We start from the raw sequence: 57,671 nt of genomic DNA on the forward strand, positions 1-57,671 counted from the left end.
CGGGCCGCCGCACCCGCTGGCTGGGCTGGGGCGGCACCGCGCTGATGGGCTTCGCCGCGCTGATGATGGGGTGGGACCTGGTGCGCTGAAGAGGGCCCCGGACGCGGCGCGGTATTCTCGGAGCCCGCTTTCTCGCGTTTTTCGCTTCCCGTTCCCCGCTCCCGCTGCCTTCCCCGCTCCCGAATGTCCGTTCCGTCCGTAGCGCTGCGCGTTGTCCGCGCGCGCCTCTCCCACCCTGCGCTTCCTTCCGCCGCACCCTGAGGCCTCCTGCGGTGCAAGCGATCCTTTCCCAGGCCGGCCCCGTGCTGGTCTTCATGGCCTGCGTGGCGCTGGCCACCTATGCGCAGAACCTCACCGGCTTCGCGTTCAGCCTGATCCTGCTCGGGCTGGTGTCGGTGCTGCACGTCGCCAGCGTGAGCGATACCGCCAACGCGGCCACCGTCCTGAGCCTCATCAATGCCTGGACGTATTTCCGCGCCCGGCCGGGCGTGGTGCCCTGGCAGCTGATGAAGCCGGCGCTCAACGGCAGCACGGTGGGCGTGATCGTCGGCCTGATGCTGCTGACCTGGCTCAGCGGCGGCGCGGTCGACTGGCTGCGCGGGCTGCTGGGCGTGTCGATCCTGGGCTGCGCGGTGCTGCTGGTACTGCAGGCCAGGCCTCTGCCGGCGGTGTCGGGGCGCGCGAGCTTCGCGCTGATCGGGGGGCTGTCGGGCGTGCTGGGCGGGCTGTTCTCGAGTTCGGGGCCGCCCATCGTCTTCCACATGTACCGCCAGCCGCTGGACCGCGAGCTGGTGCGGCGCGCGCTGCTGCTGATGTTCGCCTTCAACTCGCTGGTGCGGCTGGTGATCGTGGTGCCCACGGGGCATTTCTCGCTGCGCTCGGCACTGCTGGCCGGCTGCGCGATGCCCGTGGTCTACGGGGTGACGCGGCTGCACCACCGCCTGCCCAACAGGCTGCAGCCGCGCACGCTCAAGTGGCTGGTCGGCGGGCTGCTCGCGGTGGCGGGCTCGACGCTGGTGGCCACCGCCTGGGTGGCCATCGCGCAGCGCTGAACCCCGCCCCGGCGCCGCGCCGAGATCGCCGAGTGGCCCGGGAATTGCAACCCCCACGCAAGGGTTTCCCCGTACGTGGCATACCGGCCCCCACATACGCGTTATGGGCACCCGCGTATGCAAGAGGCCGGACAAGCCGCTAACGTCCATGACCGACCCACGAAGGGTCGCCCACGAGCCCTAAAAGCATGAGCACCGACAGCAGCAAGATTCAACCGATCCGCTTCTTCCATCGCGGAAAGATCGTCGACGTCACCGGCGTCCATCCGACCCGTTCCGTGCTCGACTGGCTGCGCGAGGACGCCCGCTGCACCGGCACCAAGGAAGGCTGCAACGAAGGCGACTGCGGCGCCTGCACCGTCGTCATCGGCGAACTGGCCACCGACCCCCAGGCCCCCGGCACCATCGACGGCCTGAGCCTGCAGACCGTCAACGCCTGCATCCAGTTCCTGCCCACGCTGCACGGCAAGGCCCTGTTCACGGTCGAAGACCTCAAGGCGCAGGCGCAGTGCCTGCCGAAGACGCAGACCGGCAGCAACGGCAAGCACGCGGTGCACACGCTGCACCCCGTCCAGCAGGCCATGGTCGACTGCCACGGCTCCCAGTGCGGCTTCTGCACGCCCGGCTTCGTGATGTCGCTGTGGGCCAGCTACGAGCACCACCAGGCCGAAGGCACCCAGCCCACCCGCCAGCAGCTGGCCGACGAGCTCTCGGGCAACCTGTGCCGCTGCACCGGCTACCGTCCCATCCTCGACGCCGGCCAGCGCATGTTCGACCTGCCTGCCGTGCGCCTCGACACGAAGCCCGTGGTCGCCGCGCTCACCGCACTGAAGAACGAGGGCTTCGACTACGCCGCGCCGCTGGGCGCGCGCATCGACCACTTCCACGCCCCGAAGACGCTGGCCCAGCTCGCCGCCCTGCGCGAGCAGAAGCCGCGCGCGCAGCTGCTGGCCGGCTCCACCGACGTGGGCCTGTGGGTCAACAAGCAGTTCCGCGACCTGGGCGACATCATCTACGTGGGCGACGTGGCCGAGCTGAAGACCATCGAGGATCGCCCGGACAACGGTGGCGAGCTCTACATCGGCGCCGGCGCCTCGCTCGAATCCGCCTTCGCGGCGCTGGTGGAACGCGTTCCCAGCCTGGCCGAGGTGTGGCTGCGCTTCGCCTCGCCGCCGATCCGCCATGCCGGCACCATGGGCGGCAACGTGGCCAACGGCTCGCCCATCGGCGATTCGCCGCCTGTGCTGATGTCGCTGGACGCGCAGATCGAGCTGCGCCGCGGCGACGCCGTGCGCCGCATGCCGTTGCCCGATTTCTACTTGGACTACATGAAGAACCAGCTGCAGCCGGGCGAGTTCGTCCAGGGGCTGGCCATTCCGCATGCCGCGATGAAGCGGCAGGTGCGCGCCTACAAGATCAGCAAGCGCTTCGACTGCGACATCTCGGCGCTGTGCGCGGGCTTCGCCATCGAGCTCGAGGCGGGCAGCGACACGGTGAAGGCCGTGCGCCTGGCCTTCGGCGGCATGGCCGCCGTGGTCAAGCGTGCCGCGAACGCCGAGGCCGCGCTGGTCGGCAAGCCGTGGACGCAGGCCAGCGTCGCCACCGCCAAGCTCGCGCTGGCTCAAGACTTCAAGCCGTTGTCGGACATGCGCGCATCGGCCGACTACCGGCTGCTGGTGGCGCAGAACCTCATCCAGCGCCTCTGGCTCGAAACGCGAGCGGAGGAGGCGTTGCCGATCGAGGAAACCAGCGTGTGGAGCGTGATGCCCCATGCCGTCAATGCGGCTGCTCAAGGAGTCTGACCATGAACAAACCCATCGACGCCCGCCTGCTGCAGCCCGCCGAGGCCTTTGCCGACTACCTGGCCAACACCGCCGCCCGCATCGACGTGGGCGCCGAAACGCTGGCGCACGAGCGCGGCATGCGCGTGGGCATCAGCCGTCCGCACGAGTCGGCCCACCTGCACGTGGCCGGCGAGGCCACCTACATCGACGACATCCCCGAGCTCGCCGGCACGCTGCATTGCGCGCTGGGGCTTTCGCCGGCGGCCAACGGGCGCGTCACCGCGATATCGCTGGACGTCATCCGCGCGATGCCGGGCGTGGTCGCGGTCATCACGGCCGACGACATTCCGGGCACCAACGACTGCGGCTCGATCATCCATGACGACCCGATCCTGCTGCCTGTGAACGACGGCGGGGAGATCCGCTACCTGGGCCAGCCGGTGTTCGCGGTGATCGCCGAGACCCGCGACGCCGCTCGCCGCGCCGCCGCGAAGGCCAAGGACGCGCTGACCATCGAGGCGCAGCCGCCCGTGCTCACGCCGCAGGCCGCGCACGAGCGCGGCCAGTATGTGGTGCCGCCGATGCACATCGTGCGCAGCGGCGGTGCCGCCAACGAGGGCGACGAGGCGGCCGTGCGCGCGGCCATCGCCGCGGCGCCGCACCGCCACAAGGCCACTTTCGACGTGGGCGGCCAGGAGCAGTTCTACCTGGAAGGCCAGATCAGCTACGCCATCCCGAAGGAAGGCGGCGCGCTGCACATCCACTGCTCCACGCAGCATCCGAGCGAGATGCAGCACCTGGTGGCGCATGCGCTGCACCTGCAGTCGAACGAGGTGCACGTCGAATGCCGGCGCATGGGCGGCGGCTTCGGCGGCAAGGAATCGCAATCGGCGCTCTTCGCCTGCGTGGCCGCCATCGCGGCGCGGCAGCTGCAGCGCCCGGTGAAGCTGCGGCTGGACCGCGACGACGACTTCATGGTCACCGGCCGGCGCCACTGCTTCTGGTACGAATACGAAGTGGGCTACGACGCCGAAGGCCGCATCCTCGGCGCGGAGATCACCATGGTCTCGCGCGCCGGCCACTCGGCCGACCTCTCGGGCCCGGTGATGACCCGCGCGCTGTGCCACTTCGACAACGCCTACTGGCTGCCCAACGTGGCCATGCACGGCTTCTCGGGCAAGACCAACACGCAGAGCAACACGGCCTTCCGCGGCTTCGGCGGCCCGCAGGGCGCCATCGCCATGGAGAACATCCTTGATTCGGTGGCGCGCGCACTGAAGCGCGATCCGCTGGACGTGCGGCGCGTCAACTTCTACGGCAAGACCGAAAACAACGTCACGCCGTACCGCCAGACCGTGACCGACAACATCGTCCACGAACTCGTGGCCGATCTGGAGGCCAGCAGCGACTACCGCGCGCGTCGCGAGGACATCGCCGCCTTCAACGCGAAGAGCCCGGTGCTCAAGCGCGGGCTGGCGCTGGCGCCGCTGAAGTTCGGCATCTCCTTCAACGTGAAGCACTTCAACCAGGCCGGCGCGCTGGTGCATGTGTACACCGATGGCTCGATCCTGGTGAACCATGGCGGCACCGAGATGGGGCAGGGCCTGAACACCAAGGTGGCCCAGGTGGTGGCGCACGAGCTCGGCGTGAGCTTCGAGCGCGTGCGCGTCACGGCCACGGACACGACCAAGGTGGCGAACACCTCGGCCACGGCCGCGTCGACCGGCGCCGACCTCAACGGCAAGGCGGCGCAGGACGCGGCGCGCCAGATCCGCGAGCGCCTGGCCGAATGCGCGGCCGAGCGCCACGGCGGCAAGGCGAGCGAAGTGCGCTTCGCCAACGACATGGTCGAGGTCAACGGCCGCTCGCTGGCCTTCAGCACCGTGGTGGGCGAGGCCTACCTCGACCGCAGGCAGCTGTGGTCCGACGGCTTCTACGCCACGCCCGGCCTGAGCTGGGACAAGGACAGGATGCAGGGCCGCCCGTTCTACTACTACGCCTACGGCGCGGCGGTGAGCGAGGTGATCGTGGACACGCTCGCCGGCGAATGGAAGCTGCTGCGCGCCGACATCCTGCACGACGCGGGCAAGTCGCTGAATCCGGCGGTGGACATCGGCCAGGTCGAGGGCGCCTTCATCCAGGGCATGGGCTGGCTCACCACCGAGGAGCTGGTGTGGCATCCGCAAAGCGGCAAGCTCACCACGCACGCGCCCAGCACCTACAAGATCCCGACGGCCAACGACTGCCCGCCGGTGTTCAACGTGCGCCTGTTCGAGGGCCAGAACTTCGAGGACTCGATCCACCGCAGCAAGGCCGTGGGCGAGCCGCCGCTGCTGCTGCCGTTCTCGGTGTTCTTCGCGATCCGCGACGCGGTGTCGGCCGCGGGCGGCCACAGGGTCGATCCGCCGCTGAAGGCGCCGGCCACGAGCGAGTCGATCCTTCGTGCCATCACGGCGGTGCAGGCAGCATCGGCCGAATGACGACGGACCGTGCTCGCACGGTCCGAGCTGAACCTTCCCCACACCCGGTTTCGCCAAATGTCGCGCTGTATTACTGTTCGCACAGACAGGAAAGGTGTGAACAGCCATGAGAGATCAGGCGCTTTTCGACAAGATCGATCTTCATCTCATCCGGGTTCTGCACACGGTGCTGACCGATCGCAGCGTCTCGCGTGCTGCCATCCGGCTGGGCATGTACCAGCCGGCGGTCTCGGCGGCGCTGAAGCGGCTGCGCGAGCTCTCGGGCGATCCGCTGCTGGTGCGCTCGGGCTCGGGCATGGTGCCCACCGACGCGGGGCTGCGCATGATCGAGCCGGCCGCCAGCATCCTGCGCGCGGCGGAGATGCTGTTCTCGGATGCGCGCGGCTTCGATCCGCAGTCGGCGGCCACCACCTTCCGCATCGCGGCCAGCGACTACATGGACCCGCTGTTCCTGCCGATGCTGGTGGCGCAGGTCAAGCGCGACGCGCCGCTGTGCCAGATCGAGATCCATGCGCTCACGCCCGACTCGGACTACCACGGGCACCTGGCGCTCGGCCAGGTCGACCTGGTGATCGGCAACTGGCTCAAGCCGCCGGAAGACCTACACATGGCGCGGCTCTTCGGGGACGACGTGGTCTCGCTGGTCAACAAGGACCATCCGGCGGTGCGCCGCGGCTGGGACCTGGAGACCTGGCTGGCGGCCGAGCACATCGCGCCAACGCCCATGCATCCGGGCGGACGCGGGATCATCGACCAGATGCTCGACGAGCTGGGGCGGCAGCGCAACATCACGGCGCGCTGCGCGCACTTCGGGCTGATCCCCGACATGGTGGCCTCCAGCCTGCTGGTGCTGACGACGGGACGCCAGTACTGCGAGCGCTTCGCCTCGCGGCTGCCGCTGAAGATCCTCGAATGCCCGGTGGCGCTGCCGCGCCTCATGTACTACCAGCTCTGGCACGAACGCACCCATTCGTCGAGCTCGGCGCGCTGGCTGCGCGAATGCATCAAGGAGGTGGCGGCGTCGCTGCGGCCTCCGGTTTCGGCCATACCCGGCGCACCCGGCACGACAGCGCGTCCGCCCGCCGCACCTGAAACCTCGGATCCCTGAGAGAACCCCGTTCGCGCCGGCGTCGTGAGCGGGGCAACGATGAAACCGCCACTACAACAGCTGGAGACAAGCGAATGAGTACGTTTGAACAGGCGCCGAAAGGCGCCGAGCCCCGCACGCCGGGGCATGTCGAGTCCGCGCGCCCGCGCGCGGCTGTGGGCAGCGCAAGCGGCTCGGGTCTGCTTGAACGCCTGTTCAAGCTCGATGCGCACAACACCACGGTGCGCACCGAAGTCATCGCGGGGCTGACCACCTTCCTGACGATGGCCTACATCATCTTCGTGAACCCGTCGATCCTCGGCGATGCGGGCATGCCCAAGGGCGCGGTCTTCGTGGCCACCTGCCTGATCGCGGCGCTGGGCACGCTGATCATGGGCCTGTACGCCAACTACCCGATCGCCATGGCGCCTGGCATGGGCCTGAACGCCTACTTCTCCTACGTGGTGGTGCTGGGCATGGGCTACACGTGGCAGGTGGCGCTGGGCGCCGTCTTCATCTCGGGCTGCCTGTTCCTGATCGTCACGGTCACCGGGCTGCGGGAGCTCTTCATACAGGGCATACCGCAGTCGCTGCGAACGGCGATCACGGTGGGCATCGGCATGTTCCTGGCGCTCATCGCACTGAAGAGCGCGGGCGTGGTGGCCGCATCGCCGGCCACCTTCGTGACCCTGGGCGACCTGCACTCGGCGCCGGTGATCCTGGCGACGCTGGGCTTCCTCATCATCGTGGCGCTGGACAAGCTGAAGGTGCGCGGCGCGATCCTGATCGGGATCATCACGGTGACGGTGCTCTCGTTCTTCTTCGGCGGCAACAAGTTCCACGGCGTGTTCGACGCGCCGCCGTCCATCGCGCCGACCTTCATGCAGCTGGACATCCTGGGCGCGCTCAAGGGCGGCATCCTGAACGTGGTGCTGGTGTTCTTCCTGGTCGAGATGTTCGACGCCACCGGCACGCTGATGGGCGTGGCCAAGCGCGCCGGCCTGCTGGTGCCGGGCAAGATGGAGCGCATGAACAAGGCGCTGCTGGCCGACAGCGGCGCGATCTTCGCGGGCTCGCTGCTCGGCACCTCGAGCACCACGGCCTACGTGGAGAGCGCGGCCGGCGTGCAGGCGGGCGGCCGCACCGGCCTCACGGCGGTGGTGGTGGCGCTGCTCTTCCTGGCCTGCCTGATGATCTCGCCGCTGGCGGGCTCGGTGCCGGCCTACGCCACCGCACCGGCGCTGCTTTTCGTGGGCTGCCTGATGCTGCGCGACCTGGTCGAGCTCGACTGGGAGGACACCACCGAGGTGATCCCGGCCGCGGTGACCGCGCTGGCCATGCCCTTCACCTACTCGATCGCCAACGGCCTGGCCTTCGGCTTCATCACCTACGCGGTGCTGAAGCTGTGCACCGGGCGGGCACGGGAAGTGCATGCGATGGTCTGGGTCATCGCAGCCGTGTTCCTCTTCAAGTTCGCCTACATCGGCGGGCATTGAAATGACGGACTGAGGCAAGCGCCGTCGGGCGCCGATGGTCGCGGGGACGCCATTAGACTCATGGCCGTTCCCGCTTTGTTGCTGTTGAACGAGACAAATCCACGAAACCCGGCATGACAACCCCCAGACTCCAGCTCGCTCACATCACCAAGCGGTATCCCGCGGTGGTGGCCAACAGCGACATCTCCCTGAGCGTCGCGCCCGGCGAAATCCACGCCGTGCTCGGCGAGAACGGCGCCGGCAAGTCGACCCTGATGAAGATCATCTACGGCTCGGTGAAGCCCGACGAAGGCACGGTGATGTTCGACGGCCAGGCCGTCAGCCTGCGCAACCCCCAGCAGGCGAGAGCGCTGGGCATCAGCATGGTGTTCCAGCACTTCAGCCTGTTCGACACGCTCACCGTGGCCGAGAACGTCTGGCTGGGCCTGGACAAGTCGCTGCAGCTGGCCGAGGTCACGCGCAGCATCACGGCCAAGGCGAGCGAGTACGGCCTCGACATCGACCCGGCGCGGCCGGTGCACACGCTCTCGGTGGGCGAGATGCAGCGGGTGGAGATCATCCGCGCGCTGCTCACCAACCCCAAGCTGCTGATCCTCGACGAGCCAACCTCGGTGCTCACGCCGCAGGCGGTGATCAAGCTCTTCACGGTGCTGAAGAAGCTGTCTTCCGAGGGCTGCAGCATCCTCTACATCAGCCACAAGCTGCACGAGATCCAGGAGCTGTGCAGCGCCTGCACGGTGCTGCGCGGCGGCAAGGTGACGGGGGTGTGCAACCCGCAGAACGAGAGCACGCAGTCGCTGTCGCGGCTGATGATCGGCAGTGAGCCGCCGCCGCTGCAGCACCGGCCGGTGCACGCCGGCGCGGTCGCGCTGCGCGTCGACGGACTGTCGCTGGCGCGAGAGGACCAGTTCGGCGTCGATCTCGACGGCATCTCCTTCGAGGTGCGCGCGGGGGAGGTCGTCGGCATCGCGGGCGTGTCGGGCAACGGCCAGAAGGAGCTGCTGTACGCGCTCTCCGGCGAGGACGTGCGGGCCGAGGCGCCGATGGTGCGCGTGTTCGACAAGCCGGCCGGCCGTCTGCGCCCGCGCGCGCGCCGCGCGCTGGGCCTGCACTTCGTGCCCGAGGAGCGGCTGGGCCGCGGCGCCGTGCCCACGCTGGGGCTCGCGCACAACCTGCTGCTCACGCGCAGCGAGGCGGTGGGCCGGGGCGGGTGGATCAGCACCGGCACGCTGGAGCGGCAGGCCAGGTCCATCATCGAGCGCTTCAAGGTCAAGGCCGGCGGTCCGAAGGCGGCGGCGCGCTCGCTGTCGGGCGGCAACCTGCAGAAGTTCATCGTCGGGCGCGAGATCGACGCCAAGCCGAAGCTCTTCGTCGTCTCGCAGCCTACCTGGGGCGTGGACGTGGGCGCGGCCGCGCTGATCCACGCCGAGATCCTGGCGCTGCGCGACGCGGGCTGCGCGGTGCTGGTGATCAGCGAGGAGCTCGACGAGCTCTTCAACATCAGCGACCGGCTGCACGTGATCGCCAAGGGGCGGCTGTCGCCTTCCATCGACCGTGCCGCAGCCACGCTGCCGCAGATCGGCGAGTGGATGAGCGGCCTGTGGCACGGCGCCGGCAAGACTGCGGAGGCGGCCCATGCTTAAGCTCGAACCGCGTCCGGAGCTCTCGCGCTTCTGGAGCTATGCATCGCCGATCCTGGCGCTGCTGATCACCGTGCTGATCGGCGTGGCGCTGTTCGCCGCGCTCGGCAAGGACCCGGTCAAGGGCCTGCTGGTGTTCTTCTACGAGCCCATCAAGAACGGCTACGCCATCGGCGAGCTGATGGTGAAGGCGACTCCGCTGCTCATCATCGCGCTGGGGCTGGCGGTGTGCTTCCGCTCCAACGTGTGGAACATCGGCGCCGAGGGGCAGTTCGTGTTCGGCGCCATCGCGGCGGGCGGCGTGGCGCTGCTGGCCGACAAGAACACGGGGCAGTGGATCGTCGTGGCCATCCTGTTGGCGGGCATCCTGGGCGGCATGGTGTGGGCGGGCATCGTCGCCTTCCTGCGCGACAAGTGCAACGCCAACGAGATCCTGGTGAGCCTGATGCTGGTCTACGTGGCCACGCTGCTGCTGGGCTACATGGTCTACGGGCCGTGGAAGGACCCGCACGGCTACAACTTCCCGCAGACCAAGACCTTCGAGGCGGTCACGCAGATCCCGCGCCTGTTCAAGGGCTCGCGCGTGAGCATCGGCCTGGTGATCGCATTGGTGGGAGCGGGGGCGCTGTGGGTGTTCCTGTTCCGCACGCGCGCGGGCTTCGCGCAGCAGGTCGGCGGGCTGGCGCCCGCGGCTTCGCGCTACGCCGGCTTCTCCGCGCGGCGCGCGGTATGGATCGCGCTGCTGACTTCGGGCGCCGCCGCGGGCCTGGCCGGTGCGCTGGAGGTGGCAGGGCCGCTGGGCCAGCTCACGCCCTACGTGCCGGCGGGCTACGGCTTCGCGGCCATCATCGTGGCCTTCGTCGGACGGCTGCATCCGGTGGGCATGATCTTCTCTGCCATCCTGATGAGCATGTTCTACATCGGCGGCGAACTGGCGCAGTCGCGGCTCGGCCTGCCCAAGTCGCTGACCGGCGTGTTCCAGGGGCTGCTGCTGTTCACGCTGCTGGCCTGCGACACGCTCATTGCCTACCGCATCAAGCGCAAGGCGGCTGCGAAGGCTGCCTCCATGACCACCGCCTCCTTGCAGGCGAGCACGCCCATTACCGCGCCCGTCGCGCGTGCCACCGAAGGGAGCCACTGACCATGGAAAGCTACGCACTCCTGCTCGGCTCCACGCTGAGCGCGGGCACCGTGCTCGCCATCGCGGCGCTGGGCCTGCTCATCAACGAGAAGGCCGGCATCGTCAACCTCGGCGCCGAGGGGATGATGCTGTGCGCCGCCATCGCGGGCTTCGCGACGGTCGTCACCACGCACAACCCCTGGCTGGGCTTTCTGGCCGGCATGGCGGCGGGCGCGCTGCTCGCAGCCTTCTTCGGCGTGCTGGTGATCTGGCTCAACACCAACCAGTACGCGACGGGCCTCGCGCTGAGTCTCTTCGGCGTGGGCTTCTCGGCCTTCGCGGGCATCAGCTTCGTGCAGGCCAAGCTGCCCGAAAGCGCCTCGTACGCCATTCCGGTGCTGGGCGACATCCCGCTGGTCGGGCCGGCTCTGTTCCGCCATCACCCGATGGTGTATTTCGCGGTGGTGCTGACCTTCGCGCTGATCTGGTTCCTCTACCGCACGCGCGCCGGCCTGGTGCTGCGCTCGGTGGGCGAGTCGCCGGAGTCGGCGCATGCGCTGGGCTATCCGGTGCGGCGCATCCGCTTCATGGCGGTGATCGCGGGCGGTGCGCTGTGCGGGCTGGCGGGCGCGTATCTCTCGACGGTGTACACGCCGCTGTGGGTCGAGGGCATGGTGGCCGGCCGCGGCTGGATCGCGCTCGCGCTCACCACCTTCGCCACCTGGCGGCCGGTGCGCGTGCTGCTGGGCGCCTACCTGTTCGGCGGCGTGTCGATGCTGGGCTTCCACCTGCAAAGCAGCGGCGTGGACGTGCCGGCGCAGTTCCTCAGCATGCTGCAGTACATCGCGCCGATCGTGGTGCTGGCGCTGATCTCGCGCAACCCGGCCTTCATCCGCGCCAACATGCCGGCTTCCATCGGGAAACCGTTCTACCCCGGCTCATAATCGCGTTTCTCTTTTTCCCGCCAACCTGTCCTTTTGAGGATTTCCGACAATGAATGATCTGAACAAGCGCTCCCTGCTCAAGCTGGCCGCCCTCACGGCTGTCGCTTCGGCGGCCCTGATCGGCTGCGGCAAGAAAGAAGAAGCGGCGGCTCCTGCGGCTGCACCCGCGCCGGCCCCGGCACCCGCCGCAGCGGCCCCGGCACCGGCAGCGCCGCTGAACATCGCATTCGCATACGTCGGCCCGGTTGGCGATGGCGGCTGGACCTTCGCGCACGACAACGCCCGCAAGGCGCTTGAGAAGGAATTCGGCGACAAGATCAAGACCACCTTCGTCGAGAGCGTGCCCGAGGGCGCGGACGCCGAGCGCGTGTTCCGCGACATGGTCGGCCAGGGCAACAAGCTGATCTTCGGCACCACCTTCGGCTACATGGAGCCCATGCTGAAGGTCGCGGCCGACAACAAGGAAGTGAAGTTCGAGCACGCCACCGGCTACAAGACCTCGGACAACATGCGCACCTACGACAGCCGCACGTACGAGGGCGCGTACATGGCCGGCATCATCGCCGGCGCCATGACCAAGAGCAACACGCTGGGCGTGGTCGGCTCGGTGCCGATCCCCGAGGTGCTGCGCAACATCAACAGCTTCACGCTGGGCGCGCAATCGGTGAACCCGAAGATCACGACCAAGGTCGTGTGGGTGAACGAATGGTTCAGCCCGCCGAAGGAAACCGAGGCCGCCACCGCCCTCATCAACGGCGGCGCCGACGTGCTGTTCCAGAACACCGATTCGCCGGCCGTGCTCAAGACCGCGCAGGAAAAGGGCAAGCGCGCCTTCGGTTGGGACTCCGACATGACCGCCTACGGTCCCAAGGCCCACCTGGCCTCGGCCACCATCAACTGGGCCCCGTACTACATCAAGGCCACCCAGGAAGCCCTGGACGGCAAGTGGACCACCGGCCAGGCCTGGTGGGGCGTGAAGGAAGGCGCGATCGACCTCGTGTCCATCGCCGAGGACGTGCCGGCCGAGACCAAGGCCAAGGTCGAGGAAGTGAAGAAGGGCCTGAAGGACGGCAGCTTCGTGATCTGGAAGGGCCCGATCCTCGGCCAGGACGGCAAGGAGGTGGTCGCCAAGGACGCGGTGGCCGACGACAAGTTCCTGTCGGGCGTCAACTTCTACGTCAAGGGCGTCGAAGGCAAGGTGCCCGGCGGCGACAAGAAGTAGGCTCGCCCCCAGGCTGCGCGCACTGCGTGTCGCTGCGCCAACCCCCTACCCCGGGGGCAGCACCTGCGGCCCGGCGAAGCCGGTTCCGCGGTGCTCTCGAATAGGACTTGGCGTGTGTGATGTAGTTCACACATATACACCGAAAAGTTCTAACAACCCGCACTTGTTGCGGGTTTTCTTTTTTTGAGGGGTTACCTACCTGAAACCTCTCTGCCTCCGCTAAAGTAACAATTAGTGTCACTATTGCGTGCCGCCGCAGGGCGGAACGCGGCCGAGGCGAGTCCCGGAGGCCATCAACGCTCCATCACGACGAGACTGAAATGCAGGACGCAGTCACCAATCCCACGCACCCGGCGTTGCAGCCGAATCTGCCCGATCCGCTGGAGATTCCCGGTTACGAATTGCTGGAGGAGCTGGGCGCCGGCGGTTACGGCACGGTATATCGCGCACTGCAGAAGAGCACGGGCACCGTCGTCGCGATCAAGGTCGTGAAGCTGCAGGTGGGAAGCCAGCGCGTGGCGCGCTTCCATCGCGAGACGAAGCTGTGCGCCTCGCTGCACCACCCGCACATCGTGCAGCTGCTCGACAAAGGCGAGCAGGGCCCTTGCGTCTACGGCGTCTTCGAGTACGTGCCGGGCGAGACGCTCACCAGCCTGATCCGCCGCAAGGGCGCGCTCACGGCCACCGAGACGGGCCACCTGATGGCCGAGGTGCTCGACGCGCTGGACTGCGCGCACAGCGCCGGCATCGTGCACCGCGACCTGAAGCCCGACAACGTGATGGTGACCTTCACCGGCGCCGTCCCGCACGCGAAGGTGCTGGACTTCGGCATCGGCACCGTCATTCCGTCGAACCGCAGCGACGAGTTCCCCACGCTCACGATGACCGACGAGGCGCTGGGCACGCCGGCCTACAGCGCGCCCGAGCAGCTGCGCGGCGAGCCGCCCGGCGTGAAGTCGGACCTGTACGCGTGGGGGCTGATGTTCATCGAGTGCCTCACCGGCGCGCCGGCCATCCGTGGCGCTTCGGCGGCCGAGATCCTTCACCAGCAGCTGAGTCCGCTGGAGGTGCCGCTGCCGGCGGAGATCGCCAGCCACCCGGTGGCCTCCGTGCTGCGGCAGGCGCTGCGCAAGAAGGCTGCCGACCGCAGCGATTCCGCCGCCACGCTGCTGGCCGAGCTCGGCCGCCTGCGGCTGGACGATCTCGTGGGCGTGCTGCGTTCGGCCAAGCAGGCGCAGGACGAAGCGCTCGCGCAGACCGTGATCACCGCGCGCGGCTTCTCCGAGAAGCGCCAGCTCACCGTGCTGTGCTGCAGCGTCTCGGTGTGGCCCGACGCGGCCGACGACGACAGCGCCGACGAGGCCCTGCCTTCCAACATCGAGAACCTCGAACTGCTCCAGCGCAACGAGCTGGCCCTGTTCTCCGAGACCGCGACCCGCCGCGGCGGCCTGCTCGCGGGCACGCTGGGCGACCGGATGATCGTGCTCTTCGGCTATCCGCACGCCAGCGACACCGACGCGCGCCAGGCCGGCCGCACGGCCATGGAGCTGATCGCGCTGAGCCGCCAGCGCTCCGCCGCCATCGAGCAGGAGCACGGCGTGCACCTCGGTATCCGCATGGGCATGCACACCGGCATGGCGATCGTCGCGGCCGGAGAGATCCCGTCGGGCCATGCCGTCAACGTCGCGGTGCGGCTCGAGGGCGTGGCCGACACCGGCACACTGCTGGCGAGCGAGAGCAGCTACCGCCTGCTGAGCCGCCACGCCAGCTTCGACAAGGCCGGCACGGTGACGCTGCCGGGCCAGTCCGGCGGCATCCAGACCTACCGCCTCGGCGGCGACCAGCAGGCGCTCGCCTCCGACGGCTTCGCCGAGCAGGCGCTGCATAAGGCCTGCATCGGCCGCGAGGCCGAACTGCAGCAGCTGAGTACGGCATGGGCACGGGCCCGCGAAGGGCAGGGCGGCGCGGTGTGGATCCGCGGCGAGCCGGGCATCGGCAAGTCGTGCCTGGCCGACGTGCTGCGCGAGCAGGTCGCCAAGGAAGGGCTGCAGACCGTCGTCGCGCAGTGCCAGCCCGAGAACCAGAACAACGCGCTGACGCCGTTCCTCGCGCTGCTGCGCCAGCGCCTCGACGCCATGCCCGACGCCGCGTCGCCCGAGGCCCGCCGCGAGCGCCTGCGCGAGGCCCTGCAGGCCGCAGGCTGCGACGGCGAGGCCGTGCTGCCGATCTTCTGCGCGTGGCTGTCGCTGCCGCTGGGCGACCGCGCGCCGAGCCAGATGTCGCCGCCGATGCAGAAGGCGCTGCTGCTGCAATCGATCGCGCAGTGGCTGTTGCACATGGCCGAGTCGGCGGCGGTGCTGCTGCTGCTGGAGGACGTGCACTGGGCCGACCCCACGACCATCGAATTCGTCGAGCAACTCATCGCCCAGCTGCCGCAGCGCCGCGTGCTGCTGGTGCTCACCGCGCGCCCCGAATGGGTCAAGCCCGACGCCATGCAGGCCGAGCGCATCGAGGTGCGCCGGCTCGAGGACGCGCAGGCCGCCGAGCTGGCGCGCCAGGCGCTGGCGCCGCGCGTCGTCGCGCCGCAGGTGATCGACAACGTGGTGCAGCGCACCGACGGCGTGCCGCTGTTCATCCAGGAGATGGCGCGCATGATGCTCGACGCCTACCTGGTCGAGAAGGACCACGTCTGGGTCTTCAAGGACACGGCCCAGCCTGCCGCGATTCCGGTCACGCTGCGGGACTCGCTGGTGAGCCGCTTCGACCGGCTCGGCCCCGTCAAGGGCCTGCTGCAGCTCGCCGCCACCATCGGGCGCCAGTTCGATGCCGAGCTGCTGTGCGCCTGCTCGGGCAAGAGCGCCGAGGCGATGGACAAGGACATGGCCGTGCTGCTCGACGCGGGCCTCGTCGCCCCGGCCGGTCAGCCGGGCAGCTTCATCTTCCGCCACGCGCTGATCCGCGACACCGCCTACGAGAGCATGCTGGTCGCGCAGCGCCGGCAGCTGCACCGCAACGTCGCGCAGACGCTGATGGACAGCCAGCCGCAGTACGTGGCGAACGAACCCGGCAACGTGGCCCAGCACTGGGCCGACGCGGGCGAATACGCGCAGGCGGTGGCGCTGGCGGTGCGCCAGCTGCGCATCACGCAGCACCGCTCGCTCAACGACGAAACGATTTCCTACGCCCAGCACATCGACGGCTGGATGGCGCACCTCGAAGGCGAGGCGCAGCGCGAGGCGCGGCTGGACGTGAACAGCTACGTCACGCAGGCCATGATGAACAAGTACGGCTGGGCGCATGCGCAGGTGGTCGACCGCATCGCGCTGTCGCAGGAGCTGCTGTCCGACGAGGTGCCGCGCGAGAAGCAGGTGCAGCACCTGTGGACGCTCATCACCTTCCACCACGTGGCCAGCAACCGCGCCGAGGTGCAGCAGCTGAGCAACCGCCTGCTCGACCAGGCCGTGCAGGCGCAGGACCAGGGCGTGTTCGTCGCGGCGCAGACCTACCTCGGCCTCGCGCACTATTCCGACGGTGACTTCGAGCGCGCCGAGCAGTCGCTGACGGACGCCGTCGATCGCTACGACCCCGAGGCCCATGCGCACCATGCGGCCGACTTCGGCTTCGACACCCGCGTGTGGGCGACCACCGGCCGTGCGCTGGTGCGCTGGTTCGCGGGCCACGACGCGGCCGCGCGCGCCGATGCGACCAATGCCGTGCGCTGGGCCCGCGAGATGTCGCACATCCCGTCGCTGAGCATGGCGCTGCTCTACCAGAGCCTGGGCCACCAGGGCCGCAACGACAAGGCGCGCGCGCTAGTGAGCACCGGCGAGCTGCTGGGCATCACGCAGCGCTACGGCCTGCCGGCGTTCCAGGGCTACGCCGAGATCATCCGCTGCTGGGCCACCGGCGACGTCGGCAACATCGCGCAGGCCGACGGCTGGATCCAGGCGCTGTGGGCCATGGGCTGCCGCTACTGCCAGACCTACTACCGCGCCTTCGCCGCCGACACGCTGGCCGCCAACGGACGCTGGGACGAGGCGCTGGAGCGCATCGACGAGTGCCTGCGCATGACGGACGAACTCAAGGAAGGGCTCTACCGCTCGGAGCTGCACCTGCAGAAGGCCCGCTACCTGCAGGCCGCCGGCGGCGAGCGCGAGACGGTGGCCGCGTGCTTCGCCAAAGCCGCCGAGGTGGCGCGCGAGGGCGCCAAGTACAGAACCGAATACGAGGCGCTGTCGGCGATGCAGGCACTGGCGGATTCCGCCTCGCCCGACATCGCCAAGCGCCTGAAGAATCTGGCCGGGCTGCGGCCGGAGTTGCCCGCGCGCGTGCCGACGCACGCGACGATTTCCTCTTGAACCAAGGATGAAGTAATCATGACTTTCCAAGTCCAAAGCGGTGATCCGCTGCTCGAGTTCCGCCTGGCCTACCTGCGCGCCATCGCCCGCTCGTGGCAGGACGACGCCTACCGCCGCGAACTGCTCGACCAGCAGGACATCCAGCCGATGCTGCACCGCGACTTCGGCCTGCCGACCGCTTGGCCCCAGCTCGACGTGTCGCTGTTCCTGAGCCCCGACCCGGCCCAGCGCGCCGAATGGAAGCCGATGCTCACCTCCGGCTGGGTCGGCCCCGACGATTCCTTCGTGATCGTGCTGCCGCAGGCCCCGGGCTCCAACGCCACCGAGGCGCTGGCCGCCTACTACCAGCTGTTCCCGAACTTCATGGGTTCCGCCGCCTCCTTCGAAGCGGCCGTGCCGCCGCCCGGCATCGTCGGCGGCGCGCTGCCCACGGGCCTGGGCATTCCCGGCGGCGGCGACGGCTCGCTGCTGGCCTTCGGCGGCGTGGTGCTGCGCGCGATCGCCATCGCGTGGCAGTCGCCCGAGCTGCTCTACGAGCTGACGCGCGACCCCGAGACCGACAAGGCGAACGTGCTGAGCCAATGGCTGGGCTACAACAACCCGTTCAACTTCAAGATCCTGTTCACCACCAACTCGGCCTTCACCTGGGACGCCGCGAAGGGCGAATGGAACCAGAAGAACGCCGACGGCACCGCGATCAAGAACGCCATCCGCCTGAACTACCCGACGGCACCGGTGGAAGAGAGCATGCGCGCCATCGCGCTCACGTCGTACAACAACACGGGCGACCCCTATCCGTTCACCTGCTGAGTCCGAGGCAGCCCAGGGGCCGGCCGCAGGCGCGCTGCAGGGCGCCACGGCCACGCTCCTGCTGACGCTGGCCGCGCGCGCCAATTCCGGCGCCGTGGCCGACGCGTCGGTGTTCTCCGATCCCGAGGCGCGTCGCATCGCCGCGTCGCTGCCCTTCGACATCTCGGCCTATGCGGCCGATCCGGGCTTCGTGCGCAGCATCGTGCTGCGCGCGGCGCTCTTCGATCGCTTCGCGGCCGATTTCCTTTCAAGTCATCCCGGCGCCCTGTGCATCACGCTGGGCGCGGGGCTGTGCACGCGCCGCAGCCGGCTGGGTGCCGCTGCGGCAGGCTCGCGCTGGCTCAACATCGACCTGCCTGAGGCCATCGAGCTGCGTGCGCAGCACCTGCCGCGCAATCGAGACGATGAGTCCGGAAGCGATCTCGCCTGCTCCGTGCTCGACGAACACTGGCTCGACGCCGCCGGCCTGCCCGGCGAGCGCCCGGTGCTGGTGATGCTGGAGGGCGTGTGCCCCTACCTGCCGCAGGCGCCGCTGGAGGCCGTGCTGCGCAGCCTCGCCGAGCGCTTCGAGCAGGCCGCGAACCCGTGCGTCGTGGTGCTCGACCACGTGCATCCGGTGCTCGCCGCGCAGTCGATGGCCGTGGGGGGCATGCGGCTGCCGGTGGTGTCGGGCTTCGAGAACGCGGCGCAGATCGCGCGGCTGCATCCGTCGATGCGGGTGCTCTCGGAGGACCACATCTACGGACAGTTCTCGGACAGGCACCGGCTCTTCGAGGCGGCGTTCCGGGCCACGACGGGCTCATCGCCCTACGGCGTGGTGCAGCTCGCACTGGGGCCGCGCGGCGATGGGTAGCGCCATGGCACCCGACTTCTTCGCCGACGTCTTCCGCTGGCACGACCGCTTCCTGCCGCCGGTGGTGCTGCAGGACCGCCTGCTGCTGGCCAGCGAGAACGACCTGCTGGTGCTGGGTTCGCCCGGCGTCATGGCGATGGAGCGCGTGCTGCGCCAGGGCGTCAGCCTCGCCGCGTATTGCAGTACCGGGGAAGGTGCCGCGCAGCTCGCGCAGATGCTCCATGCGCTGGAGGCGCTGTCGCGCCAGGGGCTCGTGCGGCCCGCAGCAAAGGGCGATGCGGATTCGTGGCTGGTTCCCGACTTCTCGGCGGCGCCCGCGCGCACCGCGCTTTCGGCCGACATGGACGTCGTCGCGCTGTCGAAGGCCGTCGGCGACGACGCGGCCGCCCGCTGGGCACGGTCGCTGCCTGCGGGCGCCGGACTCACTGTCGTCTTCTGCGACGACTACCTCGACCCCCGGTTCGCCGCCATCGACGCGCAGCAGCGCGCCTCGGGCCGTTCGTGGCTGCTGGTCAAGCCGACCGGCGAGCAGGCCATGGCCGGGCCGGTCTTCAGGCCTGACGGGCCATGCTGGCGCTGCCTCGCGCATCGCTGGCTCGGGAATCGTCCGGCCCGTGCCTGGTGGCAATCGCGGCATGGCAGCGCCGGCAGCGGCGCGCCGGTGCGTGCGGGCGAGGGGCTCGTCGCCGGGCGGCTCGACCAGTTGCTCCCGGTGGCGCTGCAGCTTGCGAATCAGGCTGATGGTGCCGAGGTGCGGACGCTGGATTCGCCACAGCCGCATGTCGTCGCCCTCCGCCCTCAATGCCCGCACTGCGGAACGCCTGACCTCGTGGCCCGCCGGCAGCGCGAGCGCGTCGTGCTGGCGCCGGGCCTGCCCACCGCGAGCCATGACGGCGGCTGGCGCACCGTACCGGCGTCGGTCACGGTCCAGCGGCTGATGCGCCACGTGAGCCCGCTCACCGGCGCCGTGGCGCGGATCGTGCCGCTGAACGCCGAGGCCGAGGGCGCGCTGACCGTCTACCGCAGCGAGATCTTCAGGACGCCGCCGCCCGGCGACGACGAGATGCCCGGCGTGCTGACCCAGGTGTGCCTGGGCAAGGGCATGTCGATGGAGCAGTCCCGCGCCAGCGCGCTGTGCGAGGCGGCCGAGCGGCACTCGGCCTTCTTCCGGGGCGACGAGGCCTGGGTGGTCGCAGCCGCCGCCGACCTGGACGCGCCCCGCATCGAACCGCAGGCGCTGGCGCTCTTCAGCCAGCGGCAGCGCGAGCGCTTCGGCACGCACAAGCCGCCGCATGCCGTGGCCCCGTCCGCTTCGCCGCATGAAGCGCCGACGTGGTGGGCGCCCGCCTGGTCGCTGACCGCCGACGCGCGCCGCTACCTGCCGCTGGGCTTCTGCTTCGCCAATGCGCCGGTGCAGAGCCAGTTCCACGTGGGCTGGACCTCGAACGGCTGCGCGGCGGGCAACACGCGCGAAGAGGCCATCCTCCAGGGCTTTCTCGAACTGGTGGAGCGCGACGCCGCCGCCGTCTGGTGGTACGGGCGGCACCGCCGGCCGGAAGTCGGGCTCGACAGCCTGTCCGGCGAAATCCTCCAGCGCATCGAGCGCACCTGCGGCCCGCGCTGGGAGCGCTGGGTGCTCGACATCACGCACGACTTCGGCATTCCGGTGGTGGTGGCGGTCGGCCGCCATCTGGACACGGGCGCCTGGGCCGTCGGCTTCGGCTGCAGCCCCGATCGCGCGCTGGCTTGCGAGCGGGCACTCACGGAGATGAGCCAGCTGATCGCGGCGGGCAAGAGCTTCGAGGTGCCGGCGGCCGAAGCCGCCGACGAGGGAGCACCGGCTTTCCTTTTGCCGGCCGGCACCGCGCCGGTTTCGGCCGCGCCTGCCGCCCGCAGCGACATCTCGGAGGAGATCCGCCGCTGCGTGGCCATTGCCGCCTCGCTCGGGCTGGAAACCATCGTCCTCGACCACACGCGGCCCGACCTTCCGTTGTGCACCGTGAAGGTGGTGGTGCCCGGTCTGTGCCACATCTGGCCGGAACTGGGCAATCCGCGGCTTTACCGCGTGCCCGTCGCCCTCGGATGGCGCGACACTCCCCTGCAGGAGAGCGAATTGAATCCGCAGGCGCTGTACGTCTGAGATCGCGTAGGAGAATGCGGCGATGGCCATCTTCAGGAACAAGCTCGACCGGCGCGCCATCGTGCTGCGGCCGGTGCATGCCTTCGGCCGGCGCGCCTCTGTCTGCCAGACGGTGCTGCAGGCGCCCGACGTGTCCCAGGTCCACGCGATGGTGCGGTGGAACCGGCAGGCATGGGAAATCGTCGACCAGAGCCGCAACGGCACCACGCTGAACGGGCAGCGCCTGCCCAGCGGCCGCTGGACGGCGCTGCCCGCCGGCGCCGAGGTCCGCATGGGCATCGGCGACGAGTCGGTCTGGACCGCGGAAGACCTCGCCGCGCCGGCCACCTGCCTCTTTCCCTCGGGTGCAGGCGACGGCGGCGCGGGCGACATCGTGGAGCTGAACCCGCGCGAGAACCTGCTGCCGGACGACCATGAACCCGAGGCGAACGTCTACTTCCAGGACGGCAAGTGGATGCTCGAGCACATCGACGGCATCGAGCTGCTGGGCGACGGCGCCATGGTGCGCACATCGTCCAGCACCTGGGAGTTCGTGCTGTGCGACGACCTCGACCTCACCTCCGAGACGCCCATATCGACGCCCATGCCGGTGCCGATGTCGGCCGACGTGGCCCTGCATTTCGAGGTCAGCCAGGACGAGGAGCACACGAGCCTGAACCTGGTGACACAGGGCAGGTCGGTGCCGCTGGGCGAGCGCATCCACCACTACACCCTGGTCACGCTCGCGCGTCTGCGCCAGAAGGATGCCCAGCGCGGCATCGCGCCGCAGAGCCAGGGCTGGATCGGGCTGGACGAGCTGTCGCGCATGCTGGGGGTGGAGCCCTCGTACGTGAACATCCAGATCTTCCGCGCCAAGCACCAGATCCTGAACGCGCTGCCGCCGCACCTGGTCGAGCCGCCGCTTGTCGAGCGCCGGCGCGGCACCGTGCGCCTAGGCAACTACCCCTTCGAAATTCGTGGCGGGGCGCAACCGCTGTAATCGTATGTAATTCAAATCGCTCCCTGCGCTCCCTAGAGTGACGACCAGTGCGGTGCCAGCGTGGCCCGTGCTGCCGCCATCACTCTGTTTCATTCGGGAAGTCGCCATGGGAATGATCCATTCCGTCACGGTCAACAACCATGCCAGCCATCCAGGCTGCTTCATGGTGTTCCAGAACGACCCGACGCAGCTCGCGCCGAATGCGCTGTCGCTGGCCTGGTTCACGAAGTTCTCCAACCCGGGGCCAACCTCCCGCGTCAAGTTCCAGTGGAGCGTCGACGTGGGCTTCGCCTGGGCCGAGACCGGCGAGCTGCAGCCGGGCGCCCAGTTCATCCCGACCGAAACCTACGAGCCGAGCGGACCCAACAACAAGATCACCCTCGACTGCAATCGCACCTACCGGTTCGTGAACCCCACCCAGGGGCCGGAACAGTCCAGGCTCTATCTCGCTCAGTCGGCGGCCGTTCCGGCCAGGTCGGCCGCCGCCGTGGGCGTGACCATGGGCGGCAGCACCGTGTACGCGGTGCAGGCGCGCACCGGCCAGAACCTGGCCTTCTCGCCGCATCCGAAGTACTTCATCGCCTACGGCGACTTCGAGGAAGGCGACGTGATCGATGCCGGAGCGATCGGCAACCCGCTGGAGCTGGCGTTTCCGCCCGGCGTCTACGCACTGACCACCACGCTCAACGCGGACGGAAGCTGGGACCAGCCGGAGAGCCTGGCCCTTTCGAACGCCAGCCGCCTGCGAATGCTCGCGGCTGCATGAGCGCCAAGCCTGTCACACACCTTGTGGCTTCGTTGAGGACGACGACCATGAAGAAACCAAGCACCTGCCACCCTGACCACCCAGCCACGTCCGGCACGACGCCGGCGGTGGCCATCGAACTCCAGGAGTACGGCCATGTACATGCGGCAAGCAACAGTTGAGAGAGTGGCCATGCGGCGCGTGTGCCTGGTGCCCAGGGGGGCACGCCTGGAGGATCCGCAGGTCGACTGCCTGCCGATGGAGGAGTCGGTCTGGGAGCGCGGCTACACGCTGGTGATCGATGAGGTCAAGCGCGGGGTGCTGCAGGACTTCTGGAAGAACTACTACGGCGCTTCCGCCGAGATGGCGATGTCGGGCAACCGGCTGATGGAACTGCGCAAGGACATCATGGCGATCACGCCCGACTGCCTGGGCGAGCCGGCCGTGTTCCAGTTCCTCGTGCAGCTGACCCGCATGTGCGTGCGGGCCTACAGCCAGCAGGGCACGCTGCAGGTCGTGGCCGAATAAGGCTCTCCCCCAGGCTCCGCGCACTTCGTGTCGCTTCGCCAACCCCCTTCCGGGGGCGACACCTGGGGCCCGGCGGAGCCGGTTCCGCGGTGTCCCGCGACTGGAGCAGGGTGAGGCGTGCAGCCGGGGCGGTCAGGAGGCGGGCGCCTGCAGCTGGGCGCCCATCTTCTGGTGGATCAGGTTCACGGCCTTCAGCGGGCGCAGCATCACCTTGAACTCGGTGATCTTTCCTTCGTCGTTCCACTTCATCATGTCGACGCCGTTGATCTGGATCCCGTCGAGCTCCAGTGCGAATTCGAGCACCGCGTCGCGCTCCGACTTCAGCTCTCGCACGTAGCGGAAGCTCTCATTGAAGAAGACCTGGAAGGCCGCGGCCAGGTATTTGTGGGTGATGCGCTTGCCCACCTGGGGCGTGTGCACCACCGGCGAATGGAAGACGGCGGAGTCGTCGAGCAGGGCGTCGAGCCCGGCCACGTCGCGTTCCTTGACGAGCCGGTGCCAGGTGGCGAGGGTGTCGATCGGCATGAGTCTCCTGGGGCTTTTGTGGTCGATGCCCGCCATTTGACGCAGGCGCGGCCTGCATGGCAAGGCGCCGCGCGCACCTAGGCGACTTTGCAGCGACCCGCGCCTCAGGACAGCCGGTCCAGCAGGCTGTACCAGGCCACGCCGCCCGCAATGTAGAAGCGCTGCAGCCCGTGCAGCGGAATCGGCCGGATCGGCGACACCGGGTACGGAAAATCCGCCCCCGCATCCAGCATCCGCGCCGCCACGTGCCTGCCCATGCTCGTGGCCAGCGCGATGCCCCGGCCGTTGTAGCCCAGCGCGATCGTCATGCCCGGCGCCGGCGTGTGCACGTGCGGCATGAAGTCGCGCGTGACGGCGATCCGGCCGGCCCAGCGGTACTCGTAGCGCAGCGGACCGAGCTGCGGGAACAGCAGCTCCAGCGAGCGCTCCAGGTGCGCGAAATCGGCCGGTCCGCCCGGGTCGGCGAAATGGCCGCGCCCGCCCATCAGCAGGCGACCCTGTGCGTCCTTGCGGAAGTACAGCAGCAGGCGCTGCGAGGTCGAGGCCGTCTCCCCGCGCGGCAGGATGGCGTGGGCCGCCGCGCCCTTCAGCGGTTCGGTCGCCACGATGAAGCTGTTGGCCGCCAGCACCGTGCGCTTCAGGCCCGGCCACAGCGCGCCCGTGTAGCCATTGGTGGCGATGAGCACCTGCTCGGCGGTGACGCTCGCGCCGGTCGACGTGCTCGCATGCCAGTGCGTGCCGCGCCGTTCCAGCGCCGTGACTTCGGTGCCGCCGTGCACCGCAGCGCCCAGGCCCTGGGCGGCGCGCACCAGCCCGCGCGTGTAGGCCAGCGGCTGGATGCCGCCGGCGCGGCCGTCCAGCCATCCGCCGGCGAAAGTATCGGTGCCCAGCCGGGCCGCGACGGCCGCGCGGTCGAGTGCTTCCGTCCTGGCGCCGCGCCTGGCCCATTGCGCGGCGCGCGCGTGCAGGCCGGCCACGTCCTTCTCCGAATAGGAAAGCTGCAGCCAGCCGTTGCGCACCGGCTGGCAGTCGATGCCGTGGCGCGCGATCAGGTCGAACACCAGGTCGGCTGAACCCGACACCGCGTCGATCAGCGGCTCGGCGCGCTCGGCGCCGAAGATCCGCACGAGTTCGTCGGGGTCGTGTTTCAGCGTCGGGTTCACCTGCCCGCCGTTGCGCCCCGAGGCGCCCCAGCCGGGCTCGTGCGCCTCCAGCACGCAGACCTGCGCGCCGGCCTCGGCCAGGTGCAGCGCGGCCGAGAGGCCCGTGAAGCCGCCGCCGACGATCAGCACGTCGGCCCTGCGCGATTCGGCCAGCGGCGGTGTCGGCGGGGCAGGGGGCGCAGTGGCGGCCCAGAGGGAAGGTGGCAGTGCGCCAGCGCTCATGCGCGCACCTCCGCGGACGCCGCGGCACCGGAAGGATGCAGCACGCGCCGCAGGAAGTCCTGCGTGCGCGCATGGCGGGGGGCGCCCAGCACCTGTGCGGCCGGGCCTTCCTCCACGATGCTGCCGCTGTGCAGGAAGCACACGCGGTCGGCCACCTCGCGGGCGAAGCCCATCTCGTGCGTGACCACGATCATGGTCATGCCCTCGTCGGCCAGCGCGCGCATCACGCCGAGCACGTCGCCGACCAGCTCGGGGTCGAGCGCCGACGTGGGCTCGTCGAACAGCATGGCCTCGGGCTTCATCGCGAGCGCGCGGGCGATGGCCACGCGCTGCTGCTGCCCGCCCGAGAGCTGCGCGGGCCAGGCCTGCGCCTTCTCGGCCAGGCCGACCTTGGCCAGCAGCGCCAGGGCTTCCTCGCGTGCCTGCGCCGCGCCCTGGCGCAGCACGTGCACGGGGCCTTCCATCACGTTCTCCAGCACCGTGCGGTGCGGGAACAGGTTGAAGCGCTGGAACACCATGCCCATGCGGCTGCGCAGCCGGTGGATGTTGGGCGCGTTGCGGTCCACGCGCTCGCCGAAGGCGCGGATCTCGCCGCCCTCGTAAGACTCCAGCGCGTTGATGCAGCGAAGCACGGTCGACTTGCCCGAGCCCGAAGGGCCGATCAGGCACACCACCTCGCCCTTGTCCACGTGCAGGCTCACGCCCTGCAGCACGCGGTGCGCGCCGAAGCGCTTCTCCAGTCCCTCGACGTGGATCATGGCTGTTTCCTCCCGGCGGCGAAGCGCTTCTCGAGACGGCGCAGTCCCCACACCAGCGGCAGGCTCATCAGCAGGTAGAGCAGGGCGACCAGCGTGTAAACGGTCATGTTCTGGAAGGTGGACGAGGCGATGAGCTGGCCCGCGCGCGTCATCTCGGCCACGGTGATGGTCGAGACCAGCGAGGAGTCCTTCAGCATCATCACCAGCGTGTTGCCGTAGGGCGGCAGCGCGATGCGGAAGGCCTGCGGCAATATCACCCGCCGCATGATCAGCGCCGAGCGCATGCCCATGGCCTGCGCCGCTTCGCGCTGGCCCGGGTCGACCGCCTCGATGCCCGCGCGGAAGTTCTCCGCCTGGTAGGCCGAGTAGGCGATGCCCAGCCCGATCACGCCGGCCTGGAAGGCCGTGAGCTGCACGCCGAAATCCGGCAGCACGAAGTAGATGTAGAACAGCTGCACGATGATCGGCAGCCCGCGAATCACGTTGATGACCGCGGTGGCCGCCATCGACAACGGGCGCACCGGCGAGAGCTTCATCAGCGCCAGGCCCAGGCCGATCACGCTGCTCAGCAGGAAGGAAAGCACGGTCACCTGCACGGTGACGATCGCGCCCTGCAGGAGGATCGGCAGGAAGTCCTGCGCGTGCTGCAGGAAGGTGGGAGCAGCCATCTACGTCATTCCTTTCGCTCGACGCGCGGCACGTCAAATCGGCCGGCCGACGCAATCAGACCCGTTCGCGGAACACCGCGGAACCGACTTTGCCGGGCCGCAGGTGTTGCCCCCTGCAAGGGGGTCGGCGCAGCGACACGAAGCGCGCGAAGCCCGGGGGTGTGCATCAGATGCCCCACTTCTGGACGATCTTGGCGAGCGTGCCATCGGCCTTGATCGCCGCGATCGCCTTGTTGATGCGTGCCAGCGTCTCGGTGTCGCCCTTGCGCACCACCAGGCAGACGTCGCCCACGTTCACGGCCTTGTAGCTGTCGACCAGCTTCACGCCGGGGAAGGTGTTCTGGCGGATCTGGTAGGCCATGATGGGCTGGTCGCCGAGGCCGGCCTTGATGCGCCCGAGCGAGAGGTCGCGCGTCATGTCGGCCACCGAGTCGTAGCTGCGCACCTCCTTGAAGATGCCCTTCTTGTTGAGCATGTCGAGGAACACGGTGCCGACCTGCGCGCCCACCACCTCGCCCTTGAGCTCGTCGAGCGAGACGTAGGCGCGGGTGTCGTCCGCCTTGACGATCAGGCCCTCGCCATAGGAGTACACCGGGTCGCTGAAGTCGACCACCTCCTGGCGCGCGGGCGTCTTCAGCATGGCGGCCGAGACGATGTCGATCTTGCGCGCGGTGAGCGAGGGGATGAGCGCCGAGAACACCGTCTGCTGCACGTTCACGTTGAAACCTCCCGCCTTGCCCACGGCGGTGACGGTGTCGACCATCATTCCCTGGATGCTGTTGGTCTTCACGTCGAGGAAGGTGAACGGCACGCCGGTGGCGGTGGCGCCCACGTTGAAGGTGGGCGCGGCGCCCTGTGCGGCCGCCAGCGAGGCGGCGCCGGCGAAGCAAAGACCCAGGGCCAGGCGATGAAGGCGGCGAACGATGCGATTCATGGAAGCACTCCTCGAAGGAAGGGAAGTTGAAGAAGAAGGTGAGTGGAGATGAGCGAATACGGTCGGTGGCCGAGATGCAACATGCATGCCAATATTCGATTCTTTTGAATCTCTCATCAATAAATGAAAACCACTAGTCGAATCTAAAGTATCGATATTCGATATTTAGATCGGCTGTCGCTATACTCCCCAGCCATGGACGCCACACCCGACACAGCCCCCGAAGACAGCCAGAGCCTGCTTTTCAACCAGTCGCTGGAAAAGGGCCTGGCGGTGCTGCGCGCCTTCAGCGCCCGGCGCCGCACCATGACGCTGGCCGACGTGGCCGAGGCCACCGACATCACCAAGAGCTCGGCCCAGCGCATGGTCTTCACGCTCGAGAAGCTGGGCTACGTGCGCAAGCATCCGAAGACGCGGCGCTACCAGCTGACGCCGCGCGTCATGGAGATCGGCTTCAACTACCTCGCGGCGCACTCGCTGATCGACGTGGCCAACCCGTTCCTGTCGGAGCTCACCAAGGTGACGACCGAGACCTCCTGCCTCACGGAGCCCGACGGGCTGGACATGGTCTACGTGGCGCGCTTCGTGAGCGCGCAGTTCGTGCCGGTGCACATGCCCATCGGCAGCCGCATCCCCATGTACTGCACTGCTTCCGGGCGCGCCTTCCTGAGCGCGCTGCCCGAGGATGAGGCACGCGCGCTCATCGAGTCGTCCGACCGCGTGGCCCACACCATGCACACCCGCACCGGCGTGGACGAGATCATGGAAGAGCTGCGCCAGGCGCGGCAGCAGGGCTTCGCCACCAATGCCGAGGAACTCTTCCTGGGCGACATGACCATCGCCGCACCCGTGCTGGGCGCGCAGGGGCGGCCGGTGGCCTCGGTGCACGTGGTGGCGCCCACCAGCCGCTGGACGCTGGAGGAAGCGGTGCGCAAGCTGGCGCCCACCCTGCTGCTTTGCGCGCGCTCGCTCACCAGCTCGGCGCGCAGCGTGGATTGACGGCATAAGCTTTCCGGCATGGCGCCGGCCGCTGCTGCCCTTATGCTTTGCGAAGTCCCAACGCAGCATCCGCAGCCCCCACCATGACCGATTTCCGCCCCGCCTACGACAAGAGCTTCGACCGCATCGCCGCCGACCGCCTGCCCGCGCTGCTGCGCGCCATGCCCAAGGCGGAACTGCACATGCACATCGAGGGCTCGCTGGAGCCCGAACTCATCTTCGCGCTCGCCCAGCGCAACGGCGTGTCCATTCCCTACGCCAGCGTCGAGGAGCTGCGCAAGGCCTACGCCTTCACCAACCTGCAGAGCTTCCTCGACATCTACTACGCCGGCGCCAGCGTGCTGCTCAAGGAGCAGGACTTCTACGACATGGCCTGGGCCTACCTGGAGCGCGCCGCCGCCGACAACGTGGTGCACACCGAGATGTTCTTCGACCCGCAGACGCACACCGCGCGCGGCGTGCCGATGGAGACGGTGATCGACGGCCTGCACCGCGCGTGCACCGACGCACGCTCGAAGCTGGGCGTGAGCGCCGCGCTCATCCTGTGCTTCCTGCGCCACCTCAGCGAGGAAGAGGCCTTCGAGACGCTGGAGCAGGCGCTGCCCTACCGCGACAAGTTCATCGGCGTGGGGCTCGATTCGAGTGAAGTGGGCCATCCGCCCGAGAAGTTCGCCCGCGTGTTCGCGCGCTGCCGCGAGCTGGGCTTCCACTTGGTCGCCCACGCCGGCGAGGAGGGCCCGCCCGAATACGTGTGGAGCGCGCTCGACGTGCTGAAGGTCGAGCGCGTCGACCATGGCGTGCAGAGCACCAAGGACCCCGAGCTGATGAAGCGCCTTGCGAAGGATCGCATTCCGCTGACCGTGTGCCCGCTGTCGAACCTCAAGCTCTGCGTGTTCTCCGACCTGTCGAAGCACAACCTCGGCGCCCTGCTGGACGCGGGGCTGGTGGCCACCGTCAACTCCGACGACCCGGCCTACTTCGGCGGCTACATGAACCAGAACTTCACCGAGACCTTCTCGGCCACCGGCCTGAGCGTGCAGCAGGCCTGGCAGCTCGCGGCGAACAGCTTCGAGGGCAGCTTCATCGACGAGGTCGCCAAGCGCGCCTACGTCGACCGGCTCAACGCCGTCTTCGCGAGCTTCTGATCGGCGGCGGCGGGCCGCGCCACCAGCAGCGGCATCGCCACCAGCGCGCAGGCGCTGGCCGCCAGCCACACCATCGGCCAGCCCTGCAGCGCCAGCAGGTGCGGAATGGAGAAGGGCGTGACGAAGCACACCAGGAACACGCTGGTGTTCGCCATCCCCAGTGCGGTGCCGGCACGCGATGCGCCCGCCAGCGTGGCGAGTTCGGTATAGGCCACGCCGTGCCAAGCCGACACGCACACGCCGCTCACGCCCAGCAGCACCACCAGCGCGATGCGAAGTGCCGGTGAGTCGGCAGCGTGCGTGCCTGCGGCCAGTGCCAGTGCAGCGAGGCCTGCGAACAGCACAACGGTGAGCCCGCTGCAGGCGCGCAGGTAGGCCGGCCGGTTCCTGTTGCGGTCGGTCCAGCGGCCGCTCCACACGCGCATGACCATCGCGCCGACCTGCACGAACACCATCGTCGCGGTGATGGTCGCCAGGCCCGCATGGCCGAAGTCGTGCAGGAACACCGTGCCGAAGGAGAGCACCGCGAACTGCGGCGCGCAAAGAATGCCGATGCCGGCCACGATGCGCCACACGCGCGCGTCGCGCAGCGGTCCGCTCTTCGGCACGGCGGCTGCAGTCGGCACGGCCTTGTCGCCGCCCGCCGCGATGGGCGGCTCGTGCACCCACGCCCAGCTCATCGCCGCGCTCAGCGCGCACAGCAGCGCCAGCAGGCCGTAGAGCGCCGCGAAGCCGAAGTGCAGCGCGACGAAGGGCAGCACCAGCGCGCCGATGCCGCCGCCCATCGGCACGGCGGTCTGGCGGATGCTCATCGCGAGGCCGCGCTCGCTGGCGTCGAACCAGGTCATCACCGCGCGGCCGCTGGCGCCGTTGACGCTCCCGCCCAGCAGCCCCACCAGCAGCAGCCCGCTGCCGAGCCAGCCCAGGCCCGGAATGTGCCCTGCGGCGGGCGCGGCCCACAGCGCCATCGCGATCAGCGCGAGGGCCGTGCTGCCCAGGCCCGCCAGCAGCACGGGCCGATCGCCCCAGCGGTCGGTCAGCAGGCCCCAGGGCAGCTCGCTCACCGCGATGCCCAGGCCCATGAGGCCCAGCACCAGCCCGAGGGTGGCGTTGTCGAGCTGGTAGCCGGTGCGCATCAGCACGGCCGTCATCGGAATGCCGCTGAAGGCCACCGAGAAGGCGGCGTTGGCCGCCACGCCTGCCGCCAGCACCTTCCAGCGGTGGCGCGGGGTGAATGAAGAAGAGGAGGGGTGGGTGGAGAGGGAGTGGGTCATCTTGCCGGGCAGTTTCCGCTTCGGCAAAGGTTTTGAAAATCAGAAAATAATTGGCGAATCGTCCTGAAAAACGGGATGATCGCCCTCAACCCCAAAACCCGGAAAGAGCCGCAATGAGCCAGGTGATGTTCGACCTCGACGTGCTGCGCACCTTCTCTACCGGCATCGCGCTCGGCAGCTTCGCGCGGGCCGCCGACAAGCTGGGGCGCTCGACGTCCGCCGTGAGCGCGCAGCTGAAGAAGCTCGAGTCGCAGGCCGGCACCGTGCTGTTCCGCAAGGCGGGCCGGGGGCTGGAGCTCACCGATGCCGGCGAGACGCTGCTGGCCTACGCCCACCGCATGCTCGAACTCAACGACGAAGCCAGCGCCGCCATGCGCGGAGCCGACCTGCAGGGCTCGGTGCGCCTGGGCCTCCAGGAAGACTTCGGCGAGACGCTGCTGCCGGCCGTGCTGGGCCGCTTCGCGCGCGCGCATCCCAAGGTGCGCATCGAGGCCTGCGTGGCGCGCAGCGGCGAACTGCGCGAGCGGCTCGAACTCGGCCAGCTCGATCTCGCACTGGCGTGGGACGTGGGCGACCAGCCGCTGTCGCCGTACGCCGAGCGCGTCGCGCGGCTGCCTCTGCTGTGGATCGGGCCGCGCACGCCGGAGCGGGTCGAGGCGCCGTGGTGGACGCAGCGCGAGCAGCGCGCCGGTGGCGCACGCCAGCCGAAGAGCACGGAGCCGCTGCCGCTCATCATGCTCGACGCGCCCTGCCCGCTGCGCGAGATCGTCATCACCGCGCTCGACAAGGCCGGCGTGCCATGGCGTCGCGCCTTCGGCAGCGCGAGCCTCGCGGCGCTCTGGGCGGCGGCATCGGCCGGGCTGGGCCTGACGGTGCGCACGCCCTTCGGCCTGCCTTCGCATGTGCGCGTCGTCGACCGTTCGACGCTGGCGCTGCCCGCGCTGCCGCAGATATCGCTCGTGCTCTATCGCGCGCAGGCCCTGCCCGAGGCGCCCGCGAGCCGCCTTGCCGGGCTGCTGCTGGAGGCCGTGCGCCAGCACGTGCAGCCGGTCGTTTTGCCGATGCGGGAGAATCCGCCGCTGGAGACAAGAACAAGAGCGGTACGGCATGGCAACGCAAAACTTCCTGCACCTGTGGGATGACAGGTTCCTCTACATCACACCGGCCATCCAGTCGGGCCTGACGGCCCGCTCTTCGGCCACGCTGCTGGCATCAGTCAGCGGGCACCCCTTCACGCTGGAGGCGGTCGACGGCACCCGCGTGCGCTGCACCGCCGCGCTGGTCGCGCCGCACGTGTCGCGACGGCTCGACGTCGACGGCTGCGGGCTGCTCTCGCTCAACCTCGACCCCGCTTCCAGCGCCTACCGCATGCTCGCGCGGCGCATGGGCGGCCACGGCATCCAGCCCATCGACGCGCGGCGCTTCGGCGCGCTGCGCGACGACTTCGAACCGGCGCAGTGCGGCGCCTTGTCCAGCGAGAGACTGCAGTCGCTCAGCGCGAAGATGGTCGAGGCCATCACCGAGAGCCCCGAGTTGCAGGCGCCGCTCGATCCGCGCATCGACCGCGTGCTGCAGGCCATCCGCGCGCATGCGGGGCAGATCGCGCTGCGCGATCTCGCGGCCGTGGCGTGCCTGTCGCCCGACCGGCTCACGCACCTGTTCGCCGAGCAGGTGGGCGTGTCGGTCAAGCGCTATGCGCTGTGGACCAAGGTGCGCCGCACGGTGCAGCAGTTCACAGGGCAGCGTTCGCTGACCGACGTGGCGCTGGTCAGCGGCTTCACCGACGCGGCGCACATGAGCCGCACCTTCCAGCGCTACTTCGGCCTGCCGCCTTCGTTCCTGGCCAGCCAGGTGCGCGTGACGGCCGACGAGCAGGCCTCGCACGCGTGGGGCCAGAACGCGCCGCTGCACTGACGCGATCGGCCGTAACGGCCACCGCATGCAATGCAGCGGCTGCGTACAAGCCGCCAGCGGCGAGGCTGCCTAAGCTCCGGGACGCTCCGCCAAGAGAGCATCAGCATCAACTGGAGACATCATGAGACTTTCGATCCGTCGCGGCGTCGTGCCGCCGTCGTTGCTCGCGCTCGCCGCCGCCGCGCTCACCGCCTGCGGTGGCGGTGGTGGCGGAGGCAACGGCTTCGTGTTCTTCCCTTCCTCGCCGTCCACGCCGACGAATCCGCCCGCGGAGGCCACCTACAAGGCCGAGATCCGCCGCACGTCCATGGGTGTGCCGCACATCAAGGCCGACAGCTGGCCGGGCGTGGGCTATGGCTACGGCTACGCGCAGGCCGAGGACGACCTGTGCACCATGGCCGACTCGTTCCTCACCTACCGCGGCGAGCGTTCGCAGTATTTCGGCGCCGACGCGAAGCTGGTGGCCAGCAGCACCATCGGCCTGCCGAAGAACATCGACTCCGACTTCTTCCACCGGCACGTGATCTCGGCCGACGTGCTGCAGAAGATGATCGACGCGCAGCCCGACAACCTGAAGAAGCTCGTCGTCGGCTTCGCCGCGGGCTACAACCGCTACGTGCGCGAGGTGAAGGCAGGCGGCACGGCGCACGGGGCCTGCCGCAACGAGGCGTGGGTGCAGCCGATCACCACCGACGACATCTATCGCCGCATGTACGCGGCCAACCTGGCGGGCGGCTACAGCAACTTCCTCGCGAACATCGCCAACGCGACGGCGCCTGCCGTGGTGGCGCCCACCAAGGTGTCGGCGCACCGCCCCGGCTCCAGGAAGGCGGCGGTACAGATGGCGGCGCTGAAGATCGACGGGCCCGAACTGCAGGTCGGCGGCCATGAGGGCGTCGGCAGCAACATGATCGGCTTCGGCACCGCGGCCACCGGTGACTCGAGCCCGCTGCTCTTCGGCAACCCGCACTGGTACTGGCGCGGCCCCGACCGCTTCTACCAGGCGCAGCTCACCATCCCGGGCGAACTGAACATCAGCGGCACCTCGTTCCTCGGCATTCCGGTGATCCTCATCGGCTTCAACGACAACATCGCGTGGAGCCACACGGTGTCGACGGCGCGGCGCTTCGGTTTCTTCGAGCTGAAGCTGGCAGCGGGCGACACGACCAGCTACATGCGCGACGGCGCCGCCGTGAAGATGCAGCCCTCCACCATCACCGTGAAGGTGAAGGGCACCGACGGCTCGATGACGCAGATCACGCGCACGCTCTACAAGAGCGAATACGGCCCGATGGTCAACCTGGCGTCGATGAGCCCGGCACTGGCCTGGAGCCAGACCACGGCGTTCGCGATGCGCGACATCAACGGCGAGAACTACCGCACCTTCCGCAACTGGCTGCGCTGGAACCAGGCGAAGTCGCTCGACGAGTTCATCGCCATCCAGCGCGAGGAAGCCGCGATTCCCTGGGTCAACACCGTCGCCGTGGGCCGTGGCAGCGCCAAGGCGTGGTACGCCGACATCGGCGCAGTTCCCAACGTGTCGCTCGCGCAGGTCACCGACTGCACGACGCCGACGGGCGCGTCGATGCAGTCCGCGCTGCCGCGCGTGCCGGTGTTCGACGGCTCGCGCAGCGCCTGCGACTGGCAGACCGACGCCGACTCGGCGCAGAAGGGAGCGATCGGCGCATCGCGCATGCCGAACCTGATGCGCGACGACTACGTCGCGAACATGAACGACAGCTATTGGCTGGCCAACCCGAAGGCGCCGATGACTGGCTTCCCGCCCATCATGGGCCCGGCCGGTTCCGACCCCGTAAGCTTCCGCACCCGCATGGGCAACGTGCTGGCGCAGGGTCGCATCGACGGCTCCGACAGCTATGGCGCGAAGGACGCGACGCCCGACAACGTCAAGCGCATGGTGCTCGACAGCCGCGTGTTGACGGCGGAGCTGTTCAAGGCCGACGTGCTGCCGATCGTGTGCGACGGCACGCCCATCGCGGTCACCAAGGACCCGCTGACCACCGACGCGATCGGCCCGAGCGTCGACGTGAGCGCCGCCTGCACCGCGCTCGCGGCATGGGACGGCACCGGCGTCACCGGCGCGAGAGGCGCGCACCTGTGGGACGAGTTCTGGAGCCGCGCTTCGCAGATACCCGCAGCCTCGCTCTATACCGTGCCCTTCGACCCGGCGGACCCGATCCACACGCCTCGCGGTCTGAACGCCGCTGCCGCCACGCAGCTGCGCGAAGCCTTCGGCGCGGCCGTGGTTCGCGTGCAGGCCAGCGGCTACGCGGTGGACGCACCCCGCGGCGACTACCTGTTCGCCACGCGCGGCGGCAAGAAGATCCCGCTGTACGGCGGCTGCGGCGGACCGGGCTACTTCACCATCGCCTGCTCGGAGAACCGTCTCGACAAGGGCGGCTACACCATGGACGGCAACCCGAACGGCAACAGCTACATGCAGGTCGTGCGCTTCCCCGATGGCGGCGTTGAAGCCCACACCTTCCTGACCTTCTCGCTCTCGGACGACCCGGCCTCGGCGCACAACGGCGACTACACCCGCGCCTACAGCGAGGGCAAGTGGCTCAGGGTGCCGTTCTCGGAGTCGGAGATCAAGGCCGATTCGAGCTACACCAGCAAGTCGATCGCCGAATAGCCGATCGCCGGATGAGCGATGAAGACGTAAAGGAGAAGTGAAGAAGGGCGCGCGCGTGGTGCGCATCCCCCGCCGCTCTTAAGATCGGCGGCGAACGCGCCACGCACGCCATTCGTCGCCGACGCAGCTGCGTTCCTCATTCAAAACAGGAACTCTTCATGCGCCCGAAACTTCAAGGCGGCCTGGTGCCGCTTCTTCTCGTGCCCGTCGTCACGGCCCTCGCGGCCTGCGCCGGCATCGCCGACCGGTCGGCTTCTTCCGCAGTCGATCCCCAGGCTTCCCAGTCTCGCGCCGGCTACCAGGCCGAGATCCGCCGCACCGCCATGGGCGTGCCGCACATCAAGGCCGGCGACTGGGGCGGCGCGGGCTACGGCTACGGCTACTCGCAGCCACAGGACGATCTGTGCACCATGGCCGACGGCTTTCTCACCTACCGCGGCGAGCGCTCCGAATTCTTCGGCGCCGAGGCCCGGCTGCCGGCGGCCAGCACCATCGGCCAGCCGACGAACATCGACTCGGACTTCTTCCACAGGCAGGTGATCGGCGCCGACGTGGTCGATGCCATGGCCCGTGCGCAGCCGCCCGCCATCCAGCGCATGGTCGAAGGCTTCGCTGCGGGCTACAACCGCTACCTGCGAGACCTGAAGGCCGGCGTCGCCGGCAACGCCCATGCGGCATGCCGCAACGAGGCCTGGGTGCGGCCGGTGAGCGCCACCGACATCTACCGACGCATGTACGCCACCAACCTCGCGGCGGGCTACAGCAACTTCCTCTCGAACATCGCGAACGCGGCGCCTCCTGCTGGCGGGGTGTCCTCGAACGGAGCGCAGCCACAGCCGCAGCCGCTGGCGCTGCAGGTCGGAGGCACGGCAGGCGTCGGCAGCAACGTGATCGGCTTCGGCACGGCCTCCACCGGCGATTCGAGCCCGCTGCTGTTCGGCAACCCGCACTGGTACTGGCGCGGGCCCGACCGCTTCTACCAGGCGCAGCTCACCATCCCGGGCGAGCTTAACGTCAGCGGCACTTCGTTCCTCGGCATCCCGGTGATCCTCATCGGCTTCAACGACAACGTGGCCTGGAGTCATACGGTGTCCGCCGCGCGGCGCTTCGGCATCTACCAGCTGCAGCTCGCGCCCGGCGACGCCACCAGCTACATGCGCGACGGCCGGCCCGTGAAGATGCGGCCCTCGACCATCACCGTGAAGGTGAAGGGCGCGGACGGCACGACGACACAGCTCACGCGCACGCTCTACGCCTCGGAGTACGGCCCGCTGGTGAACCTCGGCGCCATCGATCCGGCACTGGCCTGGAGCCGCAGCACCGCCTTCGCCATCCGCGACATCAACGCCGGCAACTACCGCACCTTCCGCACATGGCTGCGCTGGGCGCAGGCGAAGTCCCTCGACGAGCTCATCGCAGCGCAGCGCGAGGAGGCAGCCATCCCGTGGGTCAACACCGTGGCCGTGGGCCGAGGCAGCGCGAAGGCCTGGTACGCGGACATCGGGGCCGTGCCCAACGTCTCGCCCGAGCAGGTCGCGAGCTGCACCACGCCCGCCGGCAAGGCGATGGCGGCGGTGCTGCCGCGCGTGCCGGTGTTCGACGGCTCGCGCAGCGCGTGCGACTGGCAAAGCGATGCCGACTCGGTGCAGAAGGGGGCAGTCGGCCCCTCGCGCATGCCGAGCCTGCTGCGCGATGACTACGTCGCCAACATGAACGACAGCTACTGGCTCGCCAATCCGAAGGCGCCGCTCGAGGGCTATCCGGCCATCTTCGGTCCGGCGGGCAGCGATGCACAGACCTTCCGCACGCGGCTGGGCCACCTCATCGCGCAGGGGGCGGGCAGGGGCGCGACGGTCGATACCGTCGAGCGCATCGCACTCGCCAGCCGCGCCTACACCGCCGAACTGTTCAAGGGCTCCGCACTCGACATGGTGTGCGGCGTGCCCCGCATCGAGGTGAAGGGCGACGCGCAGACCGGCGAGGTCTTCTCGCCGCCGCGCGGCGTCGACACCGCTTCCGCCTGCGCGGTACTGAAGGCCTGGAACAACACCGGCGCCGCCACGGCGCGCGGTGCCCATGTGTGGGACGAGTTCTGGGCGCGCGCCTCGCGCCTGCCCGCCGACAGGCTCTATGCGGTGCCCTTCGACGCCGCCGACCCGATCGGCACGCCGCGCGGTCTCAAGCCCTCTGCGGCCGATGAACTGCGGCAGGCCTTCGGTGCCGCCGTGCTGCGCGTGCAGGCCAGCGGCTACACGCTGGACGCGCCGCGAGGAGAAACCCTGTTCGTCACGCGCAACGGCCGCCGGATTGCTTTATCCGGCGGCTGCGACACCCAGGGCTACTTCACGGTCGTGTGCTCGGAGAACCGGCTCGACAAAGGCGGCTACACGATGGACGAGAACCCCAACGGCAACAGCTACATGCAGATCGTGAGGTTCCCGCCGGGCGGCGTGGAGGCGCATACCTTCCTCACCTACTCGCTGTCGGACGATCCGGCGTCGCCGCACCATGCCGACTACACGCGTGCCTACAGCGCCGGCAACTGGCTGCGCATGCCGTTCTCGGAGGCGGAGATCGGGGCCGACGCCGGCTACAGCAGCCTGACCATCCGCGAGCAGCGCGAGTGAGGCTTTCTCGGCGAGGCTTCCTCAGCGTCGCTTCGCCAGCCAGTTCCATGCGGCACCTGCCGCCATCAGCACGCAGGTGCCCAGGAACACGGCGCGCATGCCGATGTGCCCGCCCACGAAGCCGCCCAGCAGCGGCCCAGCGACCTGGCCCGTGTACTGCGCCGAGGTCGAGTAGCCCAGCATGTTGCCGGCCACGCGCTCGGGCACGTTGTGGCGGATCACGCTCGCGATGCACGGCAGCAGCCCGCCGAGCGACAGCCCCATCAGGAAGCGCAGCACCACCAGCTGCCAGCCGGAGGTGACGAAGGCCTGCGGCACCAGCAGCAGCGCCGACACTGCGAGGCAGCCGACGATCACGTTCCAGTGCCCCACGCGGTCGGCCAGCTTGCCCAGCCGCGAGGCCGACAGGATGCTGCCGAGCGCCGCGGCGGACATCACGAGGCCGGCCATCATCGTCACGCGGCCCGGGTCTTCCACGAGGGTGGCGACGTAGACGGTGATGATCGGCTCGATCGACATGTTCGCCAGCATCAGCAGCATGCCGGTGAAGAGCATCGCGACCAGCGGGCGCTTGTCGGGCACTGCGGCCCAGCCGGTTTGCTCGGCCGCGCTGCCGCCATCCTGCTTGCGCGCGGCAGGCGCCTTGCGCTCCTCGCGAATCAGGAAGGCCGTCGCGAGAAAGGCCACGAAGATGATCGCGCCCGCCGCGAAGAAGGTGGCGCGGATGCCGATCAGCGGCGGCAGCGCGCCACCGACCAGCGGCCCCACGAGGTTGCCCGCCATGATGGCCGACGACATCGTGCCCAGCGCCCAGCCGGTACGGTCCTTGGGCGTCTGCGTGGCCACCAGCACCATCGAGCCCGACGCGTAGCCGCCCAGCAGCCCTGCCAGCAGTCGAAGGCCCACCAGCTGCCACACATTGCCCGCGACGCCGATCAGCGCCATCGCCACCGCCATGCCCAGGCTCGCGCGGATCAGCATCGGCTTGCGCCCGTAGCGGTCTGCCAGCCGGCCCCACAGCGGCGCCACCAGCGCGGCGCTCAGGAAGGTGGCGCCGTACGCCGCGCCCGACCACTGCACGATGGCCGCGTGGTCCGTCACCCCGAGCTGCTCGACGTACAGCGGCAGGAAGGGCAGCAGCAGCGTCATCGCGATGATGGTCGTGAAGGAGCCGAACATGCAGACGGCGAGGTTGCGCTGCCAGTGGAGATTGCCACCCTGCTCGGCGGAAGGGGCGGTCGTCGTTGCGGTTGTCGTCGGACGCGTCATGGGGAACACCCATTGTGGGACGCCGAACGCAGACTGGCGCTTGCCGATTGGCGGCGGCGGCCATCGCAGCGCGGCAAGGCGTGCCGCGAATCCCTGACGCCCGCGCGGTTGGACCAGCTCGCGTAGTCTTGCGTCCTGCATCGCTTACAAACCTCCTTTCAGGACATCGCCATGAAACGCATCGGCGTGCTCGTCTTCCCCGGCTTCCAGATCCTCGACCTCGCCGCCATCGCCGCGTTCGAGCTTGCGAACATTCACGCCGGCAAGCCGGTCTACCAGGTCGAGCTGCTGTCGGAAGAGGGCGGCCTCGTGGTCAGTTCGTCGGGCGTGAGCACCGACAGCAAGCGCTTCGGCACGGCCAAGTACGACACGCTGCTGCTGAGCGGCGCGCTCTTCATCGCACCCACCTCCGAGAAGATGTGCCGCTTCCTGCGCGCCGGGCTGCGCAATGCGCGCCGCGTGGCCAGCATCTGCACCGGCGCCTTCGGGCTGGCCGACGCCGGCCTGCTCGACGGCCGCAAGGCGACCACGCACTGGTCCTTCGCGGGTGAGTTGCAGAAGCGTCATCCCGCCGTGAAGGTGCAGCCCGACCGCATCTTCATCAACGACGGGCCGGTGTGGACTTCGGCCGGCATGACGGCGGGCATCGACCTCGTGCTGGCCCTGGTGGAGGAAGACCTCGGCGTGGAGGCGGCGCGCTTCGCGGCGCGGAAGCTGGTCGTCTACCACCGCCGCGCGGGCGGGCAGTCGCAGTACTCCGCGCTGCTGGAGCTGGAGCCGAAGTCGGACCGCATCCAGAAGGCGCTGGTGCATGCGCGGGCCAACCTGCGCGACACGCTGTCGGTGGAGGAACTGGCCGAGGTCGTGCACCTGAGCCCGCGCCAGTTCAGCCGCGCCTTCAAGGCCGAGACAGGCCAGTCGCCCGCGCACGCGGTCGAGACGCTGCGCGTGGAGGCGGCGCGCGCGCTGATCGACGAAGGCAACCTCGCGCTCGGCGTGGTCGCGCGCGAAACCGGCTTCGGCGACCCCGAGCGCATGCGCCGCGCCTTCCTGCGCACGCTGGGGCAGCCCCCGCAGAGCGTGCGCCGCGTGTCGCGCCGGGAGGCGGCCGTGGCCTGAGCGGCAGGATGTCCTGAAAAGTGGCTTATATGACATTTACGCCGTAGCCACGCAGGAGGAGACTTTCCCCATGGCCGCACACATCGACGCGGCGAAAAGGAAAGCTCCATGACTGCCACCGTTACCGCTTCAACAAACTCCCCCAAGGGCACGGCCCTCGTCACCGGCGCGTCGTCCGGCATCGGTGCCGTGTACGCGGACCGCCTCGCGCGGCGCGGCTTCGACCTCATCCTGGTGGCGCGCAACCGCGAACGCCTCGAGGCGCTGGCCGCGAAGCTCGTGCGCGAGACCGGCCGCAAGGTCGAGGTCCTTCCGGCCGACCTGACGAACCGCCAGGACATCGCACAGGTCGAGGCCGCGCTGCGCACCCGCGGCGACATCACCATGCTGGTGAACAACGCCGGCTTCGGCGCCGCCGCGCCGCTGCTGGCGTCGGACGTCGACAAGATGGAAGAGATGATCGCGCTCAACGTGAGCGTGCTCACGCGACTCACCTACGCGGCCGTGCCGGGCTTCGTCGAACGCGGCACGGGCACGCTGGTGAACATCGCCTCCATCGTGGCGATCTCGCCGGAGACGCTCAACGGCGTGTACGGCGGCAGCAAGGCCTTCGTGCTTGCGTTGAGCCAGTCGCTGCAGCACGAACTCAAGGACAAGGGCGTGCGCGTGCAGGCGGTGCTGCCCGGCGCGACGGCCACCGAGTTCTGGGGCGTCGCAGGCGTGCCGATGGAGCACCTGCCCAAGGAGATCGTCATGACCGCGCAAGACATGGTCGACGCCGCCCTGGCGGGGCTCGACCAGGGCGAGCAGGTCACGATCCCCGCACTGCCCGATCTGGCCGAGTGGGAGGCCTTCGATGCGGCGCGGCGGGCGATGTCGGGGCGGTTGTCCAGCACCGCTCCCGCTGCGCGCTACCGCGTCGGCGCCGGCCCGGCGTGAGGTCGAACCGGGTCTTCCAGTTCAGATGCGGTGGGTCCGGCGCGCGTAGAGCGCGGCCAGCGCCAGCCCCGTGGCCGCCGCGCCGCACCAGGCGAGGGCAGGGCTGCGCAGCATGCCTTGAAGGCGCGCGTGGCGGCCCGGTTCGGCGTGCATGCCGCGTGCGGCACGTTCCTTGGGCGTGAGCGGCCGTGCCGCGTTCGGGTTTTCTTCGCCTTCAAGCACGGCTTGAGAGATGTCGAGCGGGGTCAGCGAATCGTTGGCGGTGGATGCGGTCATGGTGGCTGGCCTTTCTTGCCTTTCCCGATGGTGAATCGATCAGTGGTGCAAGACTCGCGCAAACCCGGGGCGTCGGATCTGAGGCGAAGCACCGACATTGAAGTAGGTCAATGCCGCGCCCGCATTGCGGGCCACGGCGCCGTTTAGAATCCCGCTCCCTCGCGATCGGGCGCCCCGGCCTGCTGCGGGTTTCACATCTCCGGGGCCATGTAGAGGAACACCATGTACAAAAACCTCGCGGGCCGCGCCGTTCTGGCGCTGGCAGCCGCCGGCTTTTTATCTCCCGTTTTTTCGCAGCAGCAGCAACAGGCCCAGGCGCCGCTGAAGATCGGCTTCGTCTACGTCACGCCCGTCACCGATGCGGGCTGGGTGCGCCAGCACGAGGAAGGCCGCAAGGCCGTCGATGCGGCGCTGGGGGCGAAGGTCAGGACCACCTACGTCGAGAACGTGGCCGAGGGTGCCGATGCGGAGCGCGTGATCCGCGACCTCGCGCAGCAGGGCAACACGCTCATCTTCACGCCGAGCTTCGGCTATATGGAGCCGACGATGAAGGTGGCGAAGGACTTCCCCGACGTGAAGTTCGAGTCGATCACCGGCTACAAGACCGCGCCCAACGTGGCGACCGCCAATGCGCGCTACTACGAGGGCCGCTATCTCGCGGGCATCGCGGCCGGACGCATGACGAAGACCAACATCGCGGGCTACGTCGCGGGCTTTCCGATTCCGGAAGTGCTGCAGGGCATCAACGCCTTCACGCTGGGCATGCGCTCGGTGAACCCATCGGCGCAGGTGCGCGTGGTGTGGCTCAACGAATGGTTCGATCCGCCGAAGGAGCGCGACGCCGCCATGGCGCTGTTCAACCAGAACGCCGACGTGATCGCCTTCCACACCGGCTCCACCGCCGTGATGGCGGCGGCGCAGGAGCGCGGCAAGCTGGCCATCGCGTACCACTCCGACATGCGCAAGATCGCACCCGATGCGCAGGTCGTGGCGGTCACGCACCAGTGGGGCGGCTACTACACTCAGCGCGCGAAGGCGGTGCTCAACGGCAGCTGGAAGAGCGGCAAGCTCTGGGGCGGTGTGAAGGAAGGAATGATCCGCGTCGGCGACTTCGGCACCAAGGTGCCCAAGGCCGTGCAGGACGAGGTGCTGGCGCGTCAGAAGGACATCGCCGCAGGCAGGCTGCAGCCCTTCCGCGCCGCGGCGGCCGATGTGCGCGACAACGAGGGGCACACCGTGATCGCCAAGGGCACCCAGCTGGGCGACGATCAGATCCTGACGATGAACTGGCTGGTGGAAGGCGTGCAGGGGCGCGTGGCGCGCTAGTCTGTCGGGCGGCTGGTGTGCGGAGCACGAGGAAGCAAGTCCTTGATGCGCTTGCGAAGCACAGTGGGTGTCGCGGGAGGTGTCATCTGCAGCACGGCCATGCAGCGGTCCAGGCGGCCCGGCCGCGCAAGCAGTGTCTCGGCGGCTCTTGTGAGATCGGCATCGATGCTGTTGCCGTAGGCGCGACTGGCCTTGATCGTGGCTTGGCGCAAGAGCGATGCGCCGGGTTTCATCATGGCCAGATCGATGACGTCGCGGCTGAAGACGCTGTCGTCGGCCCAGCGGTCCGAGTTGGCGAGCAGCTTGCTTGCCGCCATGTCGAGAGGGGTGAGTGTTGCGACATCCTCGATCCGGTCCTCCGGGCCTGGCAATTCAAGTTCGATACGTGCTTCCAGCACGATCTCGAACTTGATCTCGGTGTCGCCCACAAGAACCGACGATCGGATGCCGTAGTGATCGGCACGTAGTTCGGTCGATTGCCGGATCTCGCGGCCTGGTCGCGCAAGTGCGCCGAGGCCTTGAGTTCCCGTCAGCAACTGTCGCAGGTGCCGATATCCATCGATGTCGGATACGAGGAGTCGATGTCCACGGATTCGCGGTACTCGCCATGGCGAAGTGCCATGGCGGTGCCTCCCCCGAACAGGCAATGGCTTTGAGCGAGCAGGTTCGCGTCGAGCGAGGCAAGCACGTGTGCGATGCGCTGGTGGTGGGGTCGTTCAAACATTCAGCGGCTTTCTGCCGAGCGTGCGTGCCAGGTCCTCCAGCAACTGACGCTCTCTCGCATCGAGGGAGGACGTGTCGACGTGGCGCCAGTTGCGCTCGTAGGTTCCCCAGGCCTCTTCAGGCGTGAGTTCGGTAGCCGGGGCCAATTGCCAGGCAAGCCGGCGCAATTGGGGGTAATCGGCAATCCGGATGCCTCCGGGCAGCGGGGCGAGGGCAGGTGGCTCCGTGGACGTCACCACGTCAACGTCGAGACCCAGGGCTCCCAGCGCATTCATGTAGGCGCCCATCGTGACCGACGGTTCTCCGCGCTCGATTCTGTGCAGTGTCATGCGGGACAGGCCCGCCGCCTCTGCGGCGGTGGTGGCGCTGACCTTCAAGGCCTTGCGACGCGTGTGGATGCGGTGGCCGAGGGCTGCGAGGCGTTGGCCTGTCGCGGGGGTTGTTGCTGGAGAGGGGGAGGGCATGGCGTATCTCATATTAGACAATTTCAAGTATTTGTCCAGAATGAGAGACGCAGGTGCCGCAAGCATCGGCAGCTTGACCTGAGCCGGCACCGTGTTCCATTCCTCCGTTTCTTCAGCCCAGCCGCTCCACCACGAAGTCCACGAAGGTCCGCAACTTGGCGCTCGGTCGCGCCTCCGGCAGCCGGACGATTTGCACCTGCCGCGTGGGCAGTTCCCAGTCGGGCAGCAGCTGCATCACCTGACCCGATGCGAGGGCGGGGCCCAGCAGCGCATCGGCCTGCACGATCACGCCCACGCCGGCCATGGCCGCGGCCAGCAGCGCCTGGCCGTTGTTGGTGGTGAGCGGCCCGCGCACCGGCACGTGCACCGTCTCGCCGTTGCGGGTGAAACGCCATGAATGGTTCGGCCCCCAGGCAGCGAATCCCAGCAGCGGGAAGGCTTCCAGCTCCGAAGGGTGCTTCGGCTGCCCGTGGCGCGCGACCCATGCCGGGCTGGCCACCGCGTACATGCGCGCCAGGGCAAGCGGTCTGGCGATGAGCCGCTCGTCGATGGCCGCGCCCGAGCGGATGCCGCAGTCGAAGCCTTCCTCGGCGAGGTCGACCACGCGGTCGTTGAGGCTCAGCTCCACCTTCACCTGCGGATAGGCGGCGATGTACTCGCCGATGACCGGCGTGAGGCGGTGCGCGCCGTAGGCCACGGGCGCGGTGACGCGCAGCACGCCCTGCGGCATGGCGCGCAGCGACTCGGCCACGCCGTCGGCCGTGTGCACGCTGGCCAGGACGTCGCGGCAGCGCTCCAGATATGCGGCGCCGATCTCGGTGAGCGAATGGCGGCGCGTGGTGCGCTCGAGCAGGCGGGCGCCCAGCTGCTCCTCGAGCGCGCGGATGTGCTTGCCGACCATCACGGCCGAAAGATCGAGCGCCTCGGCCGCGGCGGCGAAGCTGCCCGCGTCCACCGTTGCGACGAAGACTTCCATGGCGCGCAGCTTGTCCATATTGCGAACTCCTGATTCCGAATGAGCGAACCACAAGGCAATTTATCAAATAGATGGTTCGCAAAACAATTGCCGCTTGTTCGATTCACTTTGCGAGGTTTCCATGAAGGTTCTTGTTGTGGGCGCGACGGGCGCGATTGGCAGCGCGGTGACGCAGGCGCTGGCCGGGCGTGGCCACGAGGTGGTCCGCGCGGGCCGCACGCGCGGCGATCACCAGGTCGACATCACCAGCGACGCCAGCGTCGAGGCGCTGTTTGCGGCCCTCGGCCGTGTCGATGCGATCGTCTCGACGGCGGGCGGGCTCTTCTTCGGGCCGCTGGCGGAGATGACGCCGGCCAACTTCAATGTCGGCCTGCAGGACAAGCTCCTGGGACAGGTGCGGCTCGCGCTGCTGGGCCAGCATGTGCTGCGCGACGGCGGCTCGATCACGCTGACCACGGGCGTCGCGGCCGACGATCCGGTTCGCGGCGGAGGCAATGCGGCTGCCGTCAATGCGGGCGTCGAGGGTTTCGTGAAGGGCGCGGCGATCGAGCTGGCGCGCGGGCTGCGCATCAACGCGGTGAGCCCGACGCTGCTGACCGAATCGGAGGAGGCGTACGGCGCGCTTTTTCCGGGCGTCGAGACTGTGCCGGCCGCGCGCGTGGCGCTGGCCTATGTGCGCAGCGTCGAAGGTCCGCTGACGGGGCGCGTCTTTCGCGTGTGGCAATGAAGAGCGGGTATCCACGGCTTGCGGGCGCGCTGCTGGCGCTCGCGACGGCGGCGGCCGTCGCAGCCCCTCCAATAGTGCAGGCGCTGCCCGAGGACTGGTATCCGGAGAGCGTGGCCATCGGACCCGACGGTGCGTTTTACGTCGGCAGCTGGCGGCAGGGCGCCGTCGCGCGGCTGAAGCCGGGCTCGGCGCCGAAGGCCGAGGTGCTGGTCAAGCCCGGCACCAACGGGCTCGCGAACGGCCAGGGCGTGCTGGTCGACGCGAAGCGCGGGGCCCTGTGGATCTGCTCCGGCAACATCGGCTTCACCACCGTGCCATCGACGCCGAGCGCGCTCAAGCGCTATGACCTGGCCACCGGCGCGCCGCGCGCGAGCTACGCGATGCCCGACGGCGGCTATTGCAACGACCTCGCGCAGGACGCGCGAGGCAATCTCTACGTGACCGACTCCCATCACCCGCGCGTGCTGAAGCTCGCCCCAGGTGCCGCCTCGCTCGCGACATGGAAGGAGAATCCCGCGCTGGCCGGCGCGGGTCCCTACAAGGGCCTGAACGGCATCGCCATCGACGGCGGGCGCGATGTCTACGTGAGCCTCGTGGCGGCGGCGCCCTACGTGCTGCGGATCGGCCTCGGCGCGGACGGCAAGGCCGGCGAGGTCACGCGCGTCGAGGCGCCGCGCGAGTTGAAGAACGTGGACGCGATCCGCGCGTGGAAGCCCGGGCGGCTCGTGCTGTTCGAGAGCAATGCCTTCGGCGAGGGCCCCTACGGCGGGCAGATCACCGTGGCGCGCGTCGAAGGCGCGAAGCTCGGCCTGCGGACGGTGGTTTCGGGGCTCAACGACCCGTCCTCCGGCGCGGTGTGGGGCGACCGCGTCTACTTCATCGAGTCGAAGTATTCGCTGCTCACCAAGCGCAAGGAGGGCGACGGGCCGGTGCCGACCGGCGTGCCCTTCGACATCCAGTCGCGCGCGCTGCCGCGGTAGGTGCTGCACCGCGGCGAGTGCCCTGCCCATATAGCACTCATATGCGCATGGAAATTGCGGTGGGGCGGGGGTGGATTACCCTCCGCACCCACGATGAAAAAAGCCTACCGCGCCTCCCTCCTGCGATTCGACGCCTCCGGCAAGCCCGTTTTCGACGAGGACGGCCTGCTGGTCGTCGCCCCCGATGCCACCGGTCGCCAGCGCGTGCTCGATGCCGGCAGCCATGCCGACGTCGCGGCCCGCCATCCCGGCGCACACACGACCCACCTGCCGGGGCGCATCCTCGCTCCGGGCTTCGTGGACATGCACATCCACTATCCGCAGACCGACATCATCGGCTCGCCGGCGCCGGGCCTGCTGCCCTGGCTCGAGAACTACACCTTTCCTGCGGAGAGCAAGTTCGCCGATCCTGCGCATTCGAACGAAGTGGCGCAGTTCTTCCTCGACGAACTGCTGCGCAACGGCGTGACCACCTCGCTGACCTTCGCGACCTCGCACGTGGCCTCGGTCGACGCGCTCTTCGAAGGCGCGCAGCGCCGCGGCATGCGTCTGATCACCGGCAAGGTGCTGCAGGACCGCCACTCGCCCGACGGCGTGCGCGACGAGACCGAGCAGAGCCTCGTCGACACCGAGGCGCTGATCCGCAAGTGGCACAAGGTCGATCGGCTGGGCTACGCCATCACGCCGCGCTTCGCGCCCGCGAGCACCGACGCCCAGATGCGCGGCGCGGGCGAGCTGGCTGCGAAGTACGCCGACACCTGGATCCAGTCGCACGTGGCCGAGAACCGCGACGAGGTGAACTGGGTGCGCGAGCTGTACCCCAAGGCGCGCTCCTACCTCGACGTGTATGCAGGCTTCGGCCTGATGCGCGAGCGTGCCGTGTACGCCCACTGCATCTACCTCGACGAGGCCGACCGCGCCCTGCTGCACGAGACCAGGACGGCCGCGGCCGTGAGCCCGACCAGCAACCTGTTCCTGGGCAGCGGCTTCTTCGACTTCGGCGCGGCCGACCGCGTCGGCTACCCCTACGGCCTGGCCAGCGACGTGGGCGGCGGCACCAGCTTCAGCCCGTTCCACACCATGATGGCCGCCTACTACGTCGGCCGGGAGGGCCAGACCAAGGCCGGCCTGAGCATCGCGCCATCGGAACTCTGGTGGCGCCACACCGGCGGCGCCGCGCGCGCCCTGGGGCTCGACGGCGTGGTCGGCAACCTGCAGCCCGGCTGCGAGGCCGACTTCCTGGTGCTGAACCCGGCGGCCACACCGCTCCTGGCACGCAAGACGAAGCAGGCGAACTCGCTGGAGGAAATGCTCTTCGCGATGATCGTGCTGGGCGACGACCGGCTGGTCGAGCGCACGGTGATCTCGCAGGCCGGCTGAGCCTGCAGAGGGCGAATCCGCCCATGCCACAATCGCCGACCCAGCGGGCGCGGCGACACCTTTCCAGGAACACCGCGCAACCGGCTTTGCCGGGCCGCTGGTGTTGCCCCTCGAGGGGTTGGCGTAGCGACACGAAGTGCGCGAAGACTGGGGTGTTTTTCAATGTCTATCAAGAGCGACAAATGGATCCGGCGCATGGCCGAGCAGCACGGCATGATCGAGCCTTTCGAGCCCGGCCAGGTGCGCGAGGCCTCCGGCCACAAGATCATCAGCTACGGCACCTCGAGCTACGGCTACGACATCCGGTGCGCGCCTGAATTCAAGGTCTTCACCAACATCCACAGCACGGTGGTCGACCCGAAGAACTTCGACGAGAAGAGCTTCGTCGACATGCACGGCGACTACTGCATCATCCCGCCCAACAGCTTCGCGCTGGCGCGCACCGTCGAGTACTTCCGCATCCCGCGCAACGTGCTGACCATCTGCCTGGGCAAGAGCACCTACGCGCGCTGCGGCATCATCGTCAACGTGACCCCCTTCGAGCCCGAATGGGAAGGCTACGTGACGCTCGAATTCAGCAACACCACGCCGCTGCCCGCCAAGATCTACGCGGGCGAGGGCTGTGCGCAGGTGCTGTTCTTCGAGAGCGACGAGGTCTGCGAGACCAGCTACAAGGACCGCGGCGGCAAGTACCAGGGCCAGCGCGGCGTCACGCTGCCGAAGACCTGAGCGCTCCCAGGCTGCGCGCACTTCCTGTCGCTGCGCCGACTCCCGCCAGGGGGCGGCGCCTGCGGCCCGGCAAAGCAGGTTCCGGGGCATCCTTGGCATACCCGCTTACAGACGCGGTCATCTTCCGAAGTACGATCCCGTGACCGCCGGCAACTCCTCCTCCAACGGCCGGCAAGGAGAGCGCGATGAGATGGGAAGGCAACGAACAATCTGACAACGTCGAGGACCGCCGCGGTGAAGGCGGCGGAGGCGGTGGCGGCTTCATCGGAGGCCGCGGCATCGGCATCGGGACCATCGCGGTCGCGCTGATCGCCGGCTGGGTCTTCGGCATCAACCCCCTCACCGTGCTGAGCCTGCTCAGCGGAGGCGGTGGCCCGGCCCAGGTTCAACAGCAGCAGGGGCCGGCTCCCAGGCCGCCTTCGAACGACCGCGAAGCGGCCTTCGTCTCCACCGTGCTCAAGAACACCGAAGTGGTCTGGACGGACATCTTCCGCCAGAACGGCGGCACCTACCATCCGCCGCGGCTCGTGCTGTTCCGCAACGCGACGCCCACCGCCTGCGGCACCGGCCAGTCGGCCATGGGGCCGTTCTACTGCCCGGGCGACCAGAAGGTCTACATCGACCTCGGCTTCTACGACACGCTCAAGAATCAGCTCGGTGCGCCGGGCGAGTTCGCGCAGGCCTACGTCATCGCGCACGAGGTCGGCCACCATGTGCAGGACGAGCTCGGCATCACCGCCAAGGTCGACGGCATGCGCAACCGCCTGAGCCAGACGCAGAACAACGCGATGAGCGTGCGCGTCGAGCTGCAGGCCGACTGCTTCGCGGGCGTGTGGGCCCACCATTCGCAGGAATCGAAGAAGTGGCTGGACCCGGGCGACATCGAGGCGGCCATGAATGCCGCGCAGAAGATCGGCGACGACGCATTGCAGCGTTCCGCAGGCCGCGCGGTGGTGCCCGACAGCTTCACCCACGGCTCCAGCGCCCAGCGCCAGCGCTGGTTCGGCACGGGCTACCAGAGCGGCGACATCAAGGCCTGCGATACCTTCAACGCGCGCAGCCTTTGAGCTGCGTCGGCCGGGAGCGCCCGTAAAGACTGGACCGATTGCTATCGAATAAATAGCAATACAAGCGGCGCGGGCGTTGTCATCGCGCGGTCACTGCCGTTTTTTGCGGCAGTGCGACAATAGAGGGCTCAATGACAAGCTCCTTCTCCAATCTAATGCTGGCTGAACCGCTGGCGCGCGCCGTGGCCGAAATGGGCTACGAAACCATGACTCCGATCCAGGCACAGGCCATTCCGGTCGTGCTCTCGGGCCAGGACGTGATGGGCGCAGCCCAGACCGGTACCGGCAAGACGGCGGCTTTCTCGCTCCCGCTGCTGCAGCGCATGCTCAAGCATGAGAACGCCTCGACCTCGCCCGCGCGGCATCCGGTCCGGGCCCTCGTGCTGCTGCCCACGCGCGAGCTGGCCGACCAGGTTGCGCAGCAGATCAAGCTGTATGCCAAGTACACCAACCTGCGCAGCACGGTGGTGTTCGGCGGCATCGACATGAAGCCGCAGACGCTGGAATTGAAGAAGGGCGTCGAAGTGCTGGTGGCGACGCCGGGCCGCCTGCTCGATCACATCGAAGCCAAGAACGCGGTGCTCAACCAGGTCGAATACGTGGTGCTCGACGAGGCCGACCGCATGCTGGACATCGGCTTCCTGCCCGACCTGCAGCGCATCCTGAGCTACCTGCCCAAGCAGCGCACCACGCTGCTGTTCTCCGCCACCTTCTCGCCCGAGATCAAGCGGCTGGCCGGCAGCTACCTGCAGAACCCGGTCACCATCGAGGTCGCCCGGCCGAACGAGACGGCCTCGACCGTCGAGCAGCATTTCTACAGCGTGGCCGACGACGACAAGCGACGCGCGCTCAGGCAGATCGTGCGCCAGCGCGGCATCACCCAGGCCTTCGTGTTCGTCAACAGCAAGCTGGGCTGCGCGCGCCTTGCGCGCTCGCTGGAGCGCGACGGCCTTCGCACCTCGGCCCTGCACGGCGACAAGAGCCAGGACGAGCGCCTGAAGTCGCTCGCGGCCTTCAAGGCCGGCGAGGTCGATCTGCTGGTGTGCACCGACGTCGCGGCCCGCGGCCTCGACATCAAGGACGTGCCCGCCGTCTTCAACTTCGACATCCCGTTCAACGCCGAAGACTACGTGCACCGCATCGGCCGCACCGGCCGTGCCGGCGCTTCGGGCCTGGCGGTGAGCTTTGCCAGCGGCGGCAACGATGCGCGCCTGGTGGCGGACATCGAGAAGCTGATCAAGAAGAAGATCGAGCTCGAACCCGTGGAATTCGAAGAGGACCGCCCGCGCGGCCGCATCAACGACGGACGCCGCCACTGGCGCGAGGAAGGCGAAGCGGGCGATGCACGCGACGTGCTCGACCAGCCGCGCGAGCGCCGCGACGCCGATGCCCGGCGCGGCAGCGGTGGACGCCCGCACCGCGCCCCCGCCGCGCCGCGCGATCCGTTCTTCGACAAGCCCTACGAGCCCGGCCAGCCCGACGCGACGCCCGCCTGGGAAGCAGCAGCCAAGGCCACGACGCCCGGACGCGGCATCTCCAGCAACATCAAGTCGAAGCGCAAGGTCGCGGCCCTGTTCAAGAGCGCCGAACCGAGCTGATCGCTCCGGGGCTGACTCCGCCCCTGCTCCGTTCCAAAAACACCGAGGAACCGGCTGCGCCGGGCCTCAGGTGTTGCCCCCGGAAGGGGGTGGAGAAGCGACACGAAGTGCGCGAAGCCTGGGAGAGAGCTTCTACCTCCAGCCGCGGTGCCAGCCATATTGCGGGTGGTGCCAGCCCCAGCCATAGCGCGGGTGGTAGGCCCATACGAAGCCGACCCCAGGCGATACGTACGTCGGCGCCACATAGGCGACGCCAGGAGGCGCTGCGTACACGGGGGCCGGTGCGGCCGGCGCGACCACGCAGCCGGTCAGCGTGGCCGCCAGCGCGGCGGCGGACAGGGCGATAACTGGGAATTTCATGGCGAAGCTCCTGAAACGAGTTGTTGTCGGTGTGACCCTCCAACGTCGTCGCTCATCGCCGGATGACGGCCTTTACCCGGGCGACACACTGTGACCGGCGTGTCGCCTTCCTTTCAGGATGCTTTCGCCGAAGCCGGTCTTCAGATCACCTTGAAGTGATGCGTTCCATCGCGCCCCAGCTGCGCGACCAGGCCGAATTCCCAATCCAGGTAGGCCTGCATCGCCTCCGCCGGCGCATCGGTTCCCTCGTAGGGGCGGCGATAACGGTCGGTGCGCGCGCTCGCGAGGCGGGTCTCGCCGGTCTCGGCTTCGAGGCCTGCTGCGAACCACGCCGCATTGCCGCCGGCCAGCACCAGCACTTCGGCATCGCGCTGGCCGCGCGCGTCGAGCAGCGCGCGCAGGTCGGCGGCCGCGTAGCGTGCGAGCAGGCTGCTGCCGCAGGTCAGCACGTAGCGCGACGAGGGCGGGATGGCGGTGTCGAGCGCCTGCGGCAACTGCGCGCGGATCGCATACCAGGCGCCCGGAATGTGGCGCTTCACGTAGTTGGCGCTGGTGGTCACGTCGATCACCGCGGTGCCGGGCTGTTTCAGCAGCGCGGCCAGTTCGGCCGGGGCGATCTCGTTCACTGCGACGGCAACCGGGGGATATGCGCTCGCGGGAGCAGCGGTCTCGGTGAAGTCGGCCGCCGTCGGCACTGCGTCCAGCACGTAGACCTCCCACCCCATTTGCGCCAGCCAGGATGCGCTCATCGATGCGCGCACGCCGTCGTCGTCCGCCAGCACGATGCGCGCGCCGCGCACCGGCACCTGGTGATCGGTTTCCTGCACCAGCTGCCCGCCGGGCGCGCTGGCGAAGCCGGGCAGGTGGCCTGCCGCATATTCCTCGGGCGTGCGCACGTCGAAGCGGTAGACGGTGCGTCCGGGAGCCTCCAGCGTATGCAGTGCGTCCAGCGCGATGCGGTGCACGCCCGCCTTGTCGGCCACGCGGCGCGCATCGGCCTGTGCCTGCGCGCGATGCGCCTCGGACACTGCCGCAGGCGCCTGCCTGTCGGCGCCATGGTCCAGCACCTGTCCGGCCAGTTTCCAGCCGATCGTGCCGTTGCGCAGCGCGGCCACGGGATTGGGGATGCCCGCGTTCACGAGCGATTGCGTGCCGATGATGCTGCGCGTGCGGCCCGCACAGTTCACGATCACCCGCGTCGCCGGATCGGGCGCCAGCTCGCGCACGCGCAGCACCAGCTCCGCGCCCGGCACGCTGGTGGCCGAGGGAATGCTCATCGTCTGGTATTCGTCGAAGCGGCGCGCGTCGAGCACCACCACGTCGGCCTTCGCGTCGATCAGCGCTTTCACTTCGGGCGCCGAGAGCGACGGCGTGTGCCGCTCGTGCTCGACCAGCTCGCCGAAGGACTTGCTCGGCACGTTCACGTCGCGGAACAGCTCGCCGCCCGCCTTGCGCCAGCCTTCGAGGCCGCCTTCGAGCAGGTGCACGTTGGTGTAGCCCAGCGCGGCGAGGGTGCGGGCGGCCTGCGGCGCGAGGTCGGTGCCGGCGTGTTCGCCGTACAGCACGATGAGCGTGTCGCGCCGCGGAATGCGCCGCCAGGCCTCGATCTCGATGCGCGACAGCGGCAGGTTGGCAGCCCACAGTGGGTGCTCTTGCGCGAACGGGTCTTCCTCGCGCACGTCCAGCAGTGCGGTCTCGTCGCGGGCGATGAGCCGCTCGCGCACGGCGGCGAAGGAAAGAACGGGAAAGCTGGTGGCGATGGTCGTCGTCATGCGTCTGTCGAGGCTCTGAGTTCTGCGCTGCGGTCCCACAGGTTGGGCAGCAGCGTGTTGGAGTAACCGGAGACGAAGGGCTTGCGGCCGCCCTCCGCGGGGTAAGTATGCCGCCGCACCGCGCCAATGTTCGCGCCGTAGACGTGGATGCTGATCGACACCCGGTCAGCGTGCGCGTTGTGCACGCGGTGCAGGTCGCCGACGGTGGGCGACACCGCCTCCACCTGGCCGGGGTCGAGCCGCACCGCCTCGCCGTGCGGACGCGCATGGCCGTCGGCGCCTAGTGCGTAGCCCTGGCTGTACTCCGCGCCGCGCAGCATGCCGATCAGCCCCCACACCGTATGGTCGTGCACCGGCGTGGCCTGCCCGGGACCCCAGACGAAGCTCACGACCGAGAAGCGCTCGGTGCTGTCGGCGTGCAGCAGGAATTGCTGGTAGCGGGAAGGATCGGGCTGGGCGAAGGCGTCGGGCAGCCAGTCGTCGCGCGACACCAGCTTGCGCAGCAGCGCGCCGCCTTCCGAAAGAATGCGCGGCTCGTCGGGCGCGCCATCGAGCAGCCGGCCGAAGGCGCCGACGAATTCGCGAAGAGGGGTCAGGGAATTTGTCGTCATGCGGGGCGTTTCCAGACGCCAGTGTCGGTGATCGCGCGCACGTCCACCCGAACCGGCAGGATGCCGTCGCGCGCCGAGCGGTCGGCAACCGTCTGCAGCGCCGCGATGTCGGCCTCGCTCACGGGCCGGCCGGCCACCGAGGCCCGCGCGGTGATGATGCGCGACGACTCGATGGGCAGCCGCGTGAGCTGGCTGTAGGCCTGGGCATAGGCCTCGGGATTGGCCAGCGCCCAGTCGCCCGCTCGGGCGAGCCGGTCGAGGAACTGCACGATGGCTGCGCGCTTGGCCGGATCGGCCAGCGAAGACTCGGTGGCAGTGATGAAGCCCAGCGCGGTGTTGATGCCGCGCCCGTCGCGCAGGATGCGCCCGCCCTGCTGCAGCGCGATGGTGTAGTACGGGTCGAAGATGGCCCAGGCGTCGATCTGCTTCGAGGCGAAGGCGGCGGCCGCGTCGGTGGGCAGCACGAACTTCACCGTCACCTCCTCGCGCTTCACGCCGGCCTCCTCGAGTGCACCGTAGAGCTGGTACTGCGAGATGCTGCCGCGTGCGGAAGACACGATCACCGTCTTGCCGCGCAGGTCCGCCACGCTGCGCAGCGGCGAATCGGGCTGCACCACGATGCCCAGCGAATCGGCCTTGCCCACGCGCGTGGCGACGATCTTCAGCGGCGTCTTGCCGACGGCCGCGGCGAGCACGGGCAGGTCGCCGGCCATGGCGGTGTCGACCGCCGCGCTGCGCTGCGCCTCGAAGAGCGGCGCGGCGCCCTGGAAGTTGGCCCAGCGATAGGCGAAGGGCGCGCCTTCGAGCGCGCGCGAGGCCTCGAACAGCGAGCGAAGGCCGCCGGCCTGGTCACCAAGCACCAGCGAAATCTGGGGCTGCGCGAAGACGCGCAGCGAACTGGTTGCAGCCAGCGACAGCGCGGCGCCTTGCTTGAGCCAGCCGCGCCGCGAGGTCCTGGAGAAGAGCGCAGACGTCATGCGGCAGCTCCCGAAGCCAGCAGTGCGCGCCTGCCCGCCGCGACCAGGATCGCGTCGTTCTGCGGCGTGTGGATGCGGCTGCACAGCACGTCGCGGTAGTGCCGCTCCAGCGGGTTCTGCCGCGTGAGGCCGTGGTTGCCGCTCAACTGCAGCGCGAGCTCGACCGCGCGGATCGCGTTGCCCGTCACCGTGTACTTGAGCAGGCCGCTGTCGGCGGCCGGCTGCGCATGGCCGCCGTCGACCGCGGCGGCGGCGTCGTCGAGCAGCACGCGGTTGGTACGCAGCAGCGCCTCGATCTCGCCCACGTGCTCCTGCACGCGCGGCAGGGTGGCCAGCGGCGCGCCGAGGCTGCCGGGCGCGCGGCGGTTCAGGAAGCCGACGAGCCAGTCGCGCGCGGCATGGGCCACGGCGTCGTAGAGGCTGCCGAGCAGCACCGCCATCCAGGCCTGCTGGGTGGCGTGGGCGTCGATGTCGGTCTGGCTGCCTGCGTCGGGCGCCCAGTCGGCCGGCGCGCGCAGGTCCACCGCGTGGTCGGCATCGATGGCGACGTTCTCGAAGACGACTTCGTGGCTGCCCGAGGCACGCAGGCCCAGGTGGTCCCAGCTCGCGATCACGCGCACGCCGGGCGCGTTGCGCGGCACCAGGAACACGCCGGTGCGCGGCTCGGCCTCGTCCGTGCGTGCCCACACGGCGAGCCAGCCAAGGCCCTCGATGCCTGTGGTGTAGAGCTTGTGGCCGTCAATCTTCCAGGCGTCGCCCTTGCCCTCGCTATCACGCCGCGCGACCGTGCCGGGCAGGCCGCCGCGTGCGGGAGAGCCCAGGGCAGGCTCCACGCGCAGTGCGTTGATGAGCGCGCCGTTCTCCACCGCGTCGCGCGTCACGCGCTCGCGCAGGTGCGCGGGCCAGCGGCTGTCCGGGCGCGTCAGCGCGTGGTGCTGCAGATAGGTCATCGTGAGGATCAGCGCCGTTGCCGGCTCGCCGCGCGCCACGGCCGAGATCACGCGCCGGGCTGTCGCCAGCGTGGCGCTGCCGCCGCCGTGCTCGGTGGGCGCGACCAGCCCGATCAGGCCGTGCGCCTGCAGCGCCGCGAAGTTCTCGCGGGGGAAGGCGCCGCTCAGGTCGTAGTCGGCGGCGGTGGCTGCGAACTGGGCCGTGAGCCGCGCCAGCACGGAGGCATCGACGGTCGTGGGGGAGGGGTGTTCGGACGCGGCCGTCGGCCGGCGCAAGGGGAGTGCACTCATGGTTTCCGCACGGTAGCGGCCCGCCCGCCGTGCGGAAACGACGCATCCTGCATATGCAAACTCGTTTTTCTGCGTTCGCTTCCGTGCGGCGTCTGGTTACGGTCCGGGTGCATGAAATCAGACTTTCCCCTGGACCGGCGCCGGCTGCTGCAGGCCGCGGCGGCGCTCGCCGCGACCGGCTCCGCCGGCTGGACGCAAGCCGCCGCACCCTCGCGGGAAGCGTCGCGCGATCTCTCGGGCGTCACCCTGCGCGTGGGCACCTACAAGGGCCTGTGGCGGCCGCTGCTCACCGCCTCGGGCCAGGCCGACACGCCCTACAGGATCGACTGGCGCGAGCTCAACAACGGCGTGCTGCACATCGAGGCCATCAACGGCGACGCGCTCGACCTGGGCTCGGGCAGCGAGATCCCGCCGGTGTTCGCGGCGCGGCAGAAGTCGAGCGTGAAGCTGGTGGCCGTCACGCACGAGGACCTGAACAACCAGGCCACGCTGGCGCGCAAGGACGCGCCGATCCGCAGCATCGCCGACTTCAAGGGCAGGCGCGTGGGCTACGTGCGCGCCACCACCTCGCACTACTACCTCGCCAAGCAGCTGGCCGAGGCGGGCCTCACGTTCAACGACATCCAGGCCGTGAGCCTCACGCCTGCGGACGGCCTTTCGGCCTTTGCGCGCGGCGACCTCGATGCCTGGGCCATCTACGGCTACAACGGCCAGCTCGCGCGCACCCAGTACGGGGCGCGCGTCATCAAGACCGGCGTGGGGTACCTCTCGGGCAACTTCCCGATCTATGCCAACCCGCGTGCGCTCGACGACCCGCTGCGCCGCGCCGCGCTGGCCGACCTGCTCCAGCGCCTGCAGCGGTCGTTCGCGTGGATCAACGGCAACTTCCTGGCCTACGCCCGCGCCCAGTCGGCCGAGACGCGCGTGCCCGTGGGCGACATCGTCGAACTGTTCAACCGCCGCAGCGGCGACTACAGCCTGGGCCCCGTCAGCGATGCGGTGGTACGCAGCCAC

General features: G+C 69.2%; 50 protein-coding genes (2 of these 50 cut by a window edge). 33 read left to right on the top strand and 17 right to left on the bottom strand.

Annotated features, from left to right (window positions below; translation table 11 throughout):
• The 17 genes from G369_RS0116395 to G369_RS0116475 all read left to right on the top strand — a co-directional run.
• Positions 1-89: the 3' portion of an NRAMP family divalent metal transporter gene (locus G369_RS0116395; protein ID WP_019655101.1), read on the top strand. The gene continues 1,165 nt to the left of window position 1, outside the view; only the last 89 of its 1,254 coding nucleotides appear in the window; its start codon lies beyond the left edge, outside the window; its stop codon occupies positions 87-89.
• A 183-nt stretch (positions 90-272) separates the two neighbouring features.
• A complete protein-coding gene (locus tag G369_RS0116400; protein WP_019655102.1) occupies positions 273-1,052 on the top strand; it encodes a sulfite exporter TauE/SafE family protein in 780 nt (259 codons plus the stop codon).
• A gap of 188 nt (positions 1,053-1,240) precedes the next feature.
• Complete coding sequence (gene xdhA, locus G369_RS0116405; protein ID WP_019655103.1) at positions 1,241-2,854, top strand: xanthine dehydrogenase small subunit; 1,614 nt, start codon at positions 1,241-1,243, stop codon at positions 2,852-2,854.
• A 2-nt stretch (positions 2,855-2,856) separates the two neighbouring features.
• A complete protein-coding gene (gene xdhB, locus G369_RS0116410) occupies positions 2,857-5,316 on the top strand; it encodes a xanthine dehydrogenase molybdopterin binding subunit (protein ID WP_019655104.1) in 2,460 nt (819 codons plus the stop codon).
• 106 nt (positions 5,317-5,422) lie between these two features.
• Complete coding sequence (locus G369_RS0116415; RefSeq protein ID WP_019655105.1) at positions 5,423-6,424, top strand: LysR family transcriptional regulator; 1,002 nt, start codon at positions 5,423-5,425, stop codon at positions 6,422-6,424.
• Between the two features lie 74 nt (positions 6,425-6,498).
• Positions 6,499-7,899 (top strand): NCS2 family permease, encoded by a 1,401-nt coding sequence (locus G369_RS0116420; protein ID WP_019655106.1) that lies wholly within the window; start codon positions 6,499-6,501, stop codon positions 7,897-7,899.
• Between the two features lie 113 nt (positions 7,900-8,012).
• Positions 8,013-9,542 carry an ABC transporter ATP-binding protein gene (locus tag G369_RS35880; protein ID WP_019655107.1) on the top strand — a complete coding sequence of 510 codons (1,530 nt, stop codon included), beginning with the start codon at positions 8,013-8,015 and terminating at the stop codon, positions 9,540-9,542.
• Positions 9,535-10,680: an ABC transporter permease gene (locus tag G369_RS0116430; RefSeq protein WP_019655108.1), complete on the top strand. Its 1,146-nt coding sequence runs from the start codon at positions 9,535-9,537 to the stop codon at positions 10,678-10,680. Before G369_RS35880 ends, G369_RS0116430 begins: the two co-directional genes overlap by 8 nt.
• Before the next feature lie 2 nt (positions 10,681-10,682).
• A complete protein-coding gene (locus tag G369_RS0116435) occupies positions 10,683-11,603 on the top strand; it encodes an ABC transporter permease (protein WP_019655109.1) in 921 nt (306 codons plus the stop codon).
• Between the two features lie 49 nt (positions 11,604-11,652).
• On the top strand, positions 11,653-12,825 hold the full coding sequence (locus tag G369_RS0116440; protein WP_019655110.1) for a BMP family ABC transporter substrate-binding protein: 1,173 nt from the start codon (positions 11,653-11,655) through the stop codon (positions 12,823-12,825).
• Positions 12,826-13,145: 320 nt separating this feature from the next.
• Entirely contained in the window at positions 13,146-17,183 is a 4,038-nt protein-coding gene (locus G369_RS0116445; protein ID WP_019655111.1) for a TOMM system kinase/cyclase fusion protein, read from the top strand.
• Positions 17,184-17,201: 18 nt separating this feature from the next.
• Entirely contained in the window at positions 17,202-17,993 is a 792-nt protein-coding gene (locus G369_RS0116450) for a BMA_0021/BMA_0022 family TOMM bacteriocin (RefSeq protein WP_019655112.1), read from the top strand.
• Between the two features lie 94 nt (positions 17,994-18,087).
• Positions 18,088-18,846, top strand: coding sequence for a class I SAM-dependent methyltransferase (locus tag G369_RS0116455; RefSeq protein WP_019655113.1), 759 nt, complete (start codon positions 18,088-18,090; stop codon positions 18,844-18,846).
• Positions 18,847-18,850: 4 nt separating this feature from the next.
• A complete protein-coding gene (locus tag G369_RS0116460) occupies positions 18,851-20,986 on the top strand; it encodes a TOMM precursor leader peptide-binding protein (protein ID WP_019655114.1) in 2,136 nt (711 codons plus the stop codon).
• A gap of 22 nt (positions 20,987-21,008) precedes the next feature.
• Positions 21,009-21,965 (top strand): FHA domain-containing protein, encoded by a 957-nt coding sequence (locus tag G369_RS0116465; RefSeq protein ID WP_019655115.1) that lies wholly within the window; start codon positions 21,009-21,011, stop codon positions 21,963-21,965.
• Between the two features lie 106 nt (positions 21,966-22,071).
• Positions 22,072-22,731: a RhiA family protein gene (locus G369_RS0116470; RefSeq protein WP_026346424.1), complete on the top strand. Its 660-nt coding sequence runs from the start codon at positions 22,072-22,074 to the stop codon at positions 22,729-22,731.
• 171 nt (positions 22,732-22,902) lie between these two features.
• Positions 22,903-23,238, top strand: coding sequence for a hypothetical protein (locus G369_RS0116475; RefSeq protein ID WP_019655117.1), 336 nt, complete (start codon positions 22,903-22,905; stop codon positions 23,236-23,238).
• Between the two features lie 132 nt (positions 23,239-23,370).
• Here the strand turns inward: G369_RS0116475 and G369_RS0116480 are convergent, their stop codons facing one another.
• The 5 genes from G369_RS0116480 to G369_RS0116500 all read right to left on the bottom strand — a co-directional run bounded on the left by G369_RS0116480 (position 23,371) and on the right by G369_RS0116500 (position 27,508).
• A complete protein-coding gene (locus tag G369_RS0116480) occupies positions 23,371-23,763 on the bottom strand; it encodes a nuclear transport factor 2 family protein (RefSeq protein ID WP_019655118.1) in 393 nt (130 codons plus the stop codon).
• A 104-nt stretch (positions 23,764-23,867) separates the two neighbouring features.
• On the bottom strand, positions 23,868-25,148 hold the full coding sequence (locus G369_RS0116485) for an NAD(P)/FAD-dependent oxidoreductase (protein WP_019655119.1): 1,281 nt from the start codon (positions 25,146-25,148) through the stop codon (positions 23,868-23,870).
• Positions 25,145-25,906 (bottom strand): amino acid ABC transporter ATP-binding protein, encoded by a 762-nt coding sequence (locus G369_RS0116490; protein ID WP_019655120.1) that lies wholly within the window; start codon positions 25,904-25,906, stop codon positions 25,145-25,147. Before G369_RS0116490 ends, G369_RS0116485 begins: the two co-directional genes overlap by 4 nt.
• A complete protein-coding gene (gene ehuD / locus G369_RS0116495) occupies positions 25,903-26,574 on the bottom strand; it encodes an ectoine/hydroxyectoine ABC transporter permease subunit EhuD (RefSeq protein WP_019655121.1) in 672 nt (223 codons plus the stop codon). The genes G369_RS0116490 and ehuD overlap by 4 nt, the downstream gene beginning before the upstream one ends.
• 166 nt (positions 26,575-26,740) lie before the next feature.
• Positions 26,741-27,508: an ABC transporter substrate-binding protein gene (locus G369_RS0116500; protein WP_019655122.1), complete on the bottom strand. Its 768-nt coding sequence runs from the start codon at positions 27,506-27,508 to the stop codon at positions 26,741-26,743.
• Positions 27,509-27,703: 195 nt separating this feature from the next.
• Here G369_RS0116500 and G369_RS0116505 point away from each other — a divergent pair, with 195 nt between their 5' ends.
• Entirely contained in the window at positions 27,704-28,507 is an 804-nt protein-coding gene (locus tag G369_RS0116505) for an IclR family transcriptional regulator (RefSeq protein ID WP_019655123.1), read from the top strand.
• 83 nt (positions 28,508-28,590) lie between these two features.
• Complete coding sequence (locus G369_RS0116510) at positions 28,591-29,652, top strand: adenosine deaminase (RefSeq protein WP_019655124.1); 1,062 nt, start codon at positions 28,591-28,593, stop codon at positions 29,650-29,652.
• On the opposite strand, the gene G369_RS0116515 is transcribed toward G369_RS0116510, so the two are convergent.
• Positions 29,613-30,926, bottom strand: coding sequence for an MFS transporter (locus G369_RS0116515; RefSeq protein ID WP_020723106.1), 1,314 nt, complete (start codon positions 30,924-30,926; stop codon positions 29,613-29,615). The genes G369_RS0116510 and G369_RS0116515 overlap by 40 nt on opposite strands.
• 113 nt (positions 30,927-31,039) lie before the next feature.
• Between G369_RS0116515 and G369_RS35885 the strand changes: the two genes are divergently transcribed.
• From G369_RS35885 to G369_RS0116535, 4 genes are all read left to right on the top strand, one after another.
• Positions 31,040-32,068, top strand: a complete 1,029-nt coding sequence (locus tag G369_RS35885; protein WP_019655126.1) for a LysR substrate-binding domain-containing protein — start codon at positions 31,040-31,042, stop codon at positions 32,066-32,068.
• Entirely contained in the window at positions 32,034-32,840 is an 807-nt protein-coding gene (locus G369_RS0116525) for a helix-turn-helix domain-containing protein (RefSeq protein ID WP_019655127.1), read from the top strand. The genes G369_RS35885 and G369_RS0116525 overlap by 35 nt, the downstream gene beginning before the upstream one ends.
• A gap of 121 nt (positions 32,841-32,961) precedes the next feature.
• Entirely contained in the window at positions 32,962-35,496 is a 2,535-nt protein-coding gene (locus G369_RS0116530) for a penicillin acylase family protein (protein WP_026346425.1), read from the top strand.
• Positions 35,497-35,654: 158 nt separating this feature from the next.
• Positions 35,655-38,123, top strand: coding sequence for a penicillin acylase family protein (locus tag G369_RS0116535; protein ID WP_019655129.1), 2,469 nt, complete (start codon positions 35,655-35,657; stop codon positions 38,121-38,123).
• 21 nt (positions 38,124-38,144) lie between these two features.
• Here the strand turns inward: G369_RS0116535 and G369_RS0116540 are convergent, their stop codons facing one another.
• Entirely contained in the window at positions 38,145-39,392 is a 1,248-nt protein-coding gene (locus G369_RS0116540) for an MFS transporter (protein ID WP_051127591.1), read from the bottom strand.
• Between the two features lie 171 nt (positions 39,393-39,563).
• Between G369_RS0116540 and G369_RS0116545 the strand changes: the two genes are divergently transcribed.
• Positions 39,564-40,511, top strand: coding sequence for a GlxA family transcriptional regulator (locus G369_RS0116545; protein WP_019655131.1), 948 nt, complete (start codon positions 39,564-39,566; stop codon positions 40,509-40,511).
• Positions 40,512-40,619: 108 nt separating this feature from the next.
• Positions 40,620-41,450, top strand: coding sequence for an SDR family NAD(P)-dependent oxidoreductase (locus G369_RS0116550; protein ID WP_020723107.1), 831 nt, complete (start codon positions 40,620-40,622; stop codon positions 41,448-41,450).
• Between the two features lie 21 nt (positions 41,451-41,471).
• Here G369_RS0116550 and G369_RS0116555 read toward each other — a convergent pair whose 3' ends face one another.
• Positions 41,472-41,726, bottom strand: a complete 255-nt coding sequence (locus tag G369_RS0116555) for a hypothetical protein (protein WP_019655133.1) — start codon at positions 41,724-41,726, stop codon at positions 41,472-41,474.
• A 222-nt stretch (positions 41,727-41,948) separates the two neighbouring features.
• Here G369_RS0116555 and G369_RS0116560 point away from each other — a divergent pair, with 222 nt between their 5' ends.
• Positions 41,949-43,052 carry a BMP family ABC transporter substrate-binding protein gene (locus G369_RS0116560; RefSeq protein WP_019655134.1) on the top strand — a complete coding sequence of 368 codons (1,104 nt, stop codon included), beginning with the start codon at positions 41,949-41,951 and terminating at the stop codon, positions 43,050-43,052.
• Here G369_RS0116560 and G369_RS35890 read toward each other — a convergent pair.
• The 4 genes from G369_RS35890 to G369_RS0116575 form a co-directional block, all read right to left on the bottom strand.
• Positions 43,049-43,588, bottom strand: a complete 540-nt coding sequence (locus G369_RS35890; protein WP_244164331.1) for a nucleotidyl transferase AbiEii/AbiGii toxin family protein — start codon at positions 43,586-43,588, stop codon at positions 43,049-43,051. The two genes, G369_RS0116560 and G369_RS35890, sit on opposite strands and share 4 nt — an antisense overlap.
• Positions 43,582-43,776, bottom strand: coding sequence for a nucleotidyl transferase AbiEii/AbiGii toxin family protein (locus tag G369_RS39450; protein ID WP_244164332.1), 195 nt, complete (start codon positions 43,774-43,776; stop codon positions 43,582-43,584). Before G369_RS39450 ends, G369_RS35890 begins: the two co-directional genes overlap by 7 nt.
• A complete protein-coding gene (locus G369_RS0116570) occupies positions 43,769-44,239 on the bottom strand; it encodes a helix-turn-helix domain-containing protein (RefSeq protein ID WP_026346426.1) in 471 nt (156 codons plus the stop codon). Before G369_RS0116570 ends, G369_RS39450 begins: the two co-directional genes overlap by 8 nt.
• Positions 44,240-44,351: 112 nt before the next feature.
• Positions 44,352-45,233 (bottom strand): LysR family transcriptional regulator, encoded by an 882-nt coding sequence (locus G369_RS0116575; protein WP_019655136.1) that lies wholly within the window; start codon positions 45,231-45,233, stop codon positions 44,352-44,354.
• Between the two features lie 103 nt (positions 45,234-45,336).
• Here G369_RS0116575 and G369_RS0116580 point away from each other — a divergent pair, with 103 nt between their 5' ends.
• The 6 genes from G369_RS0116580 (at position 45,337) to G369_RS0116605 (ending at position 51,696) form a co-directional block, all read left to right on the top strand.
• Positions 45,337-45,942: a short chain dehydrogenase gene (locus G369_RS0116580; protein ID WP_026346427.1), complete on the top strand. Its 606-nt coding sequence runs from the start codon at positions 45,337-45,339 to the stop codon at positions 45,940-45,942.
• Positions 45,939-46,922 (top strand): NHL repeat-containing protein, encoded by a 984-nt coding sequence (locus tag G369_RS0116585; protein WP_019655138.1) that lies wholly within the window; start codon positions 45,939-45,941, stop codon positions 46,920-46,922. Before G369_RS0116580 ends, G369_RS0116585 begins: the two co-directional genes overlap by 4 nt.
• 93 nt (positions 46,923-47,015) lie before the next feature.
• Positions 47,016-48,302 carry a guanine deaminase gene (gene guaD, locus G369_RS0116590; protein WP_019655139.1) on the top strand — a complete coding sequence of 429 codons (1,287 nt, stop codon included), beginning with the start codon at positions 47,016-47,018 and terminating at the stop codon, positions 48,300-48,302.
• Between the two features lie 162 nt (positions 48,303-48,464).
• A complete protein-coding gene (gene dcd, locus G369_RS0116595) occupies positions 48,465-49,031 on the top strand; it encodes a dCTP deaminase (RefSeq protein WP_019655140.1) in 567 nt (188 codons plus the stop codon).
• Between the two features lie 185 nt (positions 49,032-49,216).
• Positions 49,217-50,098 (top strand): KPN_02809 family neutral zinc metallopeptidase, encoded by an 882-nt coding sequence (gene ypfJ, locus G369_RS0116600; RefSeq protein ID WP_019655141.1) that lies wholly within the window; start codon positions 49,217-49,219, stop codon positions 50,096-50,098.
• 131 nt (positions 50,099-50,229) lie between these two features.
• The gene (locus G369_RS0116605) at positions 50,230-51,696 is read left to right on the top strand and encodes a DEAD/DEAH box helicase (RefSeq protein WP_019655142.1); all 1,467 of its coding nucleotides are present in this window, start codon (positions 50,230-50,232) and stop codon (positions 51,694-51,696) included.
• A gap of 132 nt (positions 51,697-51,828) precedes the next feature.
• On the opposite strand, the gene G369_RS37595 is transcribed toward G369_RS0116605, so the two are convergent.
• The 5 genes from G369_RS37595 to G369_RS0116630 all read right to left on the bottom strand — a co-directional run bounded on the left by G369_RS37595 (position 51,829) and on the right by G369_RS0116630 (position 56,657).
• Entirely contained in the window at positions 51,829-52,056 is a 228-nt protein-coding gene (locus G369_RS37595) for a hypothetical protein (protein WP_019655143.1), read from the bottom strand.
• A 140-nt stretch (positions 52,057-52,196) separates the two neighbouring features.
• Positions 52,197-53,828 (bottom strand): rhodanese-related sulfurtransferase, encoded by a 1,632-nt coding sequence (locus G369_RS0116615; protein ID WP_019655144.1) that lies wholly within the window; start codon positions 53,826-53,828, stop codon positions 52,197-52,199.
• Positions 53,825-54,439, bottom strand: a complete 615-nt coding sequence (locus tag G369_RS0116620; RefSeq protein WP_019655145.1) for a cysteine dioxygenase family protein — start codon at positions 54,437-54,439, stop codon at positions 53,825-53,827. Before G369_RS0116620 ends, G369_RS0116615 begins: the two co-directional genes overlap by 4 nt.
• Entirely contained in the window at positions 54,436-55,416 is a 981-nt protein-coding gene (locus tag G369_RS0116625; RefSeq protein ID WP_019655146.1) for an ABC transporter substrate-binding protein, read from the bottom strand. Before G369_RS0116625 ends, G369_RS0116620 begins: the two co-directional genes overlap by 4 nt.
• Positions 55,413-56,657 carry an acyl-CoA dehydrogenase family protein gene (locus G369_RS0116630; protein WP_019655147.1) on the bottom strand — a complete coding sequence of 415 codons (1,245 nt, stop codon included), beginning with the start codon at positions 56,655-56,657 and terminating at the stop codon, positions 55,413-55,415. Before G369_RS0116630 ends, G369_RS0116625 begins: the two co-directional genes overlap by 4 nt.
• A 111-nt stretch (positions 56,658-56,768) precedes the next feature.
• Between G369_RS0116630 and G369_RS0116635 the strand changes: the two genes are divergently transcribed.
• Positions 56,769-57,671: the 5' portion of an ABC transporter substrate-binding protein gene (locus G369_RS0116635; protein ID WP_019655148.1), read on the top strand. Its footprint extends 111 nt past the window's final position; the window shows 903 of its 1,014 coding nt (coding positions 1-903); it begins with the start codon at positions 56,769-56,771; its stop codon lies beyond the right edge, outside the window.

Source organism: Variovorax atrisoli 110B (assembly GCF_000382045.1).
Classification (GTDB): Bacteria; Pseudomonadota; Gammaproteobacteria; order Burkholderiales; family Burkholderiaceae_C; genus Variovorax; species Variovorax atrisoli.

Coding starts and splice junctions, on each gene's coding strand:
- xdhA (WP_019655103.1), top strand. CDS start 1,241: ATGAGCACCGACAGCAGCAAGATTCAACCGATCCGCTTCTTCCATCGC.
- xdhB (WP_019655104.1), top strand. CDS start 2,857: ATGAACAAACCCATCGACGCCCGCCTGCTGCAGCCCGCCGAGGCCTTT.
- G369_RS0116415 (WP_019655105.1), top strand. CDS start 5,423: ATGAGAGATCAGGCGCTTTTCGACAAGATCGATCTTCATCTCATCCGG.
- G369_RS0116420 (WP_019655106.1), top strand. CDS start 6,499: ATGAGTACGTTTGAACAGGCGCCGAAAGGCGCCGAGCCCCGCACGCCG.
- G369_RS35880 (WP_019655107.1), top strand. CDS start 8,013: ATGACAACCCCCAGACTCCAGCTCGCTCACATCACCAAGCGGTATCCC.
- G369_RS0116430 (WP_019655108.1), top strand. CDS start 9,535: ATGCTTAAGCTCGAACCGCGTCCGGAGCTCTCGCGCTTCTGGAGCTAT.
- G369_RS0116435 (WP_019655109.1), top strand. CDS start 10,683: ATGGAAAGCTACGCACTCCTGCTCGGCTCCACGCTGAGCGCGGGCACC.
- G369_RS0116440 (WP_019655110.1), top strand. CDS start 11,653: ATGAATGATCTGAACAAGCGCTCCCTGCTCAAGCTGGCCGCCCTCACG.
- G369_RS0116445 (WP_019655111.1), top strand. CDS start 13,146: ATGCAGGACGCAGTCACCAATCCCACGCACCCGGCGTTGCAGCCGAAT.
- G369_RS0116450 (WP_019655112.1), top strand. CDS start 17,202: ATGACTTTCCAAGTCCAAAGCGGTGATCCGCTGCTCGAGTTCCGCCTG.
- G369_RS0116460 (WP_019655114.1), top strand. CDS start 18,851: ATGGCACCCGACTTCTTCGCCGACGTCTTCCGCTGGCACGACCGCTTC.
- G369_RS0116465 (WP_019655115.1), top strand. CDS start 21,009: ATGGCCATCTTCAGGAACAAGCTCGACCGGCGCGCCATCGTGCTGCGG.
- G369_RS0116470 (WP_026346424.1), top strand. CDS start 22,072: ATGGGAATGATCCATTCCGTCACGGTCAACAACCATGCCAGCCATCCA.
- G369_RS0116475 (WP_019655117.1), top strand. CDS start 22,903: ATGCGGCGCGTGTGCCTGGTGCCCAGGGGGGCACGCCTGGAGGATCCG.
- G369_RS0116480 (WP_019655118.1), bottom strand. CDS start 23,763: ATGCCGATCGACACCCTCGCCACCTGGCACCGGCTCGTCAAGGAACGC.
- G369_RS0116485 (WP_019655119.1), bottom strand. CDS start 25,148: ATGAGCGCTGGCGCACTGCCACCTTCCCTCTGGGCCGCCACTGCGCCC.
- G369_RS0116490 (WP_019655120.1), bottom strand. CDS start 25,906: ATGATCCACGTCGAGGGACTGGAGAAGCGCTTCGGCGCGCACCGCGTG.
- ehuD (WP_019655121.1), bottom strand. CDS start 26,574: ATGGCTGCTCCCACCTTCCTGCAGCACGCGCAGGACTTCCTGCCGATC.
- G369_RS0116500 (WP_019655122.1), bottom strand. CDS start 27,508: ATGAATCGCATCGTTCGCCGCCTTCATCGCCTGGCCCTGGGTCTTTGC.
- G369_RS0116505 (WP_019655123.1), top strand. CDS start 27,704: ATGGACGCCACACCCGACACAGCCCCCGAAGACAGCCAGAGCCTGCTT.
- G369_RS0116510 (WP_019655124.1), top strand. CDS start 28,591: ATGACCGATTTCCGCCCCGCCTACGACAAGAGCTTCGACCGCATCGCC.
- G369_RS0116515 (WP_020723106.1), bottom strand. CDS start 30,926: ATGACCCACTCCCTCTCCACCCACCCCTCCTCTTCTTCATTCACCCCG.
- G369_RS35885 (WP_019655126.1), top strand. CDS start 31,040: ATGAGCCAGGTGATGTTCGACCTCGACGTGCTGCGCACCTTCTCTACC.
- G369_RS0116525 (WP_019655127.1), top strand. CDS start 32,034: ATGGCAACGCAAAACTTCCTGCACCTGTGGGATGACAGGTTCCTCTAC.
- G369_RS0116530 (WP_026346425.1), top strand. CDS start 32,962: ATGAGACTTTCGATCCGTCGCGGCGTCGTGCCGCCGTCGTTGCTCGCG.
- G369_RS0116535 (WP_019655129.1), top strand. CDS start 35,655: ATGCGCCCGAAACTTCAAGGCGGCCTGGTGCCGCTTCTTCTCGTGCCC.
- G369_RS0116540 (WP_051127591.1), bottom strand. CDS start 39,392: ATGACGCGTCCGACGACAACCGCAACGACGACCGCCCCTTCCGCCGAG.
- G369_RS0116545 (WP_019655131.1), top strand. CDS start 39,564: ATGAAACGCATCGGCGTGCTCGTCTTCCCCGGCTTCCAGATCCTCGAC.
- G369_RS0116550 (WP_020723107.1), top strand. CDS start 40,620: ATGACTGCCACCGTTACCGCTTCAACAAACTCCCCCAAGGGCACGGCC.
- G369_RS0116555 (WP_019655133.1), bottom strand. CDS start 41,726: ATGACCGCATCCACCGCCAACGATTCGCTGACCCCGCTCGACATCTCT.
- G369_RS0116560 (WP_019655134.1), top strand. CDS start 41,949: ATGTACAAAAACCTCGCGGGCCGCGCCGTTCTGGCGCTGGCAGCCGCC.
- G369_RS39450 (WP_244164332.1), bottom strand. CDS start 43,776: ATGTTTGAACGACCCCACCACCAGCGCATCGCACACGTGCTTGCCTCG.
- G369_RS0116570 (WP_026346426.1), bottom strand. CDS start 44,239: ATGCCCTCCCCCTCTCCAGCAACAACCCCCGCGACAGGCCAACGCCTC.
- G369_RS0116575 (WP_019655136.1), bottom strand. CDS start 45,233: ATGGACAAGCTGCGCGCCATGGAAGTCTTCGTCGCAACGGTGGACGCG.
- G369_RS0116580 (WP_026346427.1), top strand. CDS start 45,337: ATGAAGGTTCTTGTTGTGGGCGCGACGGGCGCGATTGGCAGCGCGGTG.
- G369_RS0116585 (WP_019655138.1), top strand. CDS start 45,939: ATGAAGAGCGGGTATCCACGGCTTGCGGGCGCGCTGCTGGCGCTCGCG.
- guaD (WP_019655139.1), top strand. CDS start 47,016: ATGAAAAAAGCCTACCGCGCCTCCCTCCTGCGATTCGACGCCTCCGGC.
- dcd (WP_019655140.1), top strand. CDS start 48,465: ATGTCTATCAAGAGCGACAAATGGATCCGGCGCATGGCCGAGCAGCAC.
- ypfJ (WP_019655141.1), top strand. CDS start 49,217: ATGAGATGGGAAGGCAACGAACAATCTGACAACGTCGAGGACCGCCGC.
- G369_RS0116605 (WP_019655142.1), top strand. CDS start 50,230: ATGACAAGCTCCTTCTCCAATCTAATGCTGGCTGAACCGCTGGCGCGC.
- G369_RS37595 (WP_019655143.1), bottom strand. CDS start 52,056: ATGAAATTCCCAGTTATCGCCCTGTCCGCCGCCGCGCTGGCGGCCACG.
- G369_RS0116615 (WP_019655144.1), bottom strand. CDS start 53,828: ATGACGACGACCATCGCCACCAGCTTTCCCGTTCTTTCCTTCGCCGCC.
- G369_RS0116620 (WP_019655145.1), bottom strand. CDS start 54,439: ATGACGACAAATTCCCTGACCCCTCTTCGCGAATTCGTCGGCGCCTTC.
- G369_RS0116625 (WP_019655146.1), bottom strand. CDS start 55,416: ATGACGTCTGCGCTCTTCTCCAGGACCTCGCGGCGCGGCTGGCTCAAG.
- G369_RS0116630 (WP_019655147.1), bottom strand. CDS start 56,657: ATGAGTGCACTCCCCTTGCGCCGGCCGACGGCCGCGTCCGAACACCCC.